At 35.7% G+C, this 57,671-nt stretch carries 41 protein-coding genes; 12 read left to right on the forward strand and 29 right to left on the reverse strand.

The features are described from left to right. Window positions 1-329: 329 nt before the first annotated feature. The 10 genes from cccB to C406_RS0108625 form a co-directional block, all read right to left on the reverse strand. Window positions 330-662, reverse strand: coding sequence for a cytochrome c551 (gene cccB / locus C406_RS0108580; RefSeq protein WP_017380198.1), 333 nt, complete (start codon window positions 660-662; stop codon window positions 330-332). Between the two features lie 51 nt (window positions 663-713). Next, a complete protein-coding gene (locus tag C406_RS0108585) occupies window positions 714-1,577 on the reverse strand; it encodes a YitT family protein (protein WP_017380199.1) in 864 nt (287 codons plus the stop codon). 322 nt (window positions 1,578-1,899) lie between these two features. Then, window positions 1,900-3,001, reverse strand: a protein-coding gene (prfB, locus tag C406_RS0108590) for a peptide chain release factor 2 (RefSeq protein ID WP_155966714.1) whose coding sequence is annotated in 2 segments (ribosomal slippage) — window positions 1,900-2,928 and window positions 2,930-3,001 — 1,101 coding nt in all. Because the reading frame shifts where the segments join, the coding sequence is not laid out codon by codon here. 22 nt (window positions 3,002-3,023) lie between these two features. After that, window positions 3,024-5,531 carry a preprotein translocase subunit SecA gene (secA, locus tag C406_RS0108595; protein WP_017380201.1) on the reverse strand — a complete coding sequence of 836 codons (2,508 nt, stop codon included), beginning with the start codon at window positions 5,529-5,531 and terminating at the stop codon, window positions 3,024-3,026. Window positions 5,532-5,773: 242 nt separating this feature from the next. Continuing rightward, window positions 5,774-6,334, reverse strand: coding sequence for a ribosome hibernation-promoting factor, HPF/YfiA family (gene hpf, locus C406_RS0108600; RefSeq protein ID WP_017380202.1), 561 nt, complete (start codon window positions 6,332-6,334; stop codon window positions 5,774-5,776). 118 nt (window positions 6,335-6,452) lie between these two features. Beyond that, window positions 6,453-6,959, reverse strand: coding sequence for a ComF family protein (locus C406_RS0108605; RefSeq protein WP_237740531.1), 507 nt, complete (start codon window positions 6,957-6,959; stop codon window positions 6,453-6,455). A 110-nt stretch (window positions 6,960-7,069) separates the two neighbouring features. After that, the gene (locus tag C406_RS0108610) at window positions 7,070-8,416 is read right to left on the reverse strand and encodes a DEAD/DEAH box helicase (protein ID WP_017380204.1); all 1,347 of its coding nucleotides are present in this window, start codon (window positions 8,414-8,416) and stop codon (window positions 7,070-7,072) included. An 89-nt stretch (window positions 8,417-8,505) separates the two neighbouring features. After that, complete coding sequence (locus C406_RS0108615; RefSeq protein ID WP_017380205.1) at window positions 8,506-9,084, reverse strand: DUF4440 domain-containing protein; 579 nt, start codon at window positions 9,082-9,084, stop codon at window positions 8,506-8,508. A gap of 341 nt (window positions 9,085-9,425) precedes the next feature. Beyond that, window positions 9,426-10,100: a response regulator gene (locus tag C406_RS0108620; protein WP_017380206.1), complete on the reverse strand. Its 675-nt coding sequence runs from the start codon at window positions 10,098-10,100 to the stop codon at window positions 9,426-9,428. A 38-nt stretch (window positions 10,101-10,138) separates the two neighbouring features. Further along, window positions 10,139-11,284: a sensor histidine kinase gene (locus C406_RS0108625; RefSeq protein ID WP_017380207.1), complete on the reverse strand. Its 1,146-nt coding sequence runs from the start codon at window positions 11,282-11,284 to the stop codon at window positions 10,139-10,141. Between the two features lie 182 nt (window positions 11,285-11,466). Here C406_RS0108625 and C406_RS0108630 point away from each other — a divergent pair, with 182 nt between their 5' ends. Both C406_RS0108630 and C406_RS19405 read left to right on the forward strand, forming a co-directional pair. After that, window positions 11,467-12,099 (forward strand): YigZ family protein, encoded by a 633-nt coding sequence (locus C406_RS0108630; RefSeq protein WP_017380208.1) that lies wholly within the window; start codon window positions 11,467-11,469, stop codon window positions 12,097-12,099. 129 nt (window positions 12,100-12,228) lie between these two features. Then, the gene (locus C406_RS19405; protein WP_017380209.1) at window positions 12,229-13,302 is read left to right on the forward strand and encodes an LCP family protein; all 1,074 of its coding nucleotides are present in this window, start codon (window positions 12,229-12,231) and stop codon (window positions 13,300-13,302) included. A 67-nt stretch (window positions 13,303-13,369) separates the two neighbouring features. Here the strand turns inward: C406_RS19405 and C406_RS21245 are convergent, their stop codons facing one another. Further along, window positions 13,370-18,019, reverse strand: coding sequence for a cell wall-binding repeat-containing protein (locus C406_RS21245; protein ID WP_017380210.1), 4,650 nt, complete (start codon window positions 18,017-18,019; stop codon window positions 13,370-13,372). Window positions 18,020-18,264: 245 nt separating this feature from the next. Between C406_RS21245 and murJ the strand changes: the two genes are divergently transcribed. The 4 genes from murJ to C406_RS0108660 are packed head-to-tail and all read left to right on the forward strand — an operon-like array spanning window position 18,265 to window position 23,065. Further along, a complete protein-coding gene (gene murJ, locus C406_RS0108645) occupies window positions 18,265-19,788 on the forward strand; it encodes a murein biosynthesis integral membrane protein MurJ (RefSeq protein ID WP_443146801.1) in 1,524 nt (507 codons plus the stop codon). 5 nt (window positions 19,789-19,793) lie between these two features. Then, window positions 19,794-20,675, forward strand: coding sequence for a PIG-L deacetylase family protein (locus tag C406_RS0108650; protein ID WP_017380212.1), 882 nt, complete (start codon window positions 19,794-19,796; stop codon window positions 20,673-20,675). A gap of 13 nt (window positions 20,676-20,688) precedes the next feature. Then, window positions 20,689-22,155, forward strand: a complete 1,467-nt coding sequence (locus C406_RS0108655) for an O-antigen ligase family protein (protein WP_017380213.1) — start codon at window positions 20,689-20,691, stop codon at window positions 22,153-22,155. 4 nt (window positions 22,156-22,159) lie between these two features. Then, entirely contained in the window at window positions 22,160-23,065 is a 906-nt protein-coding gene (locus C406_RS0108660) for a GNAT family N-acetyltransferase (RefSeq protein WP_017380214.1), read from the forward strand. A 160-nt stretch (window positions 23,066-23,225) separates the two neighbouring features. Here the strand turns inward: C406_RS0108660 and C406_RS19870 are convergent, their stop codons facing one another. From C406_RS19870 to C406_RS0108710, 10 genes are all read right to left on the reverse strand, one after another. After that, window positions 23,226-25,685: a cell wall-binding repeat-containing protein gene (locus C406_RS19870; protein ID WP_017380215.1), complete on the reverse strand. Its 2,460-nt coding sequence runs from the start codon at window positions 25,683-25,685 to the stop codon at window positions 23,226-23,228. An 833-nt stretch (window positions 25,686-26,518) separates the two neighbouring features. Beyond that, on the reverse strand, window positions 26,519-27,334 hold the full coding sequence (locus C406_RS0108670) for a hypothetical protein (RefSeq protein ID WP_017380216.1): 816 nt from the start codon (window positions 27,332-27,334) through the stop codon (window positions 26,519-26,521). Between the two features lie 21 nt (window positions 27,335-27,355). Next, window positions 27,356-29,593: a cell wall-binding repeat-containing protein gene (locus tag C406_RS0108675; RefSeq protein WP_017380217.1), complete on the reverse strand. Its 2,238-nt coding sequence runs from the start codon at window positions 29,591-29,593 to the stop codon at window positions 27,356-27,358. A 146-nt stretch (window positions 29,594-29,739) separates the two neighbouring features. Continuing rightward, the gene (locus tag C406_RS0108680; RefSeq protein WP_017380218.1) at window positions 29,740-32,139 is read right to left on the reverse strand and encodes a SpoIID/LytB domain-containing protein; all 2,400 of its coding nucleotides are present in this window, start codon (window positions 32,137-32,139) and stop codon (window positions 29,740-29,742) included. Between the two features lie 194 nt (window positions 32,140-32,333). Continuing rightward, a complete protein-coding gene (locus C406_RS0108685) occupies window positions 32,334-33,701 on the reverse strand; it encodes a cell wall-binding repeat-containing protein (protein ID WP_017380219.1) in 1,368 nt (455 codons plus the stop codon). A 173-nt stretch (window positions 33,702-33,874) separates the two neighbouring features. Next, complete coding sequence (locus C406_RS0108690) at window positions 33,875-34,918, reverse strand: glycosyltransferase family 4 protein (protein ID WP_017380220.1); 1,044 nt, start codon at window positions 34,916-34,918, stop codon at window positions 33,875-33,877. A 155-nt stretch (window positions 34,919-35,073) separates the two neighbouring features. After that, window positions 35,074-36,192 carry a glycosyltransferase gene (locus C406_RS0108695; protein WP_017380221.1) on the reverse strand — a complete coding sequence of 373 codons (1,119 nt, stop codon included), beginning with the start codon at window positions 36,190-36,192 and terminating at the stop codon, window positions 35,074-35,076. Between the two features lie 14 nt (window positions 36,193-36,206). Next, window positions 36,207-36,941: a WecB/TagA/CpsF family glycosyltransferase gene (locus C406_RS0108700; RefSeq protein ID WP_017380222.1), complete on the reverse strand. Its 735-nt coding sequence runs from the start codon at window positions 36,939-36,941 to the stop codon at window positions 36,207-36,209. Between the two features lie 60 nt (window positions 36,942-37,001). Beyond that, on the reverse strand, window positions 37,002-38,285 hold the full coding sequence (locus C406_RS0108705) for a nucleotide sugar dehydrogenase (protein ID WP_017380223.1): 1,284 nt from the start codon (window positions 38,283-38,285) through the stop codon (window positions 37,002-37,004). A gap of 435 nt (window positions 38,286-38,720) precedes the next feature. After that, the gene (locus C406_RS0108710; protein WP_017380224.1) at window positions 38,721-40,595 is read right to left on the reverse strand and encodes an LTA synthase family protein; all 1,875 of its coding nucleotides are present in this window, start codon (window positions 40,593-40,595) and stop codon (window positions 38,721-38,723) included. A gap of 215 nt (window positions 40,596-40,810) precedes the next feature. On the opposite strand from C406_RS0108710, the gene C406_RS0108715 reads away from it, so the two are divergent. Further along, window positions 40,811-41,815, forward strand: coding sequence for a nuclease-related domain-containing protein (locus C406_RS0108715; RefSeq protein WP_017380225.1), 1,005 nt, complete (start codon window positions 40,811-40,813; stop codon window positions 41,813-41,815). Between the two features lie 297 nt (window positions 41,816-42,112). Here the strand turns inward: C406_RS0108715 and C406_RS0108720 are convergent, their stop codons facing one another. The 3 genes from C406_RS0108720 to C406_RS0108730 all read right to left on the reverse strand — a co-directional run bounded on the left by C406_RS0108720 (window position 42,113) and on the right by C406_RS0108730 (window position 45,668). Next, a complete protein-coding gene (locus C406_RS0108720) occupies window positions 42,113-43,726 on the reverse strand; it encodes a M20/M25/M40 family metallo-hydrolase (protein ID WP_017380226.1) in 1,614 nt (537 codons plus the stop codon). Window positions 43,727-43,820: 94 nt separating this feature from the next. Next, window positions 43,821-45,002, reverse strand: a complete 1,182-nt coding sequence (locus C406_RS0108725) for an aminotransferase class I/II-fold pyridoxal phosphate-dependent enzyme (protein ID WP_017380227.1) — start codon at window positions 45,000-45,002, stop codon at window positions 43,821-43,823. A 6-nt stretch (window positions 45,003-45,008) separates the two neighbouring features. Beyond that, entirely contained in the window at window positions 45,009-45,668 is a 660-nt protein-coding gene (locus tag C406_RS0108730) for a GntR family transcriptional regulator (protein WP_017380228.1), read from the reverse strand. A 668-nt stretch (window positions 45,669-46,336) separates the two neighbouring features. Here C406_RS0108730 and C406_RS0108735 point away from each other — a divergent pair. Both C406_RS0108735 and C406_RS0108740 read left to right on the forward strand, forming a co-directional pair. Next, the gene (locus C406_RS0108735; RefSeq protein WP_017380229.1) at window positions 46,337-46,924 is read left to right on the forward strand and encodes a helix-turn-helix domain-containing protein; all 588 of its coding nucleotides are present in this window, start codon (window positions 46,337-46,339) and stop codon (window positions 46,922-46,924) included. A 25-nt stretch (window positions 46,925-46,949) separates the two neighbouring features. Beyond that, window positions 46,950-47,183, forward strand: a complete 234-nt coding sequence (locus C406_RS0108740) for a hypothetical protein (protein WP_017380230.1) — start codon at window positions 46,950-46,952, stop codon at window positions 47,181-47,183. A gap of 557 nt (window positions 47,184-47,740) precedes the next feature. On the opposite strand, the gene C406_RS0108745 is transcribed toward C406_RS0108740, so the two are convergent. Together C406_RS0108745 and C406_RS0108750 are read right to left on the reverse strand one after the other, a co-directional pair. Beyond that, window positions 47,741-48,661: a DMT family transporter gene (locus tag C406_RS0108745; RefSeq protein WP_017380231.1), complete on the reverse strand. Its 921-nt coding sequence runs from the start codon at window positions 48,659-48,661 to the stop codon at window positions 47,741-47,743. A gap of 293 nt (window positions 48,662-48,954) precedes the next feature. Then, window positions 48,955-49,569 carry a 3'-5' exonuclease gene (locus C406_RS0108750; RefSeq protein WP_017380232.1) on the reverse strand — a complete coding sequence of 205 codons (615 nt, stop codon included), beginning with the start codon at window positions 49,567-49,569 and terminating at the stop codon, window positions 48,955-48,957. 336 nt (window positions 49,570-49,905) lie between these two features. Here C406_RS0108750 and C406_RS0108755 point away from each other — a divergent pair, with 336 nt between their 5' ends. Next, window positions 49,906-50,460 carry a biotin transporter BioY gene (locus C406_RS0108755; RefSeq protein WP_017380233.1) on the forward strand — a complete coding sequence of 185 codons (555 nt, stop codon included), beginning with the start codon at window positions 49,906-49,908 and terminating at the stop codon, window positions 50,458-50,460. A gap of 624 nt (window positions 50,461-51,084) precedes the next feature. Further along, window positions 51,085-52,404 carry a branched-chain amino acid transport system II carrier protein gene (gene brnQ / locus C406_RS0108760; RefSeq protein ID WP_017380234.1) on the forward strand — a complete coding sequence of 440 codons (1,320 nt, stop codon included), beginning with the start codon at window positions 51,085-51,087 and terminating at the stop codon, window positions 52,402-52,404. Window positions 52,405-52,543: 139 nt separating this feature from the next. Here brnQ and C406_RS0108765 read toward each other — a convergent pair whose 3' ends face one another. Then, complete coding sequence (locus tag C406_RS0108765) at window positions 52,544-53,479, reverse strand: general stress protein (RefSeq protein ID WP_017380235.1); 936 nt, start codon at window positions 53,477-53,479, stop codon at window positions 52,544-52,546. 308 nt (window positions 53,480-53,787) lie between these two features. Next, window positions 53,788-54,747, reverse strand: coding sequence for an NAD-dependent epimerase/dehydratase family protein (locus tag C406_RS0108770; RefSeq protein WP_017380236.1), 960 nt, complete (start codon window positions 54,745-54,747; stop codon window positions 53,788-53,790). Between the two features lie 241 nt (window positions 54,748-54,988). On the opposite strand from C406_RS0108770, the gene C406_RS0108775 reads away from it, so the two are divergent. Next, window positions 54,989-56,488 (forward strand): UDP-N-acetylmuramoyl-L-alanyl-D-glutamate--2,6-diaminopimelate ligase, encoded by a 1,500-nt coding sequence (locus C406_RS0108775; RefSeq protein ID WP_017380237.1) that lies wholly within the window; start codon window positions 54,989-54,991, stop codon window positions 56,486-56,488. Window positions 56,489-56,846: 358 nt separating this feature from the next. Here the strand turns inward: C406_RS0108775 and C406_RS0108780 are convergent, their stop codons facing one another. Beyond that, the gene (locus C406_RS0108780; protein ID WP_017380238.1) at window positions 56,847-57,566 is read right to left on the reverse strand and encodes a gamma-glutamyl-gamma-aminobutyrate hydrolase family protein; all 720 of its coding nucleotides are present in this window, start codon (window positions 57,564-57,566) and stop codon (window positions 56,847-56,849) included. Window positions 57,567-57,671 lie beyond the last annotated feature (105 nt).

Consider the following 57,671-nt stretch of genomic DNA (forward strand, 5'->3'; position numbering starts at 1 on the left):
ACAATACCGTTCGGATATTTCTTGTAGACATTCTTCATTGAAATCATATGTTTGTAACCACCTATATTTACTGATTGCTGCCTACTATTTTTTCCGGCAATATTATTATAACAAGAATTACGACAATACTTCATTACATTCCTATTACAAATTTCTTGTATAAGTCTATGAAATCTTAGAATATGACTAATTTCTTAAAAACAAACTAATAAACACATTTTTATTAACCATAATTAAACAATCCCTCGCCTAATTATCCCTATTCATTCGACGTATTTTTACAAAAAAAAAAAAAAACCAGTGCTGAATTCAGCAATGGCCTTTCCTCTTTATTTTTTAGTTGATAACCATTCTGCAACCACTTCTGCTTCTGCACCCTCAATTATCTTAGGTGGCATTGCCCCTTGTCCATTTAAAATCACATTTAAGATTTCTTCTTGTGAAAGACGAGATCCAACATCATTTATAGCTGGCGCGTTTCCTTGCCCTTCTAAATTCCCACCGTGACAACTAATACATTTGCCTTGTGCAATTTTTTCAGCATCTTGAGATTCAACTACTTCTACATCTTCACCTGTTGGTGCTGCCGTATCGTCATCGCCACCACATGCAGCAAGCATTAATACTGACCCAAAAATAGCTGTTAATAATTTCTTGTTCATCCTTTTCCCTCCTTAAAATAGTCATTTTATTACACTTTAAGTATACCAAATTTAGGCACGTTTGAAACCCTCACCGACTACTTCATAGGCATCTGTTACAATGACAAAAGCAGCTGGATCAACTTTTTTTACAACTTGTTTTAATTTCGTAAATTCTGTTTGATAGACGACTACAAGTAAAATTGGACGCTCTTGTTCCGTATAACCTCCAAATGCTGAAAGTCTTGTCACTCCTCGATTTACATCATTATATATAGCATCCCTAATTTCTTCTTGTCTATTCGTGATGATATATACCATTTTGGATTGGCTAAATCCAAGTTGAATGATATCAATGGTTTTTGTTGTAACAAATAAACCAATTAAAGCATATAAACCTTTTTCAATATCAAAAACAACGGCTGCTGAAAGTACAATAAAACCATCAATTAACATGACGCTTCTTCCAAGAGTAAAACCTGTATATTTCGCAATAATTTGTGCAGCTAAATCTGTTCCTCCTGTTGATGCACGACCTCTGAAAACAATACCTAAACCAACACCAACAGAGATACCTCCAAATAATGCACCGAGTAATGGATTTAGTGTTGCAGGTTCCCAACTTGCTGTTAATAATACAAATAAAGGTAAAGTGAGTGTACCTGCTAGTGAACGAGCGCCAAACTGTTTACCAAGAAAGATAACACCTGCAATAAACAAAGGTATATTAAACGCATATTGCACAAAACCTGGCTTCCAATCAAACAATCCATATAATATAGTACTGATTCCACTAACCCCACCAGAAGCAACTTCATTCGGTAATAGAAACACGTTGAAACCAACAGCGATAATGGCTGCGCCAATAATAATGTACACATATTCTAAAACCGTAGCTACCCACGGATGTTGTTCTTTTTGTTTATTAAGATTCATATAAATCCTTCTCTCTTCATAGAAAATTTCCCAATAGAAGTATAGCAGACAGCTACAGAAGTGGGAAGTTTAGCACAGTGAAGTAAAGTTCAATAAGACTATTCTAGTACTTCGAAAATTCGTATGCATTTTTATTCCACTTCAATAATTTTTCAACAAGTATTTATGGCCTTAGCTTGGACTATATTTTGAAAATGATTTCACGAAACGACAGTTTTTCATTGTAAAAATCAAATCCTTTATCACAACTGTCAATTTATTTAACTGGTTACTGAGAACAAAAAAAGCGAGCACCAACTTCCTCGGTTGCTCACTTTTTCTATTAGTTCATTCTTGATCGTAAATATGCATTGACAAATAAATCGATGTCACCGTCCATAACGCCTTGAACATTACCACTTTCTGCACTAGTTCGGTGATCTTTCACCATTGCATACGGGTGGAATACATATGAACGTATTTGACTGCCCCATCCAATTTCTTTTTGCTCTCCACGAATTTCAAGCATTTGTGCTTCTTTTTCTTCAATTTTCAATGCATATAATTTCGCTTTTAACATAGTCATTGCTTTTGCACGGTTTTTAATTTGAGAACGTTCCTGCTGACAAGTTACGACTGCGCCTGTTGGCAAGTGAGTGATACGTATGGCAGAGTCAGTCGTATTAATATGCTGACCACCTGCACCACTTGCGCGGTACGTATCAACTTTCAAATCTTCCGTACGAATATCTATTTCTATTTCATCATTAAATTCTGGCATGACTTCACACGAAACGAAAGAAGTGTGACGTCTTCCTGACGAATCGAAAGGAGAAATCCGAACGAGGCGATGAACACCTTTTTCCGCTTTTAAATAACCGTAAGCGTTGTGCCCTGTTATACCAAGTGTGACAGATTTAATTCCCGCTTCGTCCCCAGCTAAGTAATCCAAAGTTTCCACTTTGAATCCTTTTTTCTCAGCCCACCGTTGATACATGCGGAGTAACATCGAGCCCCAGTCTTGAGACTCAGTACCACCTGCACCTGGGTGTAATTCTAAAATCGCGTTGTTTTTGTCATATTCTTCACTCAGTAACATTTGCAATTCGAAGTCATTCATCTTCGCTGTGAATTCTTTCATTTCTCTGCCAAGTTCTTCGTGCAATTCTTCATCTGCTTCTTCACGTAATAACTCAAGCGTCATTTCTAAGTTTTCATGAACCTCTACTAAATCATTAAACTCATTAACGATTTCTTTCAACGCATTACCGTCACTAATAACGGCTTGAGCTGCATTTTGATCATTCCAGAAATCAGGCATTGACATGTTTTCATCTAACTCTGCTATACGAGCCTCTTTGTTTTCTAAGTCAAAGAGACCCCCTAAAGTCTGATAATTTTCCAGCTATTCTATCTAATTCATTTCTTACATCTGATAATTCCATCATTATAATATCCTCCGTTGTTTCACACTGCACCGTGACAATGTTTAAACTTCTTGCCACTGCCGCATGGGCACATTTCATTTCGTCCGACAGTTGCTTCACTACGAATAGGCGATTTCTTAACGGTGCCACCATCTTCTTTCGGGTTTACTGCCTGGCCTTTTGCCACTTCTTCTCGTTGCAAGTTATTACGTATTTCAGCTTTCATGGCGTACTTAGTAACGTCTTCTTGAACAGAATCAACCATGGCTTCGAACATTGTAAATCCTTCGTTTTGATACTCACGAAGAGGATCAATCTGCCCATATGCTCGCAAATGAATTCCTTGTCGCAACTGATCCATCGCATCAATATGATCAATCCATTTTGAATCAATCGAACGTAGTAAGACAACTTTCTCAAATTCACGCATACGTTCAGGCGTCATTTCTACTTCCTTGGCATTGTAATGCTCATAGACAGCCGTTTTTAAATAATCGACTACATCATTCTCTGACTTACCAGTTAAATGCTCTTGAGTCACAACTCCCTCAGGCAATAGGTTTGCGAAAGTGAAATCTTCAAGACCTTTCAAATTCATATCGCCTTGCTTATCAGGAGAAACGTGCGCCGCAACTGCTCGCTCAATTACATCATCAATCATCGTTTCAACAAGACCACGCATATTGTCTGTTTCAAGTACTTCTAAACGTTCTTTATAAATGATCTCTCGTTGTTGACGCAAAACATCATCATATTGAAGCAAACGTTTCCGTGCATCGAAGTTATTACCTTCCACTCGTTTTTGTGCGCCTTCAACAGCACGTGTCACCATTTTAGATTGGATCGGCGCTGTATCATCCATTCCAAGACGCGTCATCATTGCACGCATATTGTCAGAGCCAAAACGACGCATTAATTCGTCTTCCATTGATAAATAGAACTGCGTTATACCTGGGTCTCCTTGACGACCTGAACGACCACGAAGTTGATTATCAATACGACGAGACTCATGACGTTCTGTACCAATTACCGCTAAGCCGCCAACTTCAATCACGCCTTCGCCTAATTTAATATCCGTACCACGACCCGCCATATTTGTTGCAATCGTAACGGAGCCTTTATGGCCTGCTTCGGCAACAATTTCTGCTTCATGCTCATGATTTTTCGCGTTCAACACGCTATGACGGATCCCATGTTTCGTTAACAATTTTGAAATTATTTCAGAAGTTTCTATTGCAACAGTACCTACCAAGACAGGTTGACCTGCTTTGTTGCGCTCTTCAATATCATCTGCCACTGCTTTATATTTACCTTCCATTGATGAATAAATTAAGTCTGCACGATCGTCACGAACGATTACTCGATTAGTTGGAATGACAATAACATTCATATTGTAAATGTTACGGAATTCTTCTTCTTCCGTTTTTGCAGTACCAGTCATACCAGAAAGTTTTTCGTACATACGGAAAAAGTTTTGGAACGTAATCGTAGCCATAGTCATGGATTCGTTTTGAATCTCTAGGCCTTCTTTCGCTTCTATAGCTTGATGAAGACCATCAGAATAGCGTCTACCTTTCATTAAGCGACCTGTGAATGAGTCAACAATAACAACGCTATCTTCTTGAACAACATAATCCACATCATTGTGCATACTAGCATGTGCCTTTAATGATTGATTAATCGCATGATTTAAACTAACATGCGTCAACTCGAACAAGTTATCTATTCCAAACGTTTTTTCAACTTTTTCAATACCTGCTTCAGTTAATACAACGCCTTTAGTCGATTCATCATACGAATAGTCTTCTTCTTTTCGAAGTGCGCGAACAAGTGCATTTGATTGCTTATAAAGTTGAGCAGATTTTGCAGCTTGCCCTGAAATAATTAATGGTGTACGTGCTTCATCAATTAATATAGAGTCAACTTCGTCAATTACTGCAAAGTATAGAGGACGTTGAACATGTTCTTCTTTGTACAACACCATATTGTCACGTAAATAGTCGAATCCTAGCTCATTATTTGTCGAATAAGTAATATCAGCTGCATATGCTTCTCGTTTCTCATCTTTATTTAAACTGTTTAAATTTAACCCAACAGTTAAACCTAAGAAGTTATACAATAGACCCATTTCAGCAGCATCACGGCTTGCTAAATATTCGTTTACAGTTACAACATGAACACCTTTTCCAGTGATTGCATTCAAATAAACCGGCATCGTAGACGTTAATGTCTTCCCTTCACCGGTTTTCATTTCTGATATATTTCCTTCATGTAGCGCCGCAGCACCCATTACTTGAACATGGAAAGGGTACATCCCTAGCACACGTTTCGATGCTTCTCTAACTACTGCATATGCTTCCGCTTGAATATCGGCTAATTCAGTCCCTTTAGCAAAAAGACTTTTAAACTCATCAGTTTTAGCACGTAACTGTTCATCAGTTAATGCTTCTATGTCTTTTGCAAATGTTTCAACTTGATTAGCAACTTTTTCTAATCTTTTCAAATCACGCTTATTTAAGTCAAATACCTTATTTAATACACCAAGCATTAGATTCACTTCCCATTTAGTCTCAAACTTTATTTTACCACTGCTCTTATAGTGGTGCAAATAACGGACTTCTCTCTTTCATCTTCTATAAACATTTATTTTTCGATTTTTATTAGGTTTTGCAGCAATATTTTTGTAATACTTTTACTTAAAACAGTCACAATAAATTCATGTACTGCGGTTATTCACATAAGACAAAAAAGAAAGCCCAAGGAAATGGACTTTCTTAATGTTCATAAAATTTAATTTGTTTCGATTAAACCATACTTACCATCTTTACGTTTGTAGACAATATTTGTAGCGTCCGACTCAGCATCAGTAAAGACGAAGAAGTTATGTCCTAGCATATCCATTTGCAAAACCGCTTCTTCTTGATCCATTGGTTTTAATTCAAATTGTTTTGTTCGAACAATTTGGAAATCTTCTTCATTTTCATCTTTGTGCGCCGCTTGTTCAGGAGACTGGAAATTAGCAAAGAATGTACCTACTCCTTCACGTTCACGGAACTTGCGATTTACCTTAGTCTTATGTTTACGAATCTGACGCTCTAATTTGTCGACGATTAAATCAACTGCTGCATATAAATCGTTATGTCTTTCTTCAGCACGAAGCGTTAGATTCTTCATTGGAATCGTAACTTCAACTTTTGTTTGACTATCATTATAAATTTTCAAATTGACATTTGCGTTCGCTTCAACTTCTTCAGCAAAATAACGTTCTACTTTATTAATTTTACTTTCAACGTGCTCGCGAATCGCAGGAGTTACCTCTACGTTTTCACCGCGAATATTAAATTTTAACATGTAAACTCCTCCTTTTATTAAGGCTATGTAAACCTTATTCTACATATCCCCTCTTAACTCCTGCTACAAACTAAAATTTTTTTCGAATTTTGTCGAAAGAAGTCATTTCTTCAGATAATTACGCACGTATAAGTGTCACAGCGATTACTCTTTGAGCACCAGATTTCTTCAAAGCATAAGCGGCATGATGCAGTGTGGCGCCAGTTGTATATAAGTCATCGACTAATAATATGTTCTTATTTTGAACGTCGGTTGTGACTGAAAAAAATAATTCTGAAGACATGCGATCTTTTTTCGATTTTCCTACTTGTGAACGATTTAACGTCTTTGCTAAAACATGTGTGAACGGAACATTTGCTGCAATAAGCAATTGATCTACTTGCGAAAAAGTTCGCATCAGCAACATTTCCGGATGAAGTGGAATAGGTACAATTAGTTCCTGAACTTTATTTAACAATTGAAAATCAGAAACAAAGATTTTTGCTAAGTCCACGTCAAGCTGAAATTTATATTGTTGAAATACTTGTTTCATCCATTCATTGTAGATGTAAATTGATTGGACAGAATCAAGAGCTCCATCATATATTGTCCCTTTCCACTCATTTTCACTCTCTCTATCCTTCATTTTTTCGAATTTAGACAAGCATTTTTCACAAATTACATCAGGCTCTTTAATTAATAAAAGTTTCCTCCATGATGCTATTTCCGAAAATGAAGAGGAACAAATTAAGCAAATCATAATTTAGATCGTTTCTCATTATGTGCTTCTATCGTTGCTTTAGCCTTATCCATCGAAAAAGAAATTCCATGATGAAAAAAAACGATATCGCCATCAGGATGATTAACAGAACGACCAACACGTCCACTTATTTGAATTAACGCGCTACTCGTAAATATCGCTTCATCTGCCCCAACAACCGCTACTTGGACATTTGGAATAGTAATTCCTCGTTCGAGTATGGTGGTTGTAAGTAAACCACACACTTTCTTTTCTCGAAGTTGAAGTACCTTTTCTTTTCTATCTGGATCTTCTGCATGGACAGCTAGGATATCTTGGTGCATCTGCTGAAATAAAGGTAGTGCACGTTCCATTAAGGAAATTGTTGGAAAAAAGAGTAGAAACGGTTGATCATTTTTGAGACATTGTTGTGTCCACCTCTCTAACTTTCGTGAAAGTTTCCCTTTATGCATATGCTTTCTATAGTTCCATAATCCCACAAAACGAGGTACCGGCAATGAAAAACCATGAAAGCGCTGTGATATTAGCGAGATGTTGTCAGCTTGTTCTAAAAGTTCATTAGAAGGAGTTGCAGTTATCGTATGAACAACAGCGTGTGTCTTTTTCGCTTTTTGTACGGCACATTGTAAGGACTTATCCACCGTATAAGGAAAAGCGTCCGCTTCATCTACAAATACGACGTCAAAGGCTTCTTCAAAACGTAATAATTGATGAGTTGTTGCTAAAATTAGTTGAGCATAGTTTGTATGTTCAGGTGATCCACCATATAAAGCATGGATGATTGTTTGCGGAAAGACTTGTTGAAACCTTGGAACGAGTTCGAGCACTACATCTGTCCTCGGTGTTGCTACACATACTCGTTTACCTTGCTTAAGTAAATCAAATATTGCTGGGAATAATAGTTCCGTTTTTCCAGCTCCGCACACAGCGTGTATTAAATGGCTTTGATTTTTATGGATACTATTTAACAACTCTTCTGAAGCTTGTGCTTGTTGAGGAGTTAAAGTCCCAGACCAGCTAAAACTGTGCTCTAAAATTGATTCGATTTTTGGTCCTGTCCAAGTAATTAACTCGGTGCAACTGCTGACTCTGCCCATACGAATGCAATGTCTACAATACAGACAAGTACCGTTACATTTAGCACAGTGATAAGCTGTCAACTGCTTGCTTGCGCAACGTCGACATTGATGATGTTGTTTAGTTTGGGATAGTTGATTCGACTGAATGCCTTTGTGGGGAGTAATAAAACCTTTGTTTATAAAGTAATCGATTACAGATGAAGGAAAAGGGGTATGTTCCTTCAACCAAATTCGACCTGATAAAAAAGCTTGTACGTCTTTCATGAGCATCCCTCCGATATGGATTGAACTCATTCCTATCCACTCATTTTAACCAATAAAAAACCCCGCGTCTATGCGAGGTTTAAGAATAGTTATTTTGCTACATCGCCGATGAAATAAACGCTAGTCACACGCCAGTTTCCATCCTCTTTAATAAAAACGGTCACTTGCCGACCTGTTCGGTCAAGTTTTCCTCCAGTTGATTCTTGCTTAAGTGAAATGGAGAGGGAAGCATAAACTTGTGCTTGGTTTTCATTATATTTAATAACCGTCACATCTTCAGCCGTTCGGTTCACTTCATATTGAGTAAACGTTTCTTTTACGAACTTTTCTTCTCCCTGGTAATCAAACCCTTCAGGTTCAGTTGCGATTACAGACATATATTTCTCAAGATCCTCTTCATTAAAAGCAGTTATATACAATTCAAATGCTTCGGTTAAAGACTTTTTCTCTTCTGCAGGTACATTTTGAGCTTCCTCAATATCAGTACCAACCATTTCAAAACCAACTTCAGATTTTGCTTGATCCTTCACTTCATGTTCCAACGCACTATTTTCACTCGTGGATTCACCATCAGATACTGAACCAGTATCATCACTATTTTCTTTACTCGCACAAGCTGACAAAAGTATTGAAATCATCACAAGCATGATAATATATTTAAATTTCATTATGTTCGTGCCTCCTACTAGGTTATTGTGTCATAAAATTTGAGACCTAACAATTATTATAACCTCTTTCAAAATGGAGACGACACTGAAGTTGTGAAAGTTTCGTGGTGAATCGATAGTATTGCGGTTGCCTATAGAGCTGACTCTCCAAACTAGTTAAGTGAGTCTATATGACTTTGCACAACCTGGAACATCATTGTGTCTAACTGGTTGCCCATACTTTCAACTTGGACAGAATCTTCGTTAACCTGGAACAACACAACGCATCGGACCCAACCTAAAAAACTCAAATAAAAAAAGCCTCTCACAAGGGCAAGCTTGCGAGAGGCCACTAATAGGAATTAACGTACTTCAACCCAGCCATTTTTGATGGCTGTTACTACGGCTTGTGTACGATCATTTACGTTCATTTTTTGAAGAATACTTGATACGTGGTTTTTTACCGTTTTTTCAGAGATGAACAAAGTTTCACCTATTGTTCGGTTACTTTGACCATCCGTTAATAATTGAAGAACTTCGCATTCACGTTTTGTTAATAAATGGAATGGACGACGAATTTCTGATTGATGGAATGACCCTTTGTTTTCGCGTTCGCTTAAGCGTCGGAATTCTGCAACTAGATTACGAGTTACTTTTGGATGTAAATAAGAACCGCCAGCAGCGACAACTTTAATAGCTTGGATGATTGCATCTGCATCCATCTCTTTTAACATGTATCCAAGAGCACCTGTTTTTAGAGCGTGCATTACATAAGATTCGTCATCGTGTATGGACAGCATAATAACTTTAGCTTCAGGATATTTAGCCAATAACTCGGCAGTTGCTTCCACACCATTTTTGCGCGGCATATTAATGTCCATGAGCATTACTTCTGGTACATATTGTTCATATAAGCTTAGTGCATCACTTCCATCATCACCTTCAGCAATCACTTCAAATGAATCTTCAAAATCTAATATTCGTTTAACACCTTCACGGAATAATTGGTGGTCATCTATAATTACAATTTTAGTCATTGTCATTTCCTCCTAATGTATAAAACAAACATTCTATGTTATTCCTCATTTAATGGAATTTTAAACTTCATAATTGTCCCATTGCCAAGTGAGGATTTAATAATCATCTCACCCTTTAATAAATCAATACGTTCTTGCATTCCTATTAATCCAAATGAGCTTTCTCGAGCGAGACGTTGGTCAAATCCAGTTCCATTGTCTTTTACAGTAACCGTTACCATCCTAGGAGTCCATTCAACATCTACCCAAATGTTTTTACATTTACCATGTTTCGTCGCATTTGTTACAGATTCTTGTACTAAACGAAAAATAGCAACTTCAAAATTGGATATGAGTCTTAGATGTTCTCCATGTGAACGGAAGTTTATTTGGCAACCCGTATTATATTCTTCTATATTCATTAAGTATTTTCTGAGAGTTGGCACTAGACCTAAATCATCCAAAGCCATTGGTCTCAAGTCATAAATAATTCGTCGCACCTCTGTCAATGCATTTCGAACCATCAATTTTAAACTCGTGATTTCAACTAGAGCTTCATCTATTCCGTTTTCTCGGTATGTTCGTTCAATTAGGTCTGAACGCACTAGCACATTGGCCATCATTTGAGCAGGGCCGTCATGTATTTCTCGAGATAACCGCTTACGTTCTTCTTCTTGTGCTTCAATAATCTTCAAACTAAAATCTTGTTTTAATTTGGCTGTCTCTAATGCTGGTCCCACATTTTTTAAATCAGATGTTAAGTAGTTGGTTACTACATTTGCTTGCCCAACAAGTTGATCCGCATGCAAAATGGAGTCGTTTAATTCATTTAAACGACGTTCTAAATCATCTCGACGTTCGTGTAATTGGCGATCTTCAGTTCGATTAATGGAAAGTTTAATTTGCAAATCATTTGCTTGTTCATATGCCTCTCGTACTTGTTCTTCTGTGAACGTGTTAAAATGCTTGGACACATCTCCAAGACTTTTACGAGAAATACGTGTCTCTTCTACAAGCAAATCACCTTCTATTAAAACAGCGGCTAATTTTGAATGAACAATCTCCAATTCTTTTTGCATCTGTAATAAGCTTTGGCGATTTTGTTCGCTTATAATAAAGATATCATTTTTGGAACGGTCCAACGTTTGAACCATTTGACTAAAAATATGATTTAGTGAATTGATATCTACCTTTTTCCCAGACATCAGGTATTCTCCTTTGTGTTCAAGTAACTGTTGGAAGAATCACGATGCAATCATTTTCTTCTCTACTATAGTATACGCCATATATGTCAATATTCCTGCAATGACTTGATTAATTATATCACTATATACATAAGAAATTATTAAAATTACATGACAACTAGATGTCATTAGGAGTGAATCAATTGAGAAAAGATTATTTTACTGTAAAAGGGTTAGGCGAATCAGAATTGATTATTCAAAAATCCCGCTTCCTAACCTATGTGAACCGTGCTGATTCGGAACAACAAGCTCAAGCATTTATTCAAGAAATTAAATCACAACATAAATCTGCCAATCATAATTGCTCAGCTTATTTAATTGGAGAGCATGATTCTATTCAAAAAGCTAATGATGACGGGGAACCTAGTGGAACTGCTGGCGTTCCTATTCTTGAAGTATTAAAAAAACAAGGATTGAAAGATACAGTTGTCGTAGTAACAAGATATTTTGGTGGAATTAAATTAGGTAGTGGCGGCTTAATCCGTGCTTATGGCAAAGCAACTACTGAAGGTTTACAAGCATCCATTATTGTGGAACGGCGTCTTCACCTTTTAATGAAGGTATCTGTCGATTATTCGTGGCTCGGTAAAGTTGAGAATGAAATACGTAACTCCACGTATCCATTAAATCGAATAGATTATGCAGAATCTGTGGAACTATTTCTATATGTCCCCGTATTAATGGAAGAGTATTTTTTCGAGTGGATAACAGAAATGACGAACGGCCAAGCTAATATCAAACAGCACTCACAAGATTTTCTCGATTTCGACATATAAAATAACAAATCCTTTTACGGTTTTGATAAATCATTGTATAATGAAGAGGAATGTAGTCAATGACACCTAACTAACTACAATTGGCTTATTGTACATGTAGGATCATTTGCTGCTCAAAGGAGAATTAATTTGAATCGACAACAATATAAATCGTCTAAAGGATCTTCATTAAATAAATCATTAATCATTAAAATCTCACTCTTGTTCATTGCATCGTTACTTATTTGTGTTACGGCTTACGGCATATTCCTAGTTAAAAAAGCGGAAAGTGCAGCTGAAAGATCTTTAGAAAGCATAAATCGAGACAAGTCGAGTTTGCGAGATGAAAAGGTAGAGCCGCTGGAAGATAATATATCTATCTTATTTATTGGTGTTGATGATAGTTCAACACGTGACCAAGGATCAAATACGCGCTCAGATGCGTTGCTCGTGGCTACTTTAAACAACGAAAGTAAATCAATTAAACTTTTAAGTATTCCTAGAGATTCTTACGTTTATATACCAGAAGTCGGCTATAAGGATAAGATTACACACGCCTATGCATTTGGACAAACAGAGGCCACAATAGAAACAGTTGAAACCATGCTTGATCTTCCTATCGATTATTATGTGCGATTGAACTTCGATGCTTTTATAGATATTGTTGATTCTCTTGGAGGTATCGAAGCTGATGTTCCATATGCATTAGTAGAACAAGATGCTCAAGATAAGATATCAATTAACCTTGAAAAAGGCTATCAAGAATTAAATGGAGCGGAAGCTTTAGCCCTCGTGCGTACTAGAAAAAAAGATAATGATATCGAACGCGGAAAACGACAACAAATGGTTTTGGAAGCAATAATGAAAAAATCAGTTTCTGCTTCATCATTTACAAAGTACGGAGATTTAATTGATGCCGTTGGTGATAATATGAAAACAAACATGACTTTTAATGAAATGAAATCAATGTTTGAATACGGTAAAAACGGTATGCCTTCTATCGAACAGTTAAGTTTATTAGGGGCTGACGATACGAGCACTGGTATTTATTATTATCAGTTAAATGAAGAAAGTCTTGCGGAAATTAAAGAAACCATGCAAAATCACTTAGAATACGAGTACAATCCAACAGAGTTAACTTCTGAAGATGAGACTTCGGAATATTCAATTGAAACAGAAGAACACACCCACTCTACACAATCTGAAAGTACTGACCAGCCTTAATTGGCTGGTTTTTTTATAAATAATGAACCCCACATTCATCTTGAATGTGGGGTTCATTATTTATTTATTAGTTACCTAAATATTTATCAAGTTCAGCCAAGACGCTATCAGGTACTGCTAATTTACCACCTAACACATCTACGTACTCAACTCCAAGTTTTTGTAAATGTTCACCAAGTTCTGGAGTAACATTTTTACCAACGATATATACGCCAGAACCTTCTTTAGCTGCTAATACACCACCAGCTAAAGCATCCGCAAAGTTTACACCAGTTGATACATATACTCTCTTAGTTTCATCTGCAAAGAATTCTGAGATGGCAACTGAAGTAGCATAACGTGTAGAACCAGAGATACGGTGACCGTTTGGTACAGAATTTAATACACTATCATTCACTGCTAGTTTACCACCGATAACGTAAGACTTCTCTACGCCAGCTTTCACTAATGCATCTTTTGTAACTGCTGGTAACGACTTGTCACGTGTTAATAGGATTGGCATACCTTGCTCAGCTGCATAGCTGGAAACCGACAATGCATCTGGGAAGTTTAAGCCACTCGCAATTACAGCAGTATCGTATTTACCGAACTTGCTAGCAATTTTAGCAGCTGTTTCATAACGGTCTTTACCTGAAATACGCTCAACTATAATTCCTGATTGAGTTAATTTCGCTAAAACTTCTTTCGAAATCGCGGTTTCGCCACCAAGAACAACTACCTTAGAAGCACCTAAACGTTTAATTTCATCATAAGTTGAAGCTGGTAATGAACTTGTTTTAGAAAGTAACAATGGACCACCATACATATGTGCTAATGGAACACCAGCTAATGCATCCGCATATTGATCTCCGCGAGCTAGAACAACTGTATCTGCTGATTCCCAACCTTTTTGGCTTACTTTTACTGCTGTTTCATAACGATCTGTTCCTGAAATACGTTCAGCACGTAATTCTGATGCAGAGCGATCAACTTTAACTTCTTTCGTCACTTTATTTCCAGCAGCATCTTCAACAACTACATTGAATGTATTTACACCTTTAGCTAAATCAACTGTTACTGCTACTTTTTCATCCGTAGGTGTAAGGAATTTCGTCTCATCAATGAATTCACGGTTAAAGAGAACATCTCCATCCACAGTTACTTTAGCAGCGTTAAAGTTATCTTTAACAAATACGTTGAAATCTAATTTCGCAACATCATTATTTACTACTGATGGAGCGTCATGACCAACCGTTGGTGCTGTAGTGTCAACATAGATAGGACGAGCAATTTCAAACGCGTTGCCATTTACATCTACTGCTTTGATCTTAATATTTTTGTATCCATCAGTAGTAAAGGCTACTGTTGTTTCGAAATTGTAAACTTTTTTCTCTGCGTCATAAGTAAACGCAACATCTTTTCCTTCAACAGTTAGAGTTGCAAGAGCTTCATCCTCCACAGTACCTTTTACTAATACATTTTTCGTATTGTAAAGACCTAATGCAGAAGGTGTCGCATCACCTAAGAAAATAATAGGCAAGTTGTCATCGCCAATTACGTTACCTTCATAACCTACATTGTATGCATGATCGATAGGTACTACATCAATAGATTTTACATCTTTTGCTTCATATCCATAATCACCTAAGTTAACTTCCGTTTTAGATACATCTAGATAAGTTTTGCCAGTTACATCTACACCATTAATGTAAAGTGCATAGAACGCCGTACCAACACCTTCATCTGCAAAATTGAATTTAGCTATGTTAGTTTCAGCGTTATATGAGATTTCTGCAGTTGGCGCAACTGTATCTACATAAACCGGTAGTTTAGTTGACTGCCATTCAGCATTTTCATAGTCCACTTTAGCTTTAAGCTCGTAGTGGTATAAACCATCTGCAACTTTAGCATTTTTAACTTTACCATCCCAAATACGAGATTCATTGTAAGAGTACCAGCTACCATTGCCACCATTGTAGTAGTTTTTACGAACATCTTGTTCTTTATTAACTGAACGTAATTGATTCGCACCAGTGCTATCTAATACATTTGTTTCAAATTCTTTTGCGTTACGTAGTAAAGATGGCAATGCAAGAACATCTTCCATTAGTCCATCATTATTTGGAGACATTACATATACTTCTTTCCCATCCACTTCAATCGTATCTTGGAAATAGTTACCTTTGTCATTTAACATATTCGAGAAATTATTTACATCGAATAGGTATTGATAGAACTTATCGTCACCTTCAAAATCGTCAACGATCTCTGGACGGTCCCACTCACCATAGAAGCCGATATATGGAACGACTAAATCAGGGTTTGTTACATCTTTACTATTGAATTTCAAGAAACCTTCAACGAATACGTCTTGTTCAATTGCTTTGAAAATGTCTTCTCCATCATTATTAAGTCCTGGAACTTTAGCGTCAGTTAAATCGATTGTAACCGTAACATCCACTTTACTATTTGCAGGAACTGTAACTGTTTCTGGTGCAGATACTTTCACGTCTTTTAAGTCACCAGACTGTAATTGGTTGTAGACAGTTTCGCCATATTCTTCGAATCTATCAGCAAGTACTGAAGTGTCTACATCATACTCAACAGCTTTATCTGTTAAGTTTTCAGCTGTAACAGTCATTGTGAATGTTTTGCTTTGGAAATCTTTTACGTTTACTTTTGCTTCTCCAGTAGTTTTATCCGTTACGACAACTGGTGTGTTAACAGCAGCAAACAATTGCATCATACCTGCACCTTGACGACGAGGAGAAACTTCACTGCCGTCTAAACCTGTTGTAATATCAGCAGTGTTCATTAGTAATTTTTTAGCCAAACGTGTACGTTGATCAGCTGTGTAACTGTCAAAGCGCGCATCACCTTTAAGGTATTGTTGAATTAATGCTGCTCCACCTGCAACGTGTGGTGCCGCCATTGACGTACCGCTCATAACCGTATATTTATCGTCATTTACTGTTGAATATATATTTCCACCTGGAGCTGAAAGTTCTGGTTTGAACTCTAAGTCTGGTGTTACTCCCCATGAAGTAAAGTCAGTTGAACGGCCTACTTCTGGATTTTCTTTTTTGTCAGTTTGGTTTACACCTAAAGTAACAGAACCACCATCCTTAAGAACTTCTTCAAGTGCTAAACCTTCAGCACGTGATGATTTCATAAATGGAATATCCCAGCCACCTTGGTCTTTGTAGAATACTGTAGATGTTGAGTTATATACGACAATTCCTGCCGCACCAGCTGCTGCTGCATTAATCGTTTTATCGACAAATGTGAATGCTCCACGCTCAACAAGTACGACTTTGCCTTTAACATCGATTCCATCGTAGTCTGATCTAGCTCCTAATGCAGATTGATTTCCTGATAACGCTTTCAAACTTACTACTTCTACTTCTCCAAGTGTTGTCCAATCATCTACACCGTAACCAGTGATTGATTGGCCATCACCTGATAATGTATGAGTAAACTCATAAACTAAGTTTCCTGTTGCTGCAACTTGCACTGTGTCTTTGTTTAATCCAGGTGAACCAACTAAACCATAATCCGGATTTTGATAATATGGATTATCATATCCGTAGCCGATTGTCCCTGAGTTACCCGCTGAAACAGATGCCACAATTCCATTTGCAACCGCTTTAGAAATCGCTAAATCTTCTGCACTGTTTTCTTCATAGAAAGAAGAAGTTGAACCTAAACTCATGTTCAATACATCTGCACCCAATTTAACTGCATCATCAATAGCCGCTAAATAAATATCAGAGAATGTTGATGGGAAGTTCGGGTCATTACTGAAAACTTTCATCCCAAGTAGTTGAGATTCTGGTGCAACCCCTTTGATACCACCGTTAGTCGTATCTCCGTTTGCTCCAACAGTACCAGCAACATGCATACCATGCATTGATGCATCAGGACCAAGATCCTTAATCGTATCGTTTTGGTCATAGTAGTTATATGCAAAAGGAACTTTTGGCGTATAGAATTTACCAGTCAAACCTGAAGCCGTAACTTCAGCAGAAGTAAGTTCACCTGATGTTGTATTAGTTAACACAAAATCCTTATGATCTGGGTCGATACCAGAGTCTATAACGGCTACAATCATTCCTTCACCTTTATACTTAGCGTCAGCCCAAGTTTGATAAGACTGAATAAAATCATGACTTTTCGTCATATCTGGCGTAACTTGTGGTTTTTCGTATTCATTCGCTAAATAAACTTTTTTTACATTTGGTAAACTTTCAATTTTCTTAACATCAGCAAAGCGAACTTGTCCACTGAATCCGTTGAAAGTAGTTGTATAGTCAAATTGTGCATCGAAATCGATACCTCGAGAAGAAATTGTGTCTTTCAATGACTTATGAGTCTTTTTAAGGCTTGAATCAATGTTTGCTTTTTCAGTTGAAGATAATTCTTTGTAAAGTAAACCTTTTCCAGTTGCAACTTCAACAGCAGAAGATCCCTCTACTTCGACAATAACGCGAACTTGATCGTTTTCTTTCAAATTAGCTTTTAAATCTTTTTTGTTTTCGAACTTTTTCTCCGAAAGTTGTTTCACAAGCTTTGCTTTTTCATTCGATAACACATTTAGTACTTTTGAATCTTTTTCAAGATTCGTACTTGGAGCTTTTGTGGTAGTTTGTGCCGAGATAAAAGAAGCGTTGCTAAGTACAAGACCTGTTGCTAAAAATGTAGATAGATACTTTTTCCATACTTTTGAACCATTTACCAAAATAAATTCCTCCCTGGAGTTCACTATTTACAGCAGAGAAAATAAAGACTTTTTATTCAGTTTTATATTCCTCGCATTACAAATCATACCAAATGGACCTTATCATGGTCAATCTATTTTTTGATAATTTAATATATTGAAAACCGCATTGTAATCAACGTGTAACCTAAAATTTATAGTGTTAAAGCTTAGAGTCTGTTAAAATTAACAATGGTAACTAGAAGGAATATAGTATCTTGTTCGGAGTGAACTTATTGAAAAGAAATCTAACCATATCTGGTTTATTGCTCATATTAGCAACCCTCATATTAAAATTTTCAGGTCTTTTACGTGATATGGTTTTGGCCTATTATTTTGGAGATTCTAATGAAGCAAGTGCGTATTTAGTAGCATTTATATTGCCAAATATTTTCATTCTATTTTTTGCAACAGGAATGAAAAATAGTTTTGTGCCGAGTTACATTTTAGCGACAATAAATAATAAATCTGAACATCACTTTTCACAAATAATGCGAGTTACTACCATATTTGGACTAAGTGTCACAGCTATTGGCATTGTATTCTCGCCAATTATTTTACCCAGAATGTATCCTGACTTTAATGCAGAAACGATACAGCTAACAATTACCGTAGCGACTATCTTTTTTGTGTCAATAACCTTCTCCGCAATGAATTCTGTGTATGAGGCATATTTGGATGCTGAAGGTCGCTATTCTATTTCTGTTTTCTCACAAACCATTGTGATCACATCGTCCATATTATCAGCGATATTATTCTCACAACAAATAGGTATTTATGCTTTTGCATATGGTTATTTAGTTGGAGCAATTCTCTCATTTTTAATAAAGAGGTTTTTCTTTATCCCAAAAAATTCTCATATCATTGGTGGCAAGCTCGATAAAAACGAAATCAAACCATTTGTTATGATTTTTATTCCAGTAGGTATTACAGTGATGGTTGGTCAAGTAAATCTCATTATTGATACCATTTTTGCTGGACAATTTGCAGAACAAGCTGTCTCTTATTTAAATTACGCTAAAAATATTGTACATTTTCCACAAGCTATAATTGGTGTTACGATAGGAACCATTATTTTCCCAGTCCTTTCGAAGGCAGTAGCGAATAAAGATAAGCAACAGTTTAACAGCAGTGTAGAAAAAGGATTAATGCTTACACTCTTCTTAATACTTCCTGCAATTGCAGGAATGATGTTATTAATGGAAGAATTAATTGAGATTATATATCAACGAGGGGCCTTCACAGCTCAAGCAGCGTCGGCAACCGCTACCGTCGCTTATTTTTATGTTGGTTCTGTATTATTTTTTAGTTTACAAAACACAATTAATAAAGCTTTTTATGCAAAGCAAAATGGACATATTATTTTGCGAATTAGTATCTTTTCCGTTTTCCTAAATATTGCACTTAACTTCCTATTTATATACTGGTTAAAATCGTATATTGGGATACCACTAGCTTCTTCAGTCATGGCCGCAGTTTATTTCGGTTTAAATATTATTGTCTATCAGAAAACAGAAGATCGCTTGAACTGGACGTATTTAACGAAAAGTACAGCAAAAGTATTACTCTCTTTAGGAATAATGATTGCTATTTTAATGTTGTTGAGTACTTTGTTAAAAGACATGCATCCTATAGTAAATATCTTAAGCACGAGCATTATTGGAGCAATCGTTTACCTGAGTTCCAGCTACATTCTTAAAATTGACGTGTTTTCTGATGTAGTTAAACGATTTATGAAAAGGAGCGTGTAAGGGAATTGAAGAAACTACTCATTAAAGCATTGAATCCTCTAGCAATTCCTTTAACAAAAATTATTTTAAAGGGCTTTTACAAAGGCAATCTTCCGGTTACTAATCTAGAACAATTAAAAAATGTTGTCGTTTTCTCACCACATGTTGATGATGAAACAATTGGGCTCGGAGGCACTATTAAAAAGTACGCGGATCAACAAACAAAGGTTCATGTTATTACTGTGACAGACGGTGGGAAAAGTAATCGACACGTCAATAACTTATCGGCCATGCGTAAACAAGAATTAAAAGTAATCCAACCTATACTTGGTATTTCATCACTTACCTTTCTAGAGTATCCAGATGGTCATGTGAATCAAGTCCAGTCATCCGAAGACTTCATAAAAGTAATAGAAGAGTTCAAACCTGAAATCATTTATACAACTAGTTTTGTTGATGCACATACGGATCATACTGCAACAGCTCATATACTTGCGGACGCATTAAAGACAGCTAACCATCAACCGAGGATGGTTCGTCAATATGAAATTAATTGTCCAGTCCCTCCCGAATTTATTAACTGCGTGATTGATATTACAAATGAAAATAAAGCGAAGCAGCAAGCGATAACATATTTCAAATCTCAAGTAATTGCATTTGATGGATTTATATTATTATCAAAACTCAAATCATCCATTATTTCACAAGGACCATCAATCGTTGAAACATTTATTGAATCTTCTGTTGCCAATTTCATTAATCAATCAGACTTACTAAAATCGAATAATTCATTAGATTTTTCACATGATTTTAAACAAGCGAATCGCAGTTCAACATTATTACTTGCAGTATTTAAAAATTTAGAAAGAAAACGAAAGATTTATCGAAAACTTCAGAATCTTTCCTAAAATGGAGGTCACCATGCGACAGAACTACACCAAATATTTACCTTATACATGGCCAATTATTATGGTCATTTTAATATTAACCGCTTATAGTATGAACTCCGTACTTGGTTATTTTGTTTCTATAGTACTTTTTATTGTAGCTTTGGCTAGCCCTAAGAAAGCCATATTACTACTATTTTTGTATGTACCACTTCGACCGTTTCTTATTGAATTAAATCCAGCCTTCCGTTTAGCAGGCGATTTGATGATTGTAGGAGCTTTTCTACATGTAGTCTGGCAATCTCGCCATAACTTACGCTCTCTATTTTCATTTCAGCTCTTTGAATACGGATACTTTGCATTCTTAGCAATTGGTTCAATTTCAGCACTTTTAAATAATATTGGATTTATACCAGTAATTCTCCAGCTTCGAGCATTTATCATGTTTTACTTAATTTATTACATCGTAAAACGACTTGATATTAGAAAAGAAGATATTTTACAAGTCTTGCATGTTTTTATATGGACAACTCTTTTGATTCTCGTACAAGCGTTGACAGAAAAACTATCCATAAGAGGATTATTCATGCCGGAAGCATGGAAAGAACTTCCTCTATCTTCTAAAAATAGAGTTCGAGTTTATGGAATGCTCGGCAATCCAAATGTATTAGGTATCTATCTAGGTTTTGCTTACTTTATATTCTACTATGCAAAGAAATATATTTTGCAGTATAACAAAATATGGATGCAAATTTTGCAATACTTCACCATTGGTATTTTTGTCTTAACATATTCTAGAGGAACTTGGATTGGTTTTTTAATCATCGCTGTTGTGTATGTTCTTGCCTCACATAATTTGGCGTTAATTAAAACGATAATCATTCAAGTGGCTATTTCTCTCGTTGTTATTGTCTTGCCAATTAACTTAATTACTGGCTTGATAGAGAATACTTCCATAGGTCAAGAAAAAGTACAAAACATACAACAATTTGATGTCGGTGGTAGCTCAGGCTTCGTTGATCGTTTGGGAAGTACATTTAATGATGATACAATTACAGGCAGTCAAAGTTCGGGACGTCTATTTATTGTAAAAAAAGGTTTTGAAATTTTTAAAGATTATCCAATTATCGGTACAGGATTCTCAACTTTCGGAGATTCTTCGTCATTGTCCCGAATTTCCCCTATTTTAGTTAAATACGAAATTGATAGAAAGTTCTATTCAGACAATCAGTACATTCAAATTATTGTTCAAACTGGTGTCCTTGGTGTGATAAGTTTTACAGTATTCTTGCTGGGCATGTTATACGCGCTATTTAAGACGAAACGCTCAAAATTAGCAAAATTAATGATTGGTGTTGTATTCGGCGCTTTCTTTATGGGACTTGTTTATAACTTATGGGAAGCAGACGTGTTTACGTTGGTATTCTTTACTTTACTAGCCGTCTCTTTAAATAGCCAGTCTCGATTCCAATCAATTCATGAAGATCTTACAAGGGGTTGAATAGATGATTCGTTCATATATGACGGGTGATGAATCAGGCATTAATACTTTGTTTGAATCCGTTTTTCAAAAAAAGCGTTCCTTGACCGAATGGCAATGGAAATTCGAAACACTTAGTTCCAATTTTCCAATCATCATTGTCGCTGTAGAAGACAATCAGATAGTTGGACATGCAGCATGCCTATTGTTTGACGCTGTTAATGTCGATGGGATGCCAATCCTAATCGGAGAACGAGTTGATATTATGGTACATCCTAATTACCAAGGACTTGGAATCTATTCTAAAATTGTGAAGGAGCTAATAAAAGAAAGTGAGAAACAAAATGCAGCATATTTATACGGGTTCCCAGCTGAAAAAGCTAAGAATATCTTCATCACGATTGGTCAAGCTACAGATTTAGGAAACATCAACCGATACGTTTCCTTGAATCTCCCTTCTTTACGTAAAAATAAGCAACATCAATTGATGAAGACGTTACCCGAATTTGATTTGGTGAATATGTCCAATATTGATTTTGACTCTACAATTTATGTAAAACGTTCAAAAGCATTTCTAAAAAATCGCTTTATAAAGCATCCTTCAATTGACTATTATGTATATCAATCAGATTTATCCTATGTAATTTACAGAATTGATCGATTAAAATCAATCATTCCGATCTATTCAATAGTAGATATTTTAGCTGTAGATGAGGTTGCTGTATTAGCAAATTTTAAAAAAGCTATAGGTTTTGGTGTTGTCTCAACTTGGGGAATTCCAAACAGCCCATTAGAGAAAGCACTTAAGAAAACCGGATTTAGCGTTCAATCGAGTCCAATGCCATTTGTCGTGAAAACGTTAAAAAATCATGATTACGGTCAAACTTTTAACAACTGGCGTATATTACAAGGTGATGTAGATTCTTTTTAAATATCTACTTATGCGAAGTTGATTAATAATTAGAGGTTTAATTGTAGGATGAACAAGGTTTATTCAGCTCATATTATACATAACATATTTTAATTCTTGCATAAATAGAAAAAAAACCCCGATGACAATTTCCTGTCATTGGGGTTTTTTGGTACTTTTATTATTCATAAATTGCGTAGTATGTGTCGTCAGAAACTGCAAGTTTACCACCAGTAACGATATATGTTGCTGACGGATTTCCGTCTATATATTCTTTTACTTCAGTAGGAAGTTCTGCAAGACCAACTAACAATACCGGTGCATCGTATTTCGCCGCTAAAACACTACCTGTTAAAGCATCAGCAAAGCCACTACCGCTGGCTACGAATGAAGCCCAAGCATCACCGTGAAACGTTTCAGCTACAGCAACCGATGTTGCATATCGTGTTTTACCTGAAACACGAGTTGCCGCTGGTAGAGCGTTTGCAACTGCTTCGCTAACTGCTAATTTACCACCAATAACATATGATTTTTTAACATTTGTTAATGCAGCTTTTGTAGCAGCTGGGATACTATCAGTTCGTGTTAAAAGAATTGGTGTAGATGATTGTGCTGCGTAAGATCCAATAGATAATGCATCTGGGTAATTTAAACCAGATACTACAATTGCTTCTTCAGGTGTACCAAGTTCACGAGCGACTTTTGCAGCTGTTTCGTATCGGTCTCCGCCTGCAATCCGGCGAACAGAAATTCCTATATCATATAAACTATTTACTACTTCTTTAGAAATTGCTTTAGATCCGCCCATTATAACGACTTTCTTCGTTCCTAGACGTTTTAATTCCTCTACAACGCTCGCTGGAAGTGAATTTGTACGTGTTAATAAAATTGGTGAATTTAATTGGTATGCTAATGGACCAGCAGTCATCGAATCAGCAAACTCATCACCACGAGCAATTACGACTGTTTCAGCCGAACTAAATCCAGCTTTTGAAATTTCTACAGCTGTCTCATAACGACTCTTACCAGCTAAACGTACTTGATTAATACGCCCTTCACGATCACCATTAATTGTATCAAGACCTTGAATGTAGTTAATGAATGTCTCCCAGTCAGCATTCCCTGGCTCACTTACTTTTCCAGTGTCATAGGCAGCTTTAAACATTGAGTAGCCATCTCCACCTTTAGCAGTGAACGAGTTTGTAGCCACTTTATATGTTTCTTCTGAATCTAAAAATGTTAAGTCGCCTACTTCATCTTGAACAAAAGCAGAAATGACACGACTACCTGCTTCTTGAGTGTTGTCATAATTAACAACTAAACCTGCAACATGTAAAAATGCACCTGATTCTTTAGGTGATTGACTAACACTATGCTCAAGTGCTGAATAAATAGCATCACCTGATAACTCCATAATTGCCAATGAATTCCCAAATGGCATTACTGTTAGAACTTCACCTACAGTTATATCTCCTTTGTTAATTGAAGCGCGAATTCCCCCACCGTTTTGAACAGCGATAACTGTATCTTTATCAATCTTTTTTGCAGCATCTAACATTCCATCTGTCATTAAGTTTCCAAGATTTGTTTCACCAGTACGAACATTTCCACGTTCACCATCTAAGACAGAAGTTGTGGAAACACCTGTTGATTCATTTTTCACTTTTTCTATATCATCTGAATAAGGCTTTAATTTAGCAGCAGCATCCGCATCCTCAGTAGCATCTGATACCGTGTGTAGTTTAGATGTGTGGCTAGTAAGTTCGCCAGTATCATTAAATGTTACATTTAATTCACCTAAGAATTTATTGTATTCATTTGCTTGAACGATAATTGTGTTCGCAGCGTTAGCACGATCAATTAAGCGACCCCCATCAAGTTTAGTGTGGGTGTGACCTCCTACGATAATATCAATATCAGGTACTTCATTTGCTAATGTTAAATCGTTATCATAGGCATCATCAAAACCTAAATGAGTTAATGCAATGATTTTATCAACGTCATTTGCTTGTAAATAAGCAACTGCTGCTTTAGCTTCTGCAATATACTCAGTAAATTCCACAGATTTAGGACTTGAAATAAACTCTGTTTCTGCTGTTGTTAAACCGAATATTCCAATTTTTTCTCCGTCAACTTCTTTAATAATCCCATCAAAAACCTGACCTGATTCATCATTTCCACCAAATCCATTAGTTTGTAAACCTGCAAATAATGGATCAGCTGTAAATGAAGTATTTGCACTAATTAAAGGAAAATCTGCATTTTCAACAAAATCTGCTAGTGCTTTATGTCCATCTGAGGAATCCCCTAAATCAAATTCATGATTTCCAAATGTCATTGCATCGTATTGCATCATATTCATAAATTCTAAATCTGCTTGACCTTTGAAACTATTAAAGTATAAAGTTCCTGAGAATACATCCCCAGCATTTAATAATAAATTATTGGGGTTTAATGCACGTAATTCCTTGACCAATGTCACTGTCTTGGCGACATTGTCTAAATTAGCATGTGTATCATTTGAATGTATAACGGTTAATGAAAAATCATCTCCTGCTTTAACTATTACAGGATTACTAAAACTAAATAAGCTTGCTGTTAAAATAGTTGAAGATAAAATCGATATGAACTTTTTATTCATTTTCCACCATCCTATGTTTTTTTTTGGTTTTCAGACCTAAATTTATTATAGCAAATATTACTAGTTTAATTGTAAAAACTATGTAATTACTATGTAAAATCTAGATTTGAAAGCGCTCTCATTCAGGTATATTTTAACAATTTATTGCGAGAATTTCAAGCGTTATTAAATTATATTTTTCTAGTAATAATGAGTTAACCGCAGTTTTCTAGCTTGAATAAATAATGGAACATTCAATTCTTATCCGTTTTTATTAAATTTCTCGTTAAAAAATACCCATTTCGTCTAGCAAAATGGGTATTTTTTAATTATTGTTCGTAAACTTATTCTATTAGATATTTACAATAAAAACATTGTCATTTTTGGTGATTGGAAGTCAACAAATATTAACGAATCTCCATTAGGAAAATGTCTTTCAGTGACTGACACTTCCCCAATAATTTTATTTGATATTTGTTATACTAAGCGTTTTAATAACATCCTTAATATAATAAATCATTGTGGTTTGGGTGGCAATTTCATTTAATGTTCCTTCAACTACGAAGTATGCTAAAGTATTTAGTTCTTCTACTTCATGTTTTTTTCATTCACTTGTTCTTCTGATTTCGGTACAAATTGTGGCCACCCCATTACAAGAACGAAAGCAAGTATTAAAATTGATACTGTAATAGATTTTGTTTTTATTGAGAGGGTTTTTTGTACCGTTTAGGCTCTTTCATTCATGATCATCCTACTTTATATATATTTCCTAGTCTATCTAGCCTATAACCCATTTCACTATAGTGCAAACAAAAAGTTGCAGTCCTTTTAAAAGAAGACTGCAACTAATCATTTTACTCTATTCGATTCATTTCCATTACGTATGACGTCTTATTATTTCCATTTGTCGTAATAGTTTCTTCTTTAATAACACCTAAACCTTTACCAAAGTAAAAACGAGTAATCGTTTGTTGTTTGGATACATCAGATACTATTGTTTGCTCAATGACCATGACGTCCTTATAAGTTCCGGCAGGTATCTTCAAGGTTAAATCATCTTCTACGACTTTCCATGCTTGAGGACCGGTTTGTTCGTTTAATAAGTCGATATATACTTCAGGGGCTGATGTTGATTCAAAATTATCAATAGTCACATCTTTAACACCTTCAGCATTATTAAAGAGCATAGTTAATTTCGTCGGTGTCCATTCGGATATTTGTTTCGTAACTACGTCTCCAAATGTAATGAACTCTAGCATGCGATTGCCTTTAACTGCCTTCACTTCACGGACGATTTCAAACTCCTCAAGTAAGAATATTTTTTTGATTGCGCGTTTTGGCATATATTCCACAAGACCTTTGTTTGCCACAACCTTATTTTCATTAGTCGTGTCGTCACTTACGCTGTCTTCCTCCGCTTCATCTGCAGACTCTTTTGGTTGTTCTTCAACAACTTCTGTATCATCAACCTCAGTGATTTCTTCTGCAACAACCTCTTCTGAAGCTGCATTTTCTTCAGGTTGCGTAGTTACGGGTTGTTCCTTTTCTTTTTCAGTTTTTTCTTTTGTTTCATTAGATTCTTTTTTTATATCGTTAAATTTAAATGAGTTATCATCCGAACATGCTGCTAGTATAATGACTAATGGCACGATGGCCAACCATTTCTTCATCGGACCCCTCTTTTCGCTTTGTTATTTAAGTTGATCAATTTCAGTTTTAACTGCAGTAGGGACAATGCCACCTGTGTAAAGTGATGTCTTCGTGACGCGTTGTGCTAAATAAGACGTTAAAGTTGGTCGTAACGTTTCAGAAATTGAATTGCCCACTAAGAACAGTGGTGCTTGATACTTGCCTGATAATGAAGATGAGACTAAAGCATCCGGATAGTTTGTACCCGTTGATACGATAAATGTAGGTGATTTAAATGTTGGACTGAAATGCTCAATAAGTGCTGCATTTGTTCCATATCTGTCTTTTCCAGATAGTCGTGTAACATAATCGGAACCTGCACGCACTTTAATTTTTTCCTCGAGAATCTTAGAAATGGCTAAAGTTCCACCGACGATTACTGTCGGTTTGCTGTAAACTTGATCGTTTATTGCGTCTGAATAGGTTGTTCCATTACTTAATACAATATGCCAACCTTGCGTAACCGCAATACTTGTTGCAGCTAATGCATCTGGGAAGTTGCTCCCTGAAGCAATAAATATCCCATTAGCATTTGGTAATTTATTGTTAATAACTGAATTTGTTTCATAGCGTGATTTCCCAGCTAAGCGTTCAACTTTTGCTTGCGGAAGCGCTGTTTGTAGTTGACTAGCAACTTTAGCTGATAAAGCAACTTCTCCCCCGACTAAAACGATATGATTTGCCCCCAATCGTTTAATTTCAGCTAATACGTCTGCGTTTAAATTACTAGCAGGATTTAATAAAATAGGTGCATTGTCATAATACATCGCAAGAGGTCCAGCTGATAGTGCATCTGCATATTCAAAAGCAGTTGCTAAGACGACGGTTTTTTGTGGTTTTGTTGAATTGAAAGCGTTTGGATACAATGTTTTCGAAACTTCAATTGCAGTTAAGTAACGAGATTCTGCAGAGATTGTTTTGCTTACAGCTTTTGGTGTAATTAGCGTTGGATTCGTGTAAACGACCACTTTTTTCGACGTGTCGTAGACAGTAGTTCCTGGCCATAAAGCGGCATAGTTTTGCGCTAATGTTTTATCGTAGAATGCTTTGAGCGTTCCATTGTCTTTATGACGCACTTCAAATGCTTGTGGCACTATGGATGACCATAAAGTAGAATTCGTTTCTGAATTTTGAAGTGTTGCTTTTGCTAAAGATTCGGCTGATGTTTCTGCTACGACTCGTTGGTAGTGTTGGTCAATGACTACTTTATTTGCATCTAATATGTCGAATTTTTTAGCAATGTAATTGGACCATCGAACTTCAGCTGTAGGGTGATGAACGACACGTGTATTTCTATATTTGCTCGCGAAAGTAATCGCTTCTTTTTCAGTTGAAAACTTAGTTTGTGTCAATTCAACAGTTGGATGATACACGCGATAATCGGTCGTCGTGTTATCGAAAATTGTCGTTCCTGCTCTTTTATCAAATACGGTCACATTTGTTTGTGTTTTGGCATATGTTATGGCTTGGTCTTTTGTAGTGAATTGTTTAATGACGACGTTTTTACTATTCTTCACTTCGAAAATCTTGAAGAACTTGTCCACTCCATCAGCAAGTGCAACGGCAATTCCTTGTTGGAATTTTGCCGTTTTCACTTTACTTTCTGCAATCGGGTTGGACATGTATTCTACTTCAGAAAGAATAGCTGGAACTTGAGCATTTCGTGTAACAAAAAGACTTCGGTGAACAATTCCTCGTCCTTCAGTATTCGCACCCGAATTAATGACGCTTGTCTGTGTAGTATGTGCTAAACGTCCGCTTTCGATTGAATATTTTAATTGCAGCGGATCTGCTGGATAGTCAGAATCTTGAAAATCCTTGTTATAGTAATACGTTTCATAGCCTGAATATGTTGGCGATGACGATGCGTTATGGTGAACTGAAACAAATATAGAGTTGTCGTTACGACCTGCTACCATACTATTTGATAAACTCGTTCGGGCTTTAAGGTCTTCTGCTGAAGATGTATTAGAAAAATGTTTATCCGTCGTTCGTGTCATTTTAACTTCATAACCACGAGCTTGTAAAACGTCTCGTAAGCGTAAAGATACTTCTAAGTTTGCTTGTTTTTCATAATAGCCTGTTTTAGAGCCTGAATAGCCAGTAGTTCCGCCATACTTCCCGCCGTGACCTGGGTCGATAACGATTAATGGTTTCATGACTTCTGCTGCTTGAGTTGATACCGGAATACTAAGGACAATTAATGCGATACAAATAATTTTTATGAGTGCTTTAAACAATGTTTCGTTCCCCGCTTTCTATTTCCAAAAAAATTAGGAAGGGTTGCCCCCTCCATTTTCAAGTGTTATTAATGTATAAAATTTTATAGGTAGTTTCTTTCATTAAAGTACCACTGTGTCGAGCTAGAAGGAGCTTTATGCTTATCTTACTTAATATAATCTTTTGCTTGTTCAATACTTATTCCTTGATAGTAGAACCCAAGAATTTCTTCCGCTGTTTTTCCAGCTTTACTACGTCCATAAGCTCCGTATTGACTCATACCGATGCCGTGGCCATAGCCTGTACCGTTTAAAGAAAACTCTTTGTTAACTGTGTCGTTTTTCACTTTAAAGTCTGTGCTCATCAAAACAGTACCGCCTAATAAGTAACGTAGTTGTGGACCAGTAAGTTTGAATTCAGTTGTGAACTTCTTAAGTGTTCCGCCGATATATTTTGATAAGCTGTATTTCATGTCTTTTGACACAACCGATTCGCCGCCTAAGTAAAATAGCGTATTCGGTTGTTTGACGGTATCAAGATAATCAACCGGTAGTTTATTTGGATCCGGGTGTAGCAATAAAATAGGTGAATTATTTTTTGCAGAAAGAACAGAACCTGCTAGTGCATCAACGAAAGAATATGCATTACCGATGACAAGTGAGTCACCTGGCATCACGAATTTTTTGTTAATGGCAATACTAGTATCCACTCGGCTTGTTCCGAATGTGCGGTCTGTAGCATATCCTGCTTTTTTCAACGTAGTTTCAACGTCTGATGAAACTACATCTGACCCCCCAATTAAGTTTGCTGTCGTTGTTCCACTCGATTTTAAGTAATCTACAGTAGATTGAGATACCTTAGTGCCTTGTTGAATGATGATTGGCATTTGGTTACGTGCAGCATAAGGACTGATCGATAAAGCATCTGACGATTTTTCGTTGCCGGTTGCAAAGAATACAGATTTTGAAGTTCCGCCGACAATTTTCGCGATTTCAAGTGATGTATCTGTGCGTGACTTTCCTGCAACTCGCTTAATTTCATAACCCATTTGCTTAATTTCAGTTTCCACAGCAGGTGAAATGGCTACTGTTCCGCCGAGTATATACACTGTTGCTCCCGGGTTTAAAGATTCTTTCAAGTAGTCTTTTACAGAAGCTGGCAAAGAACTTGTCCGTGTTAATAAGACCGGTGTATCTAGTTTGTAAGCTAATACCGATCCAGCAAGTGCATCTACTGGTAAGTCCCCTCGTCCTAATACCGCATGATCGCGTTTACCGGTCCATCCTCTTTTCGCAATTTCAATTGCTGTCTCATAACGTGAAACACCAGCAAGCGTTTCCGATTGGGCACCAAGCTCCATCGAATAATATAAGCTGTTATCTGGGTTCGTTTTACGTGCAAAGTAAGATAAATTAAAGGTAATATCTTGTACTTTTCCTGTATTTGTATATTCGGTAGTGTTAATACTATTGACGGAATCGATTTTGATAGATTCTATCGTTGGATCAATTACTTTTAATTCCTTTAACGCTTTCAATTTTAATTTTGAAAAAGCTGTAACACTCTTTGGTGCATCTTTAAGGAGATAGTTATTTTCAGATGTTGTATTCCACCAACTCGCGGGATTTGTAAAGTCTATGTCATCTGTGATTGTTAATTGCTGTTTTTTAAACTGTAACGGTGCAGTCCATTTGTATTGATCATATGTATCTGTTTGTGATTTATTTATGTATGGTAGGCCGCTTGACCAATATTGTTGTGGCAATTCCGTTTGTCCCCCATTTGAAGCAGAGAAGAATGCTGTAACAAACCCTTTGGAACCACTTGCTTTTTGATACGTCATAATCATACCTTTTGTAGAATCTACTGCTGATGTTGTGTATTGATTAGCAGTTACATAGTTTGGTGAGTGTGCTGCATCCCATACAAATCCTTGGTACACTTGGAAATTTATTGTATCATCAATTTCAAGTTGACTATTGCCATTCATTTTTGCAAATATGTATGAACGTGCTGCTACAGCTTGGACACGGAGTGCTTGTTGACCTCCAGTTGTTCCCCAACTTGCAGGCATTTCGCCAGGTAAAACACCCTTTAAATAATCTTCAAAACCAAGATGATTTATTGGCTGTAAGTATTGAGTATTAGAAATAGTAGTGAGTCCAAATATAATGGTTCCTATATGAGGTCTTTTAATAGTTGATTTCATATTCTCAAGTAACACAAAGTTTTCATTCGCATATACTTTTGGTTCAAGTGTGATAATTGTGAGATTGTCTTTTAGTAATTTGGATCCTTCGTAAAGTGCGATTTTCGAATTTTGTATTGCTAGTTTATATGTCATGTCTTTTTTAAGTACAATGTTGGTGTCTTCTTTTAAGACCGTGTCTCCTTTTGGTATAAATTGATACGTTTTTGAAGGTCCTAGATTATTTGTTAGTTTCACTTTAACAATGAAGTTTTCTGTATCCGTGGCTGCATAGACAGGGGTAGGAAAATTGAATGTTAGTAAGATTGTAAATATGAACGTTATGGATAAAATCCATTTTAGTAGTAAATTAGACATTATTCTACATCCTTTGTTTTTATTTTATTATATAAGAGAAAAAGTTATTTTTCTATCAATTTTCTATAAATGAATCTATCTACCTTAGCAACTAGAAAATTTCAATAATAATTAAATAATACATGCACAAAGTCCTGCGTATATAACAAAAAAAGCCTACTAAATTTTCATTTAGTAGGCTTTTTATCTAAATATTATTTAAAACGGTTATAGCTTGTGAATTTATCTTTCCAGTAATAATCGGTCACTTTGTTAATTTGAACTCTATCTCCACCAGCATGAATAAATGATCCATTTCCAATGTATATGCCCATATGTGAGATGCCTGCTTTATACGTATTTGAGAAGAATACTAAATCACCTGGTTGTGGAGATGATATTCTATTTGTCATGCTGTAGTATCCTGATGTATTAGTCCGAGCCAATTTAATACCCGCTGCATTGTGTACATAATAGATATATCCCGAACAATCAAAGCCAGATGGCGTTGTACCACCGAATACATATCTTGTGCCTAAATATTGTTTGGCTGTTTCAACTAGTTTTTCGCCACTGCTTTGAGTTGGCGCTGGTGCAGGTGTTGGATTTGAAACTGGAGCTATGACTGGCTTCGTTGCACCTAATGCGTAAGTAGATACAGCTTCTTTTCCACCAACAACTTTAAGTGATTTCATTTTTTTCTCTTCAATAACTTTTTCTGTTGCTACAGGTAATATGTCTTTCCCTACTAAAAGAACTGGTACTCCTTGTTTTGCTGCGTACACTGATCCAGTTAATGCATCTGCATAATTAACTCCTGATGCAACTAATGGTGTAGAGTCTGTGGCCGGGTAAAATTTATCTACAACGGCTTTAACTGTCTCATAACGATTTTTTCCTGCAACACGAATTGCACTAGTTTGATCTAATTTATTAAATACCGTGTTGTTTATCGCAAGTGATCCACCAACTACAATATAATTAGAATATTTTTGTTCAAAACGAATGTCTGATGCAGTTGTTAATAATATTGGCATTCCTTTTTGAGCTGCGTAAGCTGCAATCGCTAAACTATCTGGAAAAGATGATCCATTTACAACAACTGCTGTTGAGCCGCCAACTTGTTTCGCAATTTTTTCAGCTGTTTCAAAACGATTTTGACCTGCAATACGATCAACAGTAGTTGTAACTGAATTTAATTTAGATTCTACTGCAGTTGAAATTGTACCTGTTCCACCAAGAATGATAGCTTTTGTCACGCCTAATCGTTTCATTTCAGTAATCACATCTGCAGCGATCGATGACTTTTTCACTAAAAGAATTGGTGCATTTAATTTTTTAGCAAGTGGTGCACCCGCTAATGCATCTGGGAAGTTTTCGCCTGAAGCAATTATGACGGTTTGTGAACTGCCATTTGCCCAACCTTTTTTAGAAACTTCAATAGCTGTATGATATCTACTTTCACCCGAAATACGTGTGAAATCTCTAATTGTTTCTCCATTGGCTTGAACTTCACTATCTGCAGCGACAAAAGTAAAGGTAGCTGCTAATACTATTGATCCTAATATTTTACGAATTTTCATATGTATCTATAAACCCCTTTAATATTCTAATATTTAACTAATTTGATTCTATCATTCAATATGTTGTCTAAACATTACAGTTTCATGACATATTGTAACAAACATGTATCAAAAAAGGCGAAGTGCATATGCACTTCGCCTTTTTTCAACATTCAATTGTGTTATTTTTATTGTTAGTTGTTTTTATAGCGAACAAAATTTAATAAGGGACGATAATTTTTTCCTGCCAGACCAATTAGTTCAACAACTATTTCAATTGCCACGAACATCAATGAAATGATCAGGATTCCTCCCCAAACGGTTGCTTGAGAAAAGAGAATTCCAGCTCCACCGAACATGGCCGCCATCGCATAGATTAACAAAACTGCTTGTCGATGTGAAAATCCAGAATTTAGTAAACAATGATGCAAATGTGATTTATCAGGTGCCGATAGTTTCTGTTTCGTGCGTAGTCGACGAATGATAGCAAAAAATGTATCAGATATGGGTACACCCATAATGATAATGGGAATGGCTAGTGAGATAAATGTAATACCCTTAAAGCCTAGAAGTGACAGTACACCAATCATGAACCCTAGAAATAATGCGCCTGTGTCACCCATGAAAATTTTGGCGGGGTAAAAATTATAAAACAAAAATCCAAATGTACTTACAGCAAGCATCATGGACATGGCCAAAACGAACATATCTCCCATAATAAACGCCATAATTGACAAAGTAAGCAAACCTATAGTTGAGACGCCAGCTGCTAGACCATCTAATCCGTCAATTAAATTAACTGCATTAGTAATACCCACAATCCACAGTATAGTTAAAAAGGAGCTTAAAAACCCAAAATCTAACACTCCACCAAATGGTAAGTTAATAAATCCGATTTCGATATCTCCCAAAAACACAACAATTCCTGCGGCAATTAATTGTCCGCCTAATTTAATAATAGGTCGTATATCGTACAAATCATCCAAAACGCCTGTGATCACAATGATAAAAGCGCCGATGATAATATAAATAGCATCCGGTGATGCGGGTTGATAGATAAAATAACCTATAATAAAAGCTAAAAAGATAGCTAAACCGCCAAGTCTTGGCATAATTCGCACATGAACTTTGCGATGATTCGGTTGGTCAACTGCGCCAATTTTAATTGCGAATTTTTTTATTAATGGTGTGATTAATAATGACGCGATAAATACACCTATTAGTGTAGCCAAAAACATGATTCTACCTCCTTGCTATATCGTGCACTTACTCGGCGATTATATCCACATTATTATAGCATGTAAATGTTAACTTCTAAGACGAATTCTTTCTACTATACGTAACAGTACCCGATTTTAACAATTGTAACCATTCTATAAGACGTTACTTCTATCTATTTAGTTTCACTTATCATCATTTCATAAGATTGATAGAGAGAATTTTGTAATTGTTCGTTTGAGAAGTTTGCTTTCGCATGCACATTTAATAAATCACCCATCTGTTGTAACGAGTTATTGGCTTTTGCTGCTATCGATTCAACTAAGGCTTGCGCTAACTCGTCTACACTTTTAGGCTTTACAATCCATCCGTAATCTTTGTTAATTATTAAATCTCTTACTCCCCCAACATCCGTTGAAATAATCGGCGTATGAGCGTTTGCGGATTCTAACAAAACGAGTGGGAAACTCTCACTATATGAGGTTAATAATGATACGTCTGCTAACGCCAATAGTTGAGGTATATCATTTCGAAATCCAAGTAATTTAATATGATTTGATAAATTCTTTTGTTTAATAAGCGTTTCAATTGCACTTCGCTCAGGTCCATCACCAATAAGTAGTAGTTTAAAGTCTTTAATCTGCAACAATTTTTCAATTGCATTTATTAATACCGCATGTCCTTTAACAGGATGTAATCTCGCAACATGGACAGCAACAAAGTCTTTTTCAGTTAAATTATAATGGGCATTAAGGTTGCTTATATCCTTGTCATAGTTAACATTTGTGTAATCTATCCCATTAAAAATGGTAGAAATTCTCTGTTCATCGACACCATATTCAACTAACATCTCTTTAAAACGAGTAGAAACAGCAAAAACATGATTCGCTTTCTTAATCGCTCGACGATTTAAATACTGGAATATAAATGCTAAAGGTTTCGGTTGATGCAAAAAATCGAGTTTTGGATCACTATGTACAGTAATTGCCCAGTGGACATTTATTTTAGAAGATAGATTGCTCATTATAAAATTAGCACGCGGTCCATGCGAATGAACGATTTCAATTCCACGTTGTATTATATGTTGATGTATTTTGTTATTTACTGTGAGGTCTAAGCGACTCTGTTGTTTTATTACGGTTACATGGATTCCTAGTTCTCTCGCTTGTTGTGCAAATGCACCTTCAGTTAATAGCAAAAGTTCTGATTCAAACGGCGCCTTGTGAAATAGTTGAAGTAGGTGCTTTTTAGATCCACCCGTTTCTCCTCCACTAATTATGTGTAGAATCTTCATAAGTTCACCTCCAATTAACTGTGTTGTTTATGGTTACGTCTTCGGCTAGTTACCACTTTTGCTAAGAACATTGGCAATGCCCATTGACGTTTTATTCGAGATGGCTGCTTTATTAAGCGGTACAACCATTCCGTTCCCGTCTTAAGGAACAATTCAGGTGCACGTTTTACATGACCACTAAACACATCAAAACTACCTCCAACTCCTTGGAATACATTGACATGTAGTTGTTCCATATTGTTTTTGATAAACAACTCTTGCTTAGGACTGCCAAGTGCAACAAATAAAATATGCGGTTGTACTTCGTTAATAGTTTTCATTATTAGTTGTGTGTCATTAACATAGCCATCCAATGTTCCTGAGATAATCAATTTCGGGTATTTTTTTTGAATATTTTGAGCTGCTTGATTAACAATTTCAGGTTTTGCACCGTACATGAAAATTTTCCATTCATTTTTGTTGGCTAACGCTAATAAATTTCCCATCATGCCAATTCCTGTGACTCTCCCTTTAACGATTCCACCACTTAATTTTGAAGCAATTGAAACACCAATACCATCGGGGATTTGATATGTTGATTCATTTAATAATTGGCGAAGATTTAAGTCTTGCTCCGCCATCATTATTTTTTCGGGATTAATCGCGACAATACGGACTTTTTGAAATCGTTTAATATCATCTTCTATATGGCTCATTAATTGTTGTTCGTTTAATGTTGTGACATCTACACCCATTATATTTTCTTTCACAAATCAAAACCTCCAAAACAAAAAGACATTCCTAAAGGGGAAATGTCTCTTATCATTTTTTTACTGAACAGGGTTGCCTTTTCCATCACCAAGTTTATAGACTGTAAAACCAGCATCTTCCCATTGCTTTCGATCAATTGCGTTCTTTGTATCGAGTACAATTGGGTGGTTCATTAATTCGGCAATATTATGTGGATTAATTTTTGTGAAATAATCATGATTTGTCAAAATTACTACAATATCAGAATCTGTAATGGCTTCATCAAATCCTTGTGTTTGAGAAGGGACCTTGTTTTCTTTAACATGCGGATCAAAGGACACTAAATCAATGTCTTCATGTGACAATTGCTTAACGATGTCCATAGATGGACTTTCACGAATGTCATCAATATTTGCCTTAAACGTTAAGCCCAATACGCAAACACGAGGGTTGTCTATTTGATTTAATCTAGAAATCTCAAGTATTTTTTCAACTGTAAACTTTGGCATTCCATCGTTAGTTACACGAGATAAGTAAATAATTTTCGCTAATTCACTTTGTTTTTCAACTAGGAACCAAGGATCAACTGCGATACAGTGACCGCCAACACCAGGTCCTGGATAATGAATATTTACACGTGGATGATGGTTTGCAAGGGAAATAGCTTCCCATGCATTAACTCCAAGATTTTCACTCATTTTAGCCAGTTCATTGGCAAACGCAATATTGACATCTCTGAATGTATTTTCAATGACTTTCACCATTTCAGCTGTCGTTACATCTGTTATATGGAATTCACCTTTAACAAAACTTTGATAAAATTCTTTTGTACGCTCTGCAGATTCTAAGTTAAAGCCACCAATAATTCGGCTGTTATTTACTAGTTCTTCAAATACTTTACCTGGAATTACTCGTTCAGGGGAATGGGAAATAAATAGTTCAATTCCCATCTCTAATTTACTTTGTTCTAATATAGGTATCATTACGTCCATAACAGTACGAGGTGGAACCGTCGATTCAAGAACAACTAAATTACCTTTCTTTAAAAAAGGAACAATAGAAGCTGTCGCTGATTCAATATATTTCATATCAGCCGTTTTTTCAGCCGTAATTGGTGACGGCACGGCTACAATAAACATGTCCGCCTCTTCAGGAGTAGTAGACACAGTAAAAGTCCCTTGTTCTAGAGCATTATTTAAATATCCTTGAAGACCTGGTTCTTCTATATGAACTTGACCTTTAGATAATAAGTTAATTGCACGTTCACTTACATCGACACCCAGTACTTGGTAGCCGTGATTTGCAAACATCACTGCTGTAGGTAATCCAATGTAACCAAGACCAATAACACATATTTTCTTCATTAATATTCGCCTCGATTTTTTATGTAGTTAACACTTAATCAATATATTATATCCAATTTCCCGATAAAAAGACAGCATGTCTAATGTCCCCAATATGTTGATTACTTGTATTCTTTAGCCTTATCTAAAATTATAAAAATTATCTATTCTTTATTCTTTCTGCACATTTTAAACGTACTAGAAATAGAGTCCCATAGCAAGCCAAAGGACATGTTACTATATTGGTTTTAATAAGTTATTCCAGGGTAGTTTTATCTGGAATTAATTATCGTTATTTCTAATAGCAGCGTTTTATCTTTAATGATCTCACACATATCTAAGTCACTTTGAAAATCAAGAAATATTCCTGATTGTTTTATTATGCCGTGCTAAGGTTTACTTACTGGAAATAGAAATGCAAACCTTAGTCGAGCAGAATGATAAAGATTTCATATTTTATTTTTTATCGATTTGACTTTCTTTCGATGTATATTGATCCATTAATCCATCTGACATATTAAGTATTTCTTGAATGTTAATCGTATTTTTATCAATGTATGGCAAATCTAAATCGATTCTTTTCATACCTTCTATATCATAAAAACGTTTTGGAAAACGTGCATTTTCTGCAATATAAAAATGGTCATTATTAATAAAAGATCCAGCAGGTAAATAGTAACGCATTCCGAGTAAATTGTTCTTATATTGGAATAGATTTTGTCCCAAAATTGGTGTTTTGATTTCGATTCCTAATAAATTTAAAAGTGTCGGCATCATATCTATTTGGCCACCCAGGTTCGTATTGATCGTGTGATTCTTAAAAACGCCTGGTACTGTTATGATGAACGGCATCGTAAATCTGTCTTTTAATGAATATGGTTTTCCTAATAATTTGGCCATTAACTTATTATCTTCCGTTGTCATGGGTCTACCATGAAGACCCGAGTGATCACCGAAAATAGCAATGACAGAATTCTCATAAATACCTTGGTCCTTTAAATTTTGAATAAAACGGCCGATTTGTTCATCCGTGTAACGTACTGATTGTAGATAATTCCCTACATAAGAACCTTCGTAAGTATCAGGGAGAGTTAACAATTCATCTTTAGCCGGCATTTTAAAAGGTGTATGGCTCGTTAATGTCATAATATTTGCATACATTCGTTCGTTTTGAATGACTTTTTCTTTCACTCTTTCTGTGACGAAGTCAATCAGAATGGAATCTGATGGCCCAAAACCAATAATGTCTTTATTGGGAATTTCTTTGTCAGTGAATACATCTTGGAACCCAAGTACTGGATATAAAACATCGCGGTTCCAATACGTAATCTCATCTGCATGAAAAGTCATAGATTTGTATTCAGCTTCATTTAAATAATTCACCATAGATGGATAGGATTTACCTGTAAGGAAATTGACTGTTGGTTCTAACCCTTTAGGATATAGAGCTGTATGCAATAGCCATTCAGAATCTGAAGTATTCCCTGCTCCAATTTGTTGAAAAACATTTGTAAATTCTGTACTTTCTCCCAATAATTTATTTATATTTGGTGTGATTTCTTGATTATTAATTTTCTCTCCAACAACAAATTCTTGCATGGATTCTACTTGAATCACAAATAAATGTCGATCTTTTGCTAAGCCAAAACTTTTATGTTCTATGTCTGGCAAGTACTTATTGTTCTTCAGTTCAATGATTTCAGAGTAATCAAATTCTTCTGTCAGCTCTGATGCTTCTATAAATTCATCTTTATTTCTCAAGTTTCGTTGCATCATTTGTGAAATTTGTGTATTCAAATACCCGTATTTTTTTGAAGAAACAGATATATCATAAATGGTTTCATTGTAAGTTATTGATTGAATGATAATAGAAAACACGACTGAAGCGGTAATGATTATCGTATTTAATCGAGTAGCTGTAGGTGTCTCCATTTTCTTAAAAATCGCAATAGCGACGACTAAAATAAGGGTATCTATGAAATAAAGTAAATCGGTGTAAGCGTATAAATATGGAAGTATTTCAACTATTGATCCTGCTTGATTTGTTTGGCTTAAATCATAATAGGAAGGAACAATTAAAAAGTACCGCTCATACCAAGTAACCAAAAGCATGAGAATTGAAGTCAGTAAATTAATACTAATTAGATAAGGAATTGGATGTTTTTTTATAAATAATAAAACTAGAAAGTAGGGAATTAACCAGATGAATGATTCCCTAAATAAGTTAATAAGTGACATATCATCAAATAACTCATATCGGAAATAAAACACTTTAGTTATGACCATTATTAATGTTGTAACAGTTATTAGTAGGGTTGATCTATTTTTCATGATTCTCAAAATCTCCTCATCAAAACATAGCAAATTTTATTTCAATATGATTATTTTTCTTAACATGCGGTCTATATCCAGTTTACATTCTTAACAATTTTACCACTTAACTTACATTTTTAAAATATTTTATCACAAATATCTTTTTTGTTTAAAAGAAATTAAATATCCCCCTTGAACAAATTCAGAGTATTTGATAAATTAAGAAAAAGGAGATGATTTTTATTCAAATTAAGAAAGAAATATCTACTAAACTAGTAGCACTAAAAAGGTTACATCGTCGCATGTCGATTAATCACCCCAAATATATCGATGTCAAACGGGATTTGTACAATGCCAAAGCCGGTCATGGTGGAGAAGAATATATTGATTCTGTTCTTTCTAGTATTTATTTCCCAATCCCCCACATTTTCCACAACATTCGTTTTCTCGAAAAAAATATTCCATCCACCCAGACTGACATCTTAGTTTTCACATCTGCTTATGCCCTAATAATTGAAGTTAATAATTGGAGTGGAAAAACCACTTTTCAAGACATAGGTCAAATACTTCAGAAGAATGAGCATGTCGAATCCATCGATTGTCCAACCATCCATGCAGATTATTTCCGTGACAATTTGCAAGATTGGTTTAGTAAACATGACCTACATCTTCCTGTACATCGAGTTGTTATATTTCCATATGCATCAACCATAAATTATTGTAGTGAAAATGGAGACATTCATTTTGCTAAGGAATTACTAGCGATTGTCCAAAAATTAAACAAGCTTCCTATACAACTGAGCGAAGCACGGTTTATTACTTATTCAAAAAAAATTAGCCATGCTAATCATCCATATGCATCACATTCTATATGCCAACAATATAAGATAATGCCTTCAGATCTTTTAAAGGGTATTTTTTGCACAAAATGTGATGGCCCCTTAGTCAAGGAAAGCAATCGAATATATGTATGTGCTCACTGTCTCCATATTCCGGATAATCCTTTTTACGATGTGATGGTGGATTGGTTCACTTTAATCGGCAATCAAATTTCGAATCGACAATTACGTTTTCTTTCAGGTATAGACACATCCTATATAGTTGGTTATTTTATGAAAAAATCACAATTCCCTCACTCAGGTATGAACAAAGGAACGATTTACCATGTAAATCAACAAGAACAGCAAAATTTTATACTGCAAGGAAAAAAGCAGCATCATAATAAACAAAAATCGTGATTAAAACTTTCGGGAGTTTTAGAACAGTACCTAATTTTCTCTCAAAACAACAAATGCGACGGCCAAAGCCGTCGACTAATTAGCCTGTGGGATTGCTACTGCGTTGCAGGTTGACAAAATATTGTTCCAGGTTGACAGAATGGCGCTCCAGATTGCACAAAATTTGTAATGGTACCAAATTCCCTCTCAAAACAGCTAGCGCGATGGCCAAAGACGTGTATTCGATTGTCCAATCAGAATGTCCCCACAACGATGTAAAACCCTCTCACTTCAATATTGTGAGAGGGTCATTTCGAATTATATTTTTTCACATAGTACAGATTTAATCATGTTTTCGAGAATTTGAGGTACTTCGACGAAGGCGCTTTGCATTTGCAAGCGTTCGGTACGTCTGTGTGCATCTTTACCGAATGGGCCAACGTTTAACACTGGTGCTTGAAGCTCACGCATTTCATTAAATGGAATGGTATAGGTGTCTCCCCAAACAGGCGTGTTGGCTTCAAACACTTGCCATCCACCGCTGTTATCATCGTAGTTCACATAACTTAAGTCGGAAATACCGTTAAAGTAATGAATACGTTTTATGTTGCGATTAAAATTGCTAGCTCCAAATTCTTTGACAAATTTCACACATTCTTCTACTAACGGATTATCGCTTGAGTTAACCGCTGGATAGTATGGAGGTGCGTAAAGTAAAACCATCGCTGGGGCTAGTTCTTGGCAATGTATCATTAGAGTATCAATAATGCGGAAAGATTTTTCACGATCATCCATTTCGTAATTTTCGCTAACCGTCATTTTTACTGTTTGCACATACTCCTCGCCGAATTTACTAACAGCATGCTTTAATAAATCATCATATCGCATGACGCTTATATTTCCCACTGGCCTTACGCCTTCACGAGAACAAATCATTTGGTAACTTGCATTACATTCATCTGCTGCTTTAATAGCCACTTGTTCGAATAAATCCATGATTTCAGCTGCATTACGTTTCATTAAGAACACATTGTATAATGCAGTAGCTCGATATGGAGTCTGTGCAGAATACTCCATTTTCAAGTCTTTTTGTTGGAGTGATACGGGTAAAGGCATCTTTTCACCTAGAACGGTCTCTTGGAATATAGGATTGTATTCCATATGTTGAGTTAAGAAAGCAGCAATATAGTTTGCAGAGATTCCGCTTAAAGGCTCGCCCACATGTGTTTCCATTCCATAAAAAAAGGCGGACGGCATGATTTTACCAATTGATCCTGAATAGAGATAATATTTATCATCACCAGGTTGTTGCGCGAATACTGGTTCACTATTTAGAAAAAGTTTATACGAAAGGTCGTGTTGAGTGCGCAACTCAATTAATTTTGATACTGCCGCTCTCATCCCTAAACTATTCGTCTCTTCATCCGGGACAGTCAATAAAATGAGGTTTATTGGCCACTGTTCTTTACTCGCTTTTTCAATTAATCCCATGTGTAAAACAAGACCCATTTTCATATCCATCGTCCCTCGACCGAATAAATAATTGCCCGATTCTAGGTCAATACGTGCTTCATCGGGTAATTCGTTCTTCCGCTCAAAAAATGCTTTCGTTAACATTTCAGGTTCACATGCCAATATTTCCAAATCTCCATATTCTTCGGTATTGACTGTATCAAAATGGCTTAGTAACACAATTGTTTCCCTTGCCTGAGGATGTTTATATAGTGCTGTTAGAAATTTCCTACCCAGGTCAGCATCTGTCAGTTCTATTTGTTCTGGATGAGCTTGAAAGTACGGAATATCTTGTAATTTCGATTGAACTTTGAATGGAAATTCACGCTCTCCATCTGATAACGTCATACTTTTCCAACTAACTACTTCATTTAGTAATGCACGAAGGGCTTCCGGTGTTGACCACATAAGTTTTGTCATGATGCTAATCTCCCTAGTATGAATTTCACTGTAAATATAGACGTCTTATTTGATGTGCGTTTGAAAAATATCGATAACTTTAAAATCATGCACTTTAAACTATTTTCCCAACTTCTTCTTTTCTTAATGTTGCGATGTATGCTTCCATGCGATCCATGCCTTTAACTAGCACAGGCATTGCATATGCGTAAGAAATACGTATGAAGCCCTCACCATATTGACTAAATGCACTGCCTGGAACACAAGCAACTCCACCTTCTTTTAGAAGTCTTGTTGCAAATTCGAAGGAAGGTAAACCAAATTCTTTAATAGAAGGAAAAATGTAAAAAGCACCGTTTGGTTTAACAACATCTAGCCCCATAGCTAGTAGACGAGTGTAGATATAATCTCGACGTACCATGTACTCTTTATTCATTTCAGCAGGTACACTGCTACTTTTTCCAAGTGCTTCAATCGCTGCGTATTGGCTTGGTAATGGTGCACAAACTGAATTATATTGGTGGATTTTAATACAATGTAGCATGAGTGCTTCAGGTCCTAATAAAAAGCCAATACGCCAACCAGTCATGGAATGCGATTTTGATAAACCGTGAATAATAAATAAGCGATCGCGTAGTTGTGGATATGATGCGAATGAACGGTGTTCTCCTATAAACGTATTTTCACTGTAAATTTCATCAGATAATATATATATTTCTTGCTCTTTTAAGACATTTGCTAATGCATCCATTTTCTTTGAATCAATGGTGACACCAGTTGGGTTTGATGGAAAATTGAATAAGACCGCCTTCGTCTTCTCTGTAATTAACCCTTTTAAACGTTCGGGATCAGGTTCAAAGCCTGTATCTGAAGTATCGAGATACTTTACCTTTGCGCCGCACATCGTAATAATTGGGGCGTACCCTGGATAGCAAGGCGCCGGCAAAATGACCTCGTCCCCTTCTTCCAATATCGTTCTAAATACAGCGTCGATGGCTTCGCTTGCGCCAATCGTGATGATTATTTCGCTGTCTGCTTTATACGTGAAGCTATACTTTTCAGTGAAGAAATGACTGACTGCTTTCCGCAGTTCGATTAGCCCAGCGTTATGGGAGTACCCTGTTAAGTTGTTCGTAATTGCAGTGATCCCCGCTTGTTTCACCCGTTCTGGTGTTGGGAAGTCTGGTTGGCCAATGGTTAAATTGACTGCGTCAGGATAATGAATAAGTTGATTGGAAAATTGGCGAATACCAGAAACTTCAATCTTAGTAATGCGTTCGTTTATTGTAAGTGGCATTGATCTTTAACCCTCCTCATAGTAATGAAGAAATCTTCTTTCAATATTATCCATATGTTCGTGCATGGCTTTTCTTGCAGCGAGCTCGTTTTGTTTTTCAAGAGCAGTTATTATATCTTGATGTTCCCCGCTCGCTTCCATTGCAGAAATAGGATATGTATTTGCAAGAATTAAAAAGGCACGATTGACACCAGTATTAATAGTATGAATCATTTCACACAACTTTATATTAGGATTTTGATCAGCAAGTAGTAAATGAAATTCACGATCTAATTCAATAAAGTCATGAAAATCATTATTTTCAGCTGCATTTTTTTGAAGTTTTAGGTTTTCTTTTAAGTTTTTCAGAAATTTTGGTGTTACATGTTGAACTACTTGCTCCACATTGTAGGTTTCCAATAATTTACGCACTTCCATTTGATGAAGTGCATCTTCTTTTGTAAAGGACGATACAGTTGCAGGCTTACCTGTTTGTAAGATGACCAATCCATCAGTTGCTAATCTGCGAATCGCTTCACGAAGTGGTGTCCGACTTATCCCAAGTTCCATCGCAAATTTTTCTTCTGGCAATTCTTCACTGGGGGCTAGTTTACCTAGTAGTATATCTTTACGAATTAAATCATATGCTTGATCCGCGAGCGATTCAGGTTTTTTGATTTTTCTCAACGTGGTTTCCTTCTTTTCACTAATTATTGTATTCTGTATACAGTATATGCGGATTATAGCTTAGAAAGCTCGTAATGTATAGTGGAGAAATTTGAGAGTCGATTGTTATTTACAATAATAGGAATTGTCCTGCTAACAACCTACTACCTGGCATCATTCTCAGCTCTAACTTATTGGATATTTATGTATATGTCTTCCAATTGTTGTGCATTCTCCTCTTTTATAGCTATAATCTAGTAACGATATGCTTCTGCATACTTTAAATAATCTCCGAAATAGTGCGCTTCCAGCAACTACTTTGGGAAACCATGTAAAACGATGTTGGCATACAAATTATGTGGTTCACGTGAATACTATATAAGTGTGTACGTATATCACATAACCCTCTATTAAATTTCCCACCAGATAACTCGAAGTTAATCTCAGACTTCCCTACGTGAGTAAGGCATAACGTTAAGATGCTCTGAACGAGCCACAAATTCGGGCATTTGTGGTTGACTGTCTTCCGCTTATTTTTATTGTATTTAAGAGTCTTTGGTAATTGTGCCTTAAAATAAAATATAGAATGATTAATAATTAAGAATATTTACTATATATCTGACTTACTTTAAAAAAATGTTGTAAACTAGGAGATAGATGTATTACTAATTGGAAGGAGGTTTGAATAAATGGACTTTCCAAAAGAAGAAGTTGGTAAGCGTATAAGAATTTTACGAAAATCGCGCGGATTTACTGCGGATGATTTAGCGAAAAAAATAGGGGTCAGCCAAAGTATGATTTCTCAAATAGAGCGTGGACTAGTGTCTCCTTCTTTGGACACTTTATGGAAAATGAGTCACTGTTTAAAATTGCCAATTTCCGCTTTTTTCGAAGAAGATAATCAACAAAATGTGACTGTTTTCCGTGAAAATGAGCGTTTTGAATTGAAAAAGATGCGTCCAAACATAACTTATCAACCTCTGTCACCGAGTAATGGCAAAGAAATCAGCTTATTCAAATTGATATTGGATCCTGGTGAAACTTTGAATAACCCATTAATGTTTCATATGGGAGAAGAATGCGGCTACGTACTAACTGGAACTATTCGTGTTACAGTGGACGGTCAATCATACGACCTTCATCAAGGGGATAGCATTTACTTTGATAGCAATCTTCCACATAATTTTGTGAATGTGAGTTCACATATCTCGACAGCTATTTGGGCCATGACACATCCTTTTGAAACTTTTTTGAATCCCACTCGTATACATAAGTAATGTATTAATTAGGAGGTATATTATTATGTTATTAAAAAACCCTGGTATTGCCGCGGTATTAAGTTTCTTTTGGACCGGTGTCGGGCAAATATATAATGGTCAAATTGTGAAAGGCTTAATTTTAATTCTCGTGCAACTTATCAATTCAGCCTTAATGTTCGTATTAATTGGATTTATTACCTTCCCGCTTGTTTGGATTTGGGGAATCTATGACGCTTACAAAGTTGCAGATAGAATGAATAAAAACGGTTCATACTAACCACTCCCATTTAGAGGCCACTGCTTTCGTTTTTAAAATTTGTAAGCATGTTTAAATTGAAAAAGGCGACATTTCGTTCGATTTTGAACGGAATGTCGCCTTCTTTCGTATTGCTTACTCTGCTTCCTTCAGTAAGGACATAATTCGTTTGAGGTTTATGTAAAATATCTCCACGGCTCATTGCATCAGCACAACGATATCGTAAATCGCCTTAAATAAGCTAAGGTTTAAAGATTCTTGATTGGAAAGGAGGGGGCATATTATGTGAGATTTTGAACAGAAAAAGGAACCTCTCCTTTTTTAAATGAAAGAAAATATATTTATTATTTATGGTGATTGAAGTGCAAGGCGGCTAAAAACATATGCTCCTGCATCTCTACGCTAGCTTCGAAACATGAAAGTGCGCTGTAACAGAAATCACCTAACCTAGTGCTTAAGTAAAGAAATTATAAATTAACTTTTTCAGTTACCACCCCATTTGTGGGTGTTGTTTTATGTAGAAAATTAGGAAAGGGTCTAACCTCTGTATGTACAGGATATACCCTTTCCTATTCGACTCAATTCGAGACAGATTTCTTTAATTTATGCTTTCTCCACAAGTCTTCCGCGGCACCTGAGCCAAATATCACTCCTGTGACGATAAAAACAAGTCCAAATATATGTCGAGTTGATATGACTTCATCTAAAAAAATGGAAGCTCCTACTAATGAAAAGAACGTATTTAAGTTCATAAAAATGGCAGCCTTTGATGGGCCTGTTTTACCAACTGAGTAGTTGAAGAGCATATGTCCAACTGCTGTTCCGATTATTGCACTACCAAAGAAAAGAGCCCAAAATATCGGCTGAACTTCGAAAAATACTTGAATTTCACCTGGTTCTTGGACCAAGCTAATGACAAACAATACGAATGAGCCGATTAAGAACATATAAGCAGTGAGCAACCTTGGATCCAATGTTTTTGAAGCTTTACTTATGACCAAATAACTAAACACTTGAGCTAATATCGATATGAATACGAATACATCACCAAAAGATAAACCAGATGCCCCTTCTCCAGCTGCTAATACTGTGGCACTGACGCCAAATAAACCAAGAACAACGCCAACCCATTGCAATCTTGAAGGATAAACTCGCATGATTAAGGATACTAATACAGCGGTTAACACGGGACCCGTACCTAAAATTAAACCAGCATTCGAACCGGATGTCATGGATAATCCAATTGACAAGAAGTATTGGTGTAATACTACATTAAGGAGTGCCCCCACGAAAATAAATTTCCATTCTTTTTTCGTGGGTTTTCTCACAAGTTTCATCGCCGTTAAAATTGTAAACACAGTTAGACTTGCTAAAAATATACGAAATGCAGTCATAGTAACAGGACGCACTTCAGAAACTAAATATTTTACGGCTGGTAAATTAAAGCCCCATATGAACATAACTAAGACGAGAATTCCATAAATTTTCCATTGTTTCACTTGGGACTTCACCTCATTAACTATTTCGTAATACGAAAATCAATACAGTAATCTTAATACTTTACCTGACTAAAGTAAATGAATTCATTTTTATAAATGGTTTTTGTTATCATTTAATGAAAACCGAAATTTTTGGTATTTAAACATTCTAAAAAATTCATTGTAGGGTTAATGTAACAATGAAAAGTTTTCTATTTCTTCTATAGTTACTAAACATTTATAATGTAGGTGCTTACCTTCTATTAAGACGGATGTTGTTTTATTAAACAAAAAAAACCATTTAACTGAGTAAGTTAAATGGAATGTTTGAAGCAATATTGATAAATTTTAGCTGTGACGAGACAATCTCCCAAAGCATCATGAGCATTATGCTCAAGTTGCAAATACTGAGCTAGTGTTGTTAATTTGTGATTAGGTGTTTCATTAAATACTTTTCTTGAAAGTTTTAATGTATCAATAACTGTATATGTAGGTACTTCAACTTTTTCTTCTAGAGCATATAAAAAGTTCATATCAAACGATGCATTATGAGCAACAATCGGTAGATCTCCAATAAATTCAATTAACTCGTTTATTACACTATCAATCTTTGGTTCATTTTTCACCATAGTATTTGTAATACCAGTTAAAGCCGTAATACGTGTTGAAATCGACCGCAATGGATTAACAAGTTGATTCATAATGCCAATTTGCTCATGATTTCGGAATTTTACAGCTCCGACTTGAATAATTTGATCTGCTCCTGGTCGTAATCCCGTTGTTTCAAAATCAAGTACTACATAGTCTTTCGCTTTTTTCACGGAAGGAATATATTTTTTCAGGGGTGAAGTACGCTTTGTCGTAGTCCAATACTGTTGACGTGATTTTCGTCTCAGTAGCTCTGCTGCATCTATTTGTCGATCATCCATCTTGTATTCCTCCGAATCTATTAGGAATTTTAGTCTATCTACTATAAGAACTATATACCCAAACTAAGAAAAGCGCAAAGCATCTTCTAGCTCATCACGGTGCTGGAAAGGTTCCTTTTGCGACGAGTAATCGCAGGAGCAAGACCTTAGGTACGAGCTGTCACATTTAGCTAGACATAACTATTTGAAGTCCGAAAGTGTAATTTGAAAAAACTTATACTCTCGAATCGCCAAAAAAAAGGAAAGCACCTATTGACGAATCATGAAAGATTCATTATGATATTTTTATGTTAACTAAAATAAATAACAAGTTTACGAAAAACTGGGGGATTATATGTGAGAAATGAAAATTTAAAAATGTTAATCGTAACTGCACTTTTTGCAGCGATTATCGGCATTATGGCGCAATTAACTATACCACTACCACTAGTTCCAATTACCGGGCAAACACTTGCCATCGGGTTAGCGGCAACTATTTTAGGAAAACGGTACGGTACGTTATCCGTACTTGTTTACATCATGTTAGGAATTGCGGGCTTACCTGTGTTTAGCGCTATGACCTCAGGACTTGGCATAGTTTTTGGTCCAACAGGAGGCTATATCATCGGATTTATTCCAGCAGCTTTCATTATAGGTTGGTATTTAGAACGTTTTGGATTTACCGTAACCCATGCCATCATTGCCAATATTATGGGGACAGTCGTTACATTAACGTTTGGTGCAGTTTGGTTAAAATTTATTGCAGAGTTAAGTTGGACGGCTGTTTTAGCTGGCGGGGTTACTCCATTTATTATTGTGGGAATCATTAAAGCAGTAATTGCTGCAACAGTTGGCATAATAGTTCGTAAACGTTTAACATCCGCAAAATTATTACCGGTTGTCATTGCATAAATAAATAATGAATTAAAAGCTAACCAGCTATTTAAAAGTGTATCTACTTTTAAAATAGCTGGTTTTTTTGGGGGGATTTGTTAAAGTCTATTGCCCGGGAAATAATTGGGTTGTTTTGTCATGTATAAGTCGAATTATGATAATCAAATGACTATTACATTAAGTTAATAATCATTACTTTTCTTTATAGAAGGAATACTTCCCAAAGAATTTTTTATGCTTTTAACGGTGTCATTAGCAGTCGTAAATGACACATTTTTTTGTATAAATTCTATCAATGTTAACAATATAATAAAATTGTTTAGACTTTAATTTATATTACTTTCACTTACCAAATCCGTGATCTGATATTTGCGTGGGATAGTTCTTATTGGCAATCGTTAAGTTTACCTAAAATTCGCGCAAATATATCAATGGTTTAACGTTTACTACAAGTTGGTAAGTGCAAGACTGTTGTCATCCTCTCTCTTAAGTACCGAAACCTAACAATTAATTCCTCCTTTGTTCATTACTCTCTGTTAAGTTTAGAATTTTCTCGCATTTGTCACAATTTTGTTAGTTTAATTTAAATACATCATGTATAATTGTTGATTGTTGCTAACGTATTAAAAAGGAGTTTTATAAATGAAATCACAAAATACTCTAACTATTGGAGAGAATATAGTAGTTGGTCTCATGTTATTTGCATTATTTTTAGGTGCTGGAAATATTATCTTTCCACCATTACTTGGTCAGTTATCTGGGGAATCATTAGTACTTGCTATATCTGGTTTTCTTATTACTGGAGTTGGATTGCCATTACTGGCTGTGATAGCAGTAGCAAAATCTGGCGGAGACTTACAAGGAATTGCAAGTAGAGTACATCCACTTTTCGGATTAATTTTCACCATTGTAGTTTATCTCGTAATTGGTCCACTTTTCGCTATACCTAGAACTGCAACAGTTTCATTTGAAATTGGCGTTGCTCCTTTTTTAGCAGAAGGCTTGTTACTAGAAAAATGGCCATTAGTTATATTTAGTATTTTATTTTTCACTGTAACCGTCTTATTCGCTCTTAATCCTACTAAGCTTGTTGATCGCATCGGAAAAATCTTAACACCAATATTAATTACAGTCATTGGATTATTAACGCTAAAAAGTATAATTACGCCTATGGGTGAAATTGGACAATCAAAAGGTGCTTATAAAGAAAGTCCTTTTTTTGAAAGCTTTCTACAAGGTTATTTAACAATGGACTTTTTAGCAGCCTTAGTATTTGGTATTGTTGTTATTAAAGCTTTAGAGAATAAAGGAGTCCATGATAAGAAGAAATTAGTCAAAACAACTATTTTTGCTGGCTTTATCGCGGTATTAGGGTTATCTCTTGTTTACATTGCATTAAGTTATATTGGGGCAACAAGTATCGATGAGATTGGTATTCAAGACAACGGCGGTGCAATTTTAGCATTAGCTTCAGTTGAATTATTCGGGAATTTCGGCAAAATCATTTTAGCTATGACAATTATGTTTGCGTGCTTAACGACTTCTATTGGATTAGTTGTAGCTTCCTCTCAATTCTTCGAGAAAATAATACCTAAAATATCTTACAAATTGTTAGTTTTTATCTTCGCTGGATTTAGTGCAATTGTTTCAAATGTTGGGTTAACTCAACTTATTAGTTTCTCAATACCTGTCTTGTTAGCTATTTACCCGTTAGCAATTGTATTGATGTTTCTATCATTCATTGACAAATCTTTTGATCGATCACCGATTGTTTATCAATTAGCATTATTATTCACCAGCTTTATCAGTATTTTTGATGGGCTAAAAGCTGCTAAAATAACTTTCCCTGTTATAGAAAGTGCATTTAATTACCTTCCACTATATACACAAGGCATCGGTTGGCTGATACCCTCTATTATAGGCGGTCTTATTGGTTTCATCATTTATAAATTCAAAAAATAAATATTACATTTAAAATTCTTTTTTAAACAAATTATATATTTTTTCACACACAAAACCCGTTGCAGTGCTCATAGAGACTGCAACGGGTTTAATCTATATAGAGGGGGTCTCTAGTAGATGTAGTTAAATTAGAATTTTATTATAATATTTTGTTGTTTAGTGGCATTTTGCTACGCAATTTTTCAGAGTCAAGACGCTCTTCATATTGATTCGTCTTTATATCTTCTTGCTCATCATCACCTGAGTGCAGTTCATTAGAGTTACTATCTAAACCTTCAGGACCAGGACCTAAATTCGGATCAGCACCTTGTGATTGAAAACCAAAACGTTGCTCATTTGAAATTTCAGTTGGACGCTTATTTTGTACCATATTCTCTTCTTCCATTGAATGTCCAATATGGTTTTCATCTTTAGCCAAATAAGGATTGGTAGAAAAAGTTTCGCCACGCTCAAAACGATCTTGGACTTCGTCAAACCGACCATCTGTTTTATTTACTAAATCATTTGTTGATGGTTCGAATCCTTGCGCTTTAGCGTATTCACTTTGTGGCTCCGTTTTTTCGTTTAATTGTTTGTTATCACTCGCATCATTTCGAGTTATTTCTTTAAAATTAGGCTCACTTGGCTGAACTGGTCGTTCTTCACCTGGATATGGTTCTTCACTATTTCTTGAAGAATCAAACACATTATTCTCTACTTCAAAATCTTCTATTTGTTGATTTGCTAGGACATCTTCATTTGGCTCCGCTTCCCTGTCTGTGTAAAGAACGAATGCCCCATTTGCCACGTCTTTAGAGTAACACTCTGTTTCAGCATCGCTTAAATCTAATTTACGGAATCCTTCTTTAATTGCGTCTTCACCGGTAAACCAGGATTTAAATTTTTCTATCATAGTTCCCGCTTCGTGTGTTGAAACTTGTGAGTGACTATTCAATGTACTCATGTGTGAGTGCTCTTTAGAAACAACATGAATATCACTTTCAGAATATCCTTGTTCTTTTAATTGTTCTAATTTCACATACATTTGTTCTTCTGATAAAGCTACAACAATTCGACGATTTGATTCTAAGTTCATGGTGTTACCTCCTATATAATTTTGAGTATACATACTATCTACCCTTTCATTAATTTGAGTTAAACAATATTTAGATTAATTAATCAGTTTGTAATATAAGCCTAATTAGCAGGTTTAAATTTAACAAGATTGTCTTTATTGTCATATTTGAGGTGGTGTTGCTCTTGGTAAATAATATTAATTTCAGACAAAAGAGACTGACTCTTATGTCTATAATTACTAGACAATAAAGTCAGTCTCTCTATAAAATTAGTAGAGCATGAGATGTATTTGGATTTAAAAAGTTAAATCGTGAAATATTTCGTTTATCAATTGTTTTTAATTAGCAACTGTTCTTGTTGTATTGTCGGTCCAGCTTTCAGTTCGCGATTTTCTGCCCAATCTCGCGTATCTTGAGCAGTTTTCGCTAATGATCTAAACGTTAATCCATTTTCTACAGCCTTTTGATTTTTGACAATGAAAAAACCTTCTGGATAGTCTGATGATATTGGCATCCAGAATGGATATCTTCGGGCTCCTAAATTTTCCTTTTCCAATACTTCATCTGAAATCCACTTTTTTTCAATTACTTCAGTTGTGATTTCATCAATAAAATTATTTAACGAAAGAGGATCAGAAGCAGCATTAAATGTACCTGATTTTCCTTCTTCCACCATTTGTACAATCCACTTAGCTATATCTCGTACATCAATCCATTGAACTAGTCGATTAAGTTCATCTCCGCCTGGTATAGCCACTTTACCTTCTTTTGTTAACCGTTTAGCGTAATATGTAAATCGGTCAGTCGGATCATGTGGTCCTACAACAATACAAGGTCTAATAATTAAAGCACACTCTTTAAAAATGTCGTTAACTAATTGTTCACACATAACTTTTAACGGTCCATATGTTTCTCCTGTGACTTCATCTGTTTCTATTTTTTTTGTGAAAGTAGAACTTAATTCATTAGGTCTGCCATTTTGATAATCATCATAAACAGAAATGGTTGAAATAAACATATAAGTTTTTGTTTTATTTTTCAGACTGTCAATCATCGGTTGTAAATCTTGAGGCGAGTAAGCACAAGTATCAAACACTACGTCCCACTGTTCTTGACCTACTAATTTTGCATCTATCCGACGATCACCTTGAATATGCCTTAAGTCTTTAAACACTTCTACATTCGTTTTCCCACGATTAAATAATACTACCTCATGTCCTTTTTCTATCGCTGCTTCTACTAAATATCTTCCAACAAAAGAAGTTCCACCTATCACTAAAATTTTCATTTTATTTATCCCTCCTATTAATTAAATTCTTTGCAAATAAAAAAAATCCTTTAAACTTTTTTTTCTAAAGCATTGCTTGTTGTTTTTTAAGCATACTAAATTTATAATGAACGAATTATTAGTTCTAAAAAAATAGTAATGACGTATGGGAAAATACTCGCATTTTGTCGAATTGCGCTATTGTTTCCTAACGTGTAATGGTACACTTAGACTTATCTTATTGAACAAAAAGGAGCATTTTATGGATATTCAATGGACTCAACTTCCTCAACTAAATGCACTCCATGTATATGGACCTACTACGCAAGATACTGCTGGGATTGTATACGATTCAAGAGATGTAGAAAATCAGTTTGCCTTTTTTTGCATCATTGGAGAAGAGACAGACGGACACTTTTATATAAATGAAGCCATAGAAAATGGAGCTACAACTATAGTTGCTTCTCAAAAGTCAATAATTGAAGGTTTTACCTCTTCTTATTCAGACATTTCTTTTGTCCTCGTTGGAGACTCTCGTGAAGCATTAGCTTATACAGCTATCGAATTTAATCATCACGCCTCTGACAAGTTATTTAAAGTAGGAGTTACTGGTACAAATGGTAAAACAACAGTTGCTTCATATGTTCGTAATTTATTGAATTTACTGGGAATTCCTTGTGGTATGTTAGGAACGAATGGCATTTACACTTCAAAAGAAGTCCTGCATATTAAGAAAAGCACACCGACTACTCCAATGTCTTCAGATGTACAAGCTATCTTTAGCGAGCTTTTAAAACGCGGGGATAAAGCGGCTTGTATGGAAGTATCTTCAATTGCGTTAGATCAATATCGAGTAGGTGGGTTTGAATTTGATGTAGCCATTCATACAAATATTTCAGAAGAACATATGGAATATCATAAAACGTTCGAGCATTATAAAATGTGTAAACTTCGCTTATTTACGCAAGCAAAAGCAAGCATTGTAAATTTGGACGACTCCGGCATGAGCGAAGATATTATTCGAGTCGCAAATGGTTCGATTTTAACTTACTCTCACAATAATGACTCACATGCCGATTTAATATGGACAAACATCAATCATTATGCAGATGGAATGTCGTTTGATTTACTTTATAAAGGAATCTCCCATTCCATTAGCATCCCAATTTATGGGGAATATAATGTAGGAAATTTAGTGTCTGCTATTGGAGCTGCTATATTAGCTGACGTGGCAATTGATGAAATTTTATTGGCTTTACCAAATATGGAACAAGTCGATGGTCGATTTCAAGTAATTCACGGTCCAGATAACCGAAAAATCATTTTAGATTACGCACATACACCTGTCGCATTAGATGCCATAATGCTTGCTGTCAAAAAACTGCCTCACGAAAGATTAATTACATTAATCACTGGACTTGGTATTCGTGATTTCTCTAAAATGCCCAAAATGGCGAAGGCTGCTGAAGGTAAGGCTGATGTTTTAGTCGTAACGGTTGATCACCCTGGCTACAATGACCCTTGGAAAGTTGTTGATGCGGTTCTAAAAGGTTTCACTGAACCATACTTGCAAGAAGTACTGACCGCTCCATCTAGACATGAAGGGGTAATAAAAGCTTTAGAAGCAAGTCAACCCGGTGATATTGTCTTACTCACAAGTGGGTGCATTAATGGATCGCAAATTGTCCAAGGCGAATATATTCCACATTCAGATGTAGACATTATTAACGATTATTTTTACAATACAAAATTAAGTGTATGAAACCCTTCTGGCAATGTGCCAGAAGGGTTTTTTGTATTTGTGGGCTGTTGCATTTTAAGGATATCTGGCATTCATAGTGGGTTATCTCATATTCACAGTGTTATATCTGATATTCGCGAACACTTATCTAATATTCACGTTTGGCGCACAATTTGTTCGTGCAAGAATGGTGTCACTTGGGTTCCTGGTTTTGATTTTTCATTTTGAAAAATGAAATTTGCTTGTTGTATTAACTATCTTTTAAAAAGCTCGATGCTACACATATAAGCCTCGAATGAAAGAAAATACCTATGGAGGTTTTAATTTTTTCACATAAGGAAAAGCTTATGGCAATTGCCATAAGCTTTTACCGTTACTATTATTCTAGTGATTTTCTTTTCTTAGCAGCGTCAATATATGATTTAAATAGACGCTTTGAAGGTTCATCGTCAATTTGTGCAAATTCTTCAGGGTGCCATTGGAAAGCAAATACAAAGGAATGCTCAGTACTTTCAACACCTTCTATGATGCCATCTGCTGCACGGGCAACGATTTTTAAAGGACTTTTCACTTCATTACAAGCTTGATGATGGTATGAATTCACTTTAAATTTGTCTTCTTTTAGTATTTTGTACATACGACTATCTTTTTCTACTTCAATAGGATGTGATCGATGTGTTCTTTCAGCCTGTTGTTTATGTTGCATGACTGGTTCTTCACGTTGGGAGTGAATGCTTTGATAAAGTGTTCCTCCAGTAGCTACGTTTAGCATGTGCAATCCTCTACATACACCAATGTACGGTTTGTCTAATTCTAATATTTTCTGAATTAACGCATACTCCATTGCATCTATACGTGGAGCAATTTTACCTAAATCTACATGAGGTACCTGGTCATAATAAGCAGGATCAATATCCTCCCCACCTGTTACAAATAATGCATCTATTTGTTCACACATTGCCTCTAAATCTTCTCCTGGTATGAGGGGAATTAACAAAGGAATACCTCCTGCTTGCGTAATTGCATTGGGGTATACGGGTGGCATAAAGTAGCTACCATCTTCTAACACTTCTGCAGTAATACCAACGATTGGTTTCATCTATACTCTCCGTTCTATTTTTAAATTAACATGTATCAGCAGAATATACCCAATTCATCTAAACTAAAAACATCACTACGTAGTAAATATTTTTTTATAAAAGTG

The sequence above is a fragment of the Paenisporosarcina sp. TG-14 genome (assembly GCF_000297555.1).
GTDB lineage: Bacteria > Bacillota > Bacilli > Bacillales_A > Planococcaceae > Paenisporosarcina > Paenisporosarcina antarctica.

What these genes read in the sequence shown, in the direction of transcription:
- cccB (WP_017380198.1), bottom strand. Translation starts at nt 662, where the DNA reads ATGAACAAGAAATTATTAACAGCTATTTTTGGGTCAGTATTAATGCTT.
- C406_RS0108585 (WP_017380199.1), bottom strand. Translation starts at nt 1,577, where the DNA reads ATGAATCTTAATAAACAAAAAGAACAACATCCGTGGGTAGCTACGGTT.
- secA (WP_017380201.1), bottom strand. Translation starts at nt 5,531, where the DNA reads ATGCTTGGTGTATTAAATAAGGTATTTGACTTAAATAAGCGTGATTTG.
- hpf (WP_017380202.1), bottom strand. Translation starts at nt 6,334, where the DNA reads ATGTTAAAATTTAATATTCGCGGTGAAAACGTAGAGGTAACTCCTGCG.
- C406_RS0108605 (WP_237740531.1), bottom strand. Translation starts at nt 6,959, where the DNA reads ATGAAGGATAGAGAGAGTGAAAATGAGTGGAAAGGGACAATATATGAT.
- C406_RS0108610 (WP_017380204.1), bottom strand. Translation starts at nt 8,416, where the DNA reads ATGAAAGACGTACAAGCTTTTTTATCAGGTCGAATTTGGTTGAAGGAA.
- C406_RS0108615 (WP_017380205.1), bottom strand. Translation starts at nt 9,084, where the DNA reads ATGAAATTTAAATATATTATCATGCTTGTGATGATTTCAATACTTTTG.
- C406_RS0108620 (WP_017380206.1), bottom strand. Translation starts at nt 10,100, where the DNA reads ATGACTAAAATTGTAATTATAGATGACCACCAATTATTCCGTGAAGGT.
- C406_RS0108625 (WP_017380207.1), bottom strand. Translation starts at nt 11,284, where the DNA reads ATGTCTGGGAAAAAGGTAGATATCAATTCACTAAATCATATTTTTAGT.
- C406_RS0108655 (WP_017380213.1), top strand. Translation starts at nt 20,689, where the DNA reads ATGCGACAGAACTACACCAAATATTTACCTTATACATGGCCAATTATT.
- C406_RS0108660 (WP_017380214.1), top strand. Translation starts at nt 22,160, where the DNA reads ATGATTCGTTCATATATGACGGGTGATGAATCAGGCATTAATACTTTG.
- C406_RS19870 (WP_017380215.1), bottom strand. Translation starts at nt 25,685, where the DNA reads ATGAATAAAAAGTTCATATCGATTTTATCTTCAACTATTTTAACAGCA.
- C406_RS0108670 (WP_017380216.1), bottom strand. Translation starts at nt 27,334, where the DNA reads ATGAAGAAATGGTTGGCCATCGTGCCATTAGTCATTATACTAGCAGCA.
- C406_RS0108680 (WP_017380218.1), bottom strand. Translation starts at nt 32,139, where the DNA reads ATGTCTAATTTACTACTAAAATGGATTTTATCCATAACGTTCATATTT.
- C406_RS0108685 (WP_017380219.1), bottom strand. Translation starts at nt 33,701, where the DNA reads ATGAAAATTCGTAAAATATTAGGATCAATAGTATTAGCAGCTACCTTT.
- C406_RS0108690 (WP_017380220.1), bottom strand. Translation starts at nt 34,918, where the DNA reads ATGTTTTTGGCTACACTAATAGGTGTATTTATCGCGTCATTATTAATC.
- C406_RS0108695 (WP_017380221.1), bottom strand. Translation starts at nt 36,192, where the DNA reads ATGAAGATTCTACACATAATTAGTGGAGGAGAAACGGGTGGATCTAAA.
- C406_RS0108705 (WP_017380223.1), bottom strand. Translation starts at nt 38,285, where the DNA reads ATGAAGAAAATATGTGTTATTGGTCTTGGTTACATTGGATTACCTACA.
- C406_RS0108710 (WP_017380224.1), bottom strand. Translation starts at nt 40,595, where the DNA reads ATGAAAAATAGATCAACCCTACTAATAACTGTTACAACATTAATAATG.
- C406_RS0108715 (WP_017380225.1), top strand. Translation starts at nt 40,811, where the DNA reads ATGATTTTTATTCAAATTAAGAAAGAAATATCTACTAAACTAGTAGCA.
- C406_RS0108720 (WP_017380226.1), bottom strand. Translation starts at nt 43,726, where the DNA reads ATGACAAAACTTATGTGGTCAACACCGGAAGCCCTTCGTGCATTACTA.
- C406_RS0108725 (WP_017380227.1), bottom strand. Translation starts at nt 45,002, where the DNA reads ATGCCACTTACAATAAACGAACGCATTACTAAGATTGAAGTTTCTGGT.
- C406_RS0108735 (WP_017380229.1), top strand. Translation starts at nt 46,337, where the DNA reads ATGGACTTTCCAAAAGAAGAAGTTGGTAAGCGTATAAGAATTTTACGA.
- C406_RS0108740 (WP_017380230.1), top strand. Translation starts at nt 46,950, where the DNA reads ATGTTATTAAAAAACCCTGGTATTGCCGCGGTATTAAGTTTCTTTTGG.
- C406_RS0108750 (WP_017380232.1), bottom strand. Translation starts at nt 49,569, where the DNA reads ATGGATGATCGACAAATAGATGCAGCAGAGCTACTGAGACGAAAATCA.
- brnQ (WP_017380234.1), top strand. Translation starts at nt 51,085, where the DNA reads ATGAAATCACAAAATACTCTAACTATTGGAGAGAATATAGTAGTTGGT.
- C406_RS0108765 (WP_017380235.1), bottom strand. Translation starts at nt 53,479, where the DNA reads ATGAACTTAGAATCAAATCGTCGAATTGTTGTAGCTTTATCAGAAGAA.
- C406_RS0108770 (WP_017380236.1), bottom strand. Translation starts at nt 54,747, where the DNA reads ATGAAAATTTTAGTGATAGGTGGAACTTCTTTTGTTGGAAGATATTTA.
- C406_RS0108775 (WP_017380237.1), top strand. Translation starts at nt 54,989, where the DNA reads ATGGATATTCAATGGACTCAACTTCCTCAACTAAATGCACTCCATGTA.
- C406_RS0108780 (WP_017380238.1), bottom strand. Translation starts at nt 57,566, where the DNA reads ATGAAACCAATCGTTGGTATTACTGCAGAAGTGTTAGAAGATGGTAGC.